Here is a 56,681-nt window from a genome sequence, read left to right as displayed (position 1 = left end):
AACGATACATCCTTCACACATTCAAAACTTTATTCATGGCTTAAGTGAGAAGGATTATAAAGGTAGGACAGTTAAGAAGGTTCATGAAGTCATCAGGTCTTCCCTAGAACATGCGGTTTCATTGGATATTATACCCAAAAATGTAGCTGCAAAAGTGAAGTTACCTAGAATAGAAGATACTGAAATGGAGGTTTGGGATGATAAAAGTATGACCTCCTTCTTAAAGACAGCAGAAACCGATCGTTATTACATGGCTTTCTATATCGCTTTAACTACAGGAATGCGTCAGGGAGAAATTCTAGGGTTGAGATGGAAAGATATCGACTTTGAAAAAAAGTCATTATCCATTTACCAAACGTTACGTCATGATGGAAAAGGGTTTCTTTCAGGAGGGAAAACAAAAGCAAGTCAACGAACAATAGAGCTATCCAAAGAAACAGTGCAGACATTAAAGAAGCATAAAAAAACTATGCTGAAAGAGAAGCTCCAGGCTGGCGGGGAATATGAGGATTTAGATTTGGTAATCTGTACTGGGAATGGGAAACCAGTAAACCCTGCAAACATTAGAAGATCATTTAACAGGTTAATGAAGAAAGCAGTGGTACCTAAAATTACATTTCACGGGCTAAGACATACTCATGCTACATTTCTTCTGTCTAGAGATGTGAACCCGAAAGTGATAGCGGAACGCCTCGGACACACAGATATACGTATAACAATGAACACATATTCTCATGTGCTTCCGACCATGCAAAAAGTAGCTGTTACCCAAATTGATAGTTTACTTTCTTCTAATTAAAGGCTAGGGCACCAAATAGGCACCACTTATCATTTTGTGGTGCCTATCTTGATAGAATAAAAAAGAAAAAACCCTTGATATACAAGGGTTTTGAGTAGTGGAGCATAGCGGGCTCGAACCGCTGACCTCTTCGCTGCCAGCGAAGCGCTCTCCCAGCTGAGCTAATGCCCCATATGTTTTTTCGACAATTATTATTTTATATAGAGAGATGAAAAAAATCAAGAGTCTTTTGCATTCTTCTTCCAATCGTTGTTGTTAAACCAAACGTAAGCATTTAAGTAAGGGAGGGAGATCGTCCAATCACTTGAGAAAATTTTAGCGACCGGTGGTAGGTCTAGGGACCGATTCCAACCCTTACGTATCAGAAAGTAAGGAAGTTTTTACATCATTTTACAATATACTTAATATTCATAAAATTACAAAAACTATATTGACTTCTCTCTTTAAGGTTATATAATACTTTTATAACTATGATAACGCTTACATAAAGGGGGATTCTCGCTTTTGCCTATCTTAGAGGTCGAAAATGTTTCGTTGCAGTTCGGTGGTGTGAAAGCTTTGGATGATGTGTCCTATCACCTTGAAAAGGGTGAGATCTTTTCTTTGATTGGTCCGAATGGAGCAGGGAAGACAAGTATGCTGAACTGTATAAGCGGACTGTACAAGCCGACAGCAGGGTCGATCCGTTTTAAAGGAAAAGAATTACTGGGGATGAAACCGTACAAAAGGACTTCTCTAGGCATTGCCCGTGCATTTCAGAATATTGCTCTGTTTGAACATATGTCTGTGCTGGATAATTTGAAGCTTGGACGTCATGTCAAAATGAAGGCAGGAATTTTTACGGGTGGACTTTACTGGGGTGGTGCGGAGAAGGAAGAGGTCGTCCATCGTCAGTCAGTAGAGGAAGTCATTGAATTTCTCGAAATGCAGGAGATCCGCCACACGCCGGTGGGGACACTTCCATACGGGTTGAAGAAAAGAGTAGAGGTAGGTCGAGCGCTTGCCCTGGAACCTGAATTGATTTTGCTTGACGAACCGATGGCTGGGATGAACAGTGCTGAAAAAGAAGACATGGCCCGGTTCATTTTGGATATGCATGAACTGAATGGAATTACGGTGTTCCTCATTGAACACGACATGGGGGTCATCATGGATCTTTCCGACAAGATTGCTGTTCTGGACTTTGGGAAACGAATCGGTTTCGGTACACCTGAAGAAATTCAGAAGAATCCGGAAGTCATCAAAGCTTATTTGGGTGAACAAGAAGTGACCACATAAGGAGGGAACTGTGGAATGACGCATCGAACGCTGCCTCAGCTTTTGTTTGAAAAAGCAGATAAAGAAGGGAGGAAAGTAGCCTTTCGCCAGAAAAATTTAGGCATTTGGAAAGAATGGACCTGGCATAAATACTACAAAGAGGTAGAATCACTCGCCCTTGGTTTCCAAGAAGAATTTTCGATCCAAAAAGGAGACCGCATTGGAATCATCGGGGACAATCGACCGCAATGGGTTGTTACAGAACTTGCGGCTCAGTCGATTGGAGCTGTTCCTGTAGGGATTTACCAGGATGCTTCGCCGGACGCGATGGCCCATTACTTACACGAATGTGAACCTAGAATTTTAGTTGTTGAAGATCAGGAGCAGGTGGACAAGCTTCTTAAAATTATTGATTCGTTTCCTGCCATTGAAGCCATCCTTTTCTATAATGAAAAAGGTCTTCGGTCTTACTCCCATAACAAGCTGCTGGATTTAAAAAACGTGCAATCCATTGGGAGAACACGGGCCAGTGAAGACCCGTCTTTTTTTGAGGACCAAATACAAAAAGTAAAACCGTTGGATATTGCTTTTATTACGTTCACTTCTGGCGTGACCCGACATCCAAAAGCGGCAACTTTCACACATACCAACCTGATTCAAACAGCTTTATCTATTCATGAAGTAGATGCTGTAAAAGCCGATGACGACTACTTATCCTTCTTGTCACTCGCTTGGATTTGTGAACAAGTAATGGCGGTAGGACTCTCCTTGACGAGAGGGATGACCATTAACTTTCCTGAAGAACCTTCCACCATTTCAAACGATTTAAGAGAAATCGGACCACACTTGATCCAAGCACCTCCACGAACATTTGAGAACATGTTGAGCCGCTTCCAAATCCGAATGAATGATTCCACACGTTTGAAGAAAAAAGTATATGAACTTACCAGATCTGGTATAGAAAAAAACGCACGAGCAAAATTGAGCAACCGTTCGGTCTCTTTCTTATCGAAGATCAGTTACTCTATGAATGACTTCTTCATGTACAGTGCTATCCGTGACCATTTAGGACTTTCGCGTTTAAGAAGGGCTTACGTAACAGGCGGCAGGTTAAATAGCAATGCTTTTGAGTTCTTCCAAGGGTTAGGAGTGAACGTGAAACAGACGTATGGAATGGTCGAAACCACAGGGTATGCTTCTATTCAAAGGGATCATGAATGGACGTCGGCAGGTGCGGGCAAACCCCTGCCTGGTCTATCTATGAATATAGCTTCCCGAGGAGAGATACAAGTCGAAGGTCTACAGGTTTTTGCTGGTTATGTAGGAGGCTATCCTGTTACGGAATTTTCTACAGCGGATTACGGTCAAATCCTTGATACAGGGGAGATAGAAATCCGTGGAAGGATGGAAGAGCGATTAGCTTTGGATTCTACGGACGGGCAGTCCTCCAGTGAGATAGAAACCGAGCTTCGAAAGAGTCATTATTTACAGGAAGCTGTAGTCTTTGGTGAAGGTCGCTCCTATCTGACGGCCATGCTCACCATTCACCGGGCAAGCGTAGGGCGTTGGGCAGAGAAAAATCAAATATCCTATACAAGCTATCGGGATTTGACGATGCATCCAGAGGTCATTGACCTCATAAAGGGTGAAGTTGTAGAAATGATGGCATCCTTACCTGAGGAAAGTCGCATCAAACGGTTCGTCATCCTTCCTGAAGAGCTGCGACTGAGTGAGGGGGAGATGACGTCTACACAGAAAACGGTAAGAAGAAATGTGGAAAAAAATTATAAACGTTATTTAGCTGCGTTATATAACGATGCCGGACAGTTCGATACCCTTTCACATGTGAATTCTGAAGAAACGAATGAGGGGGAAATCGTGCCCGTCATCTTATTAGATCGATCACAGGGGGTGGCTTGAGTTGACTTTCTTTATGCAAATGCTGGTCAGTGGAATTGTAGTAGGGAGCATTTATGCGCTCGTAGCATTAGGGTTCGTCCTCATCTATAAAGCTAGCGATGCTCTGAATCTGGCAAATGGAGAATTCGTACTTATCGGATCATATATTTGTCTAACACTTGTCACTGCTTTGAAACTGCCTTTCCTAGTGGCTCTTGCGGTGACCCTGGGTGTGTGTGGGGTCCTTGGATTATTGGTGGAGAGAGTCGTGCTAAGACCGTTACTGAATGCGCCGACCATTTCTGTCATTATGGCAACAATCGGTCTCGGTAACTTACTCGCAGGGTTGGTCCATATGGTGTGGGGACACCAGACACGCGTGTATCCAAACCTCTTTCCGAACACCCCTGTGACTTTTGGCGAAGTCCTAATTACACCTGTTTATTTATGGTCGTTCATTATTGTTATGGCTTTACTTCTTGCGTTTACCATCTTCTTTAAATTTTCAAAAATGGGGGTCGCGATGCGCGCTGTAGCGGATGACCTTCAGGCAGCCGCCAGTATGGGAATCAATGTGAAACGAGTATTTGCTATCACCTGGGCGATCGCATGTATCGTTGCAGCTGTTGGAGGAGTACTGCTTGGAAACATAAACGGAGTCAACGCAACAATGAGCGTCATCGGCCTTACCGTTCTACCTGTGGTCATACTGGGAGGACTGGATAGTATCCCTGGGGCTATTGTTGGTGGATTTATTATTGGGATATTGCAAAGTATGGCAGGTGGTTATATCGATCCTCTTGTAGGAGGAGGATTGAAAGAAGTATTCCCGTTCATTGTCGTTATTTTAATACTAATGATCAAGCCATATGGTCTCTTTGGAAAAGGTGGAATGGAAAGGGTGTGAGGATATGAAAAATCCATTTGTCATGGAGTGTGGCAATTACAAAACCAGGTATGAGAAGGATATGGCTATTTTTTCAATCAAACGGGTGAAAATCAGGATGCTTGGACTAGCCATTTTAGCTTTTTTGTTCCCTTTATTCACTGACAATTACGTTATAGGACTTGCGACATTATGTGCAATTGCTTCCATAGGCGCCATCGGATTGAACATTTTGACAGGGTTCACCGGACAGATATCCATCGGTGTCGGGGCCTTCCTAGGTGTGGGAGGCTATACATCTGCCATCTTAACAAGTACGTTGGGGCTGAGCTTTTGGATAGCTTTGCCGGTTGCAGGTCTCATCACAGCATCTGTAGGAGCGCTGTTTGGAATTCCGTCTCTAAGATTGAAAGGACTTTACCTGGCGATTGCGACGTTAGCGGCACAGTTCATTATTTTGTTTATTATTAGCCGGTGGACAGGTTTAACAGGTGGAACCTCCGGCATGGTCCTTCAACGGCCATCCATTGGATCGTTTACTCTCATGTCTGCAGGCAGCTACTATTATTTGTGTCTCATCATTCTGCTTTTTACGATCGTCTACGCTCTGAATTTATTCCGCAGCCGTACAGGCAGAGCTTTTTTAGCTGTTCGCGATCGTGACGTAGCGGCGGAAATCATGGGAATTAACTTGTTCACATACAAGGTGCTTTCCTTTGCCATCAGTTCCTTTTTTGTCGGGATTGCTGGTGCGCTGCTCGCTCATTATACGATGATTGTTAGTCCGGAACTTTACAGCATAACGGTATCGATCCAATACTTGGCCATGATATTAGTCGGTGGCCTTGGTAGTATCCTTGGGTCCATTCTTGGAGCCATATTTATTACGCTTTTACCTGTGGGACTCGGTTTTATCATGGATTATATCGCTGTCTATATGCCGGATATGCAAAACACGTTAGCAGCCTTCCAGGAACTTGCCTTTGGTGCAGCAATCATCCTGTTTCTCATCTTTGAACCAGGGGGTCTTGCGCATATTTGGAGCAACATCAAAAATTATTTCAAAGTCTGGCCATTTTCTTATTAGTAAGTGGAGGAAAGGGATTTACACTCTTTGCTCTAAACTATAAAACAAATAGAAAGGGAGTCGAGGATTTGATTAAAACATACGCAAAGTCGACGATGCTTTTGTTGTGCTTCATCTTGTTGATGGGGATCATGGCTGCTTGTAGTGGAGAGGAAGGAGCGGCTGGTGGAGATGCAGCAGCTTCTGATGGTGATACTGTAAAAATTGGTGCACTCTTTGACATTACTGGTGGTACGGGTGATGTCGGTACTCCCTACTCAGAAGGTGAAAAAGCCTACTATGAATATTTAAATAGTCAAGGTGGAATTGATGGTGTTCAAGTCGAACTTATTGGTGATGATTACGCCTACGATATGGCAAAAGGACAGCGTTTGTACCAGGAGCTCCGGGATAAAGACAATGTATCAGCTATTCTTGGCTGGGGGACAGCGGACACAGAAGCACTCCGCCAGCAAGTAGCGAACGATCAACTTCCATATTTTTCTGCCTCCTATTCAGAAAACCTGAAAAATTTAGAAGAGAGTCCATACAACTTCCTGACAGCAGCTACATACTCAGACCAAGGAAGAGCTGTTGTGAAATGGATCAAGGATAATCACGAAGGAGACAATCCGACCCTCGCGCTTCTTTATAACGATACAGCGTTTGGACGTTCACCGATTGAGGACATCAAATCATACGCAGCTGAAGTCGGTGTGGATGTTGTTGATGAGCAAGTTATTCCGGTGACGGCGACAGAAGCACAGTCGCAAATGTTGAATATGCAGGAAGCAGCTCCGGACTACGCAATCATTCAGCAAACGTGGGGAGCGACAGCCACGATTTTACGGGAAGCTCAGACGCTTGGCATTGATACCCAATTTATCGGTTTGAACTGGGCGACTGGAGAAGGAGTTGTAGAAATTGCCGGTGACGCTGCTGAAGGAATGTTAGGAGTCGTGACCCACGCTTTTCCATATGAAGACTTGGAAGGACTGGCTGAAATGGAAGAGTATCTGGATTCTAAAGGAGAAAGCCTTGAAGATGTCAGTCAAAAATTCGTTCAAGGGTGGGTAACCGCTAAGATCATGGCTGAAGGTATAGGCAATGCCGAAGAATTGAATGGAGAAGGCATCCGTAAAGGGATTGAACAGATTAAAGACATGGATTTAGGTGGTTTGGCCGCTCCTGTCACTTTTTCGGAAGATAACCATGCAGGAACCAACCAAATCCGTCTGGCTGAAGTGAAAAATGGAAAATTTGAAGTCATCACGGATTATTTCAGTTATGAAGATTAAAAGATGGGGTCTCGTGAAAGAGGCCCCTTTTTTAAAGGATGGTGAACCAACATGTTAAAAGTTGATAATATCGAAGTGGTATATTCGAAGATGATTCTTGTCTTAAAAGGAATGTCCATTGAGGTGCCGGATGGAGATATCGTCGCTTTGCTAGGAAGTAATGGGGCAGGGAAGTCTACGACACTGAAAGCGATCTCGGGTTTGCTCGGGGGAGATAACGGTCAAGTGACGAAAGGGAAAATTATGTATCAACAGGAAGATATAACATCAATGAGTCCTGATAAAATTGTTCAAAAAGGTATTTTTCAAAGTATGGAAGGCAGAAGAGTCTTTAAGCATCTCACAGTCGAAGAAAATTTAACAGCGGGCGCGCACACGAGAAAAGATCGAAGAAACATAAAAGTAGATATGGAGCGGGTTTATCATTATTTTCCGAAGTTAAAAGCATTGCGTTCCCGACATGCAGGTCTGCTCTCAGGAGGCGAACAACAAATGCTCGCTATCGGAAGAGGAATCATGGCTAAACCCAAGTTATTGTTGTTGGATGAACCATCGCTTGGGATTGCACCACTTCTCGTCAAAGAAATCTTCCAAAATATTAAACAGATCAATGAAGAGGAAGGAATGTCCATTCTTGTGGTTGAGCAGAATGCCAATGTAGCACTCTCCATCGCCGATTATGGGTATATCATTGAAGACGGCCGCTCTGTTTTGGAAGCGCCTGTATCAGAACTGCTTTCTAACCAGGAAGTCCAAGAACACTATTTAGGGATGAGTGAAGAAGGACGTAAAAATTACAGAGATGTAAAATCCTATCGAAAGAAGCAACGCTGGATTTAGTATGAGAGGTTGTGGGAAACTGCTCTGATGTCTTAAGCTTAGTGTCAGAGAATAGGGAACATATACGAAATGGACACTTCCTGGACAGGAAGTGTTTTTTATTGTCCAGGAAATATTTCAGGGGAGGAAGAATATGAACAAAATGTGTCACAATAAATGGAAATTTGTTTAGAAATTGAGATTAAAGGAAAAAGACAGGTAATCAATGATGAAGAGGTGAAAAAATGTCAGAACGAAAAGTAAAGAACAGATGGTTGATCGCCTTAGGTGCGGTAGGGATTCATATTTCTATCGGTTCTGTTTATGCCTGGAGTAATTTCACAGGCCCACTGAGCGAAGAATTTGGCTGGTCAGCAAGTCAAGTGCAGTTGACCTTCAGTATCGCAATTTTATTTTTAGGATTATCTGCAGCCTTTTTAGGGTGGTTTGTAGAAAAATATGGCCCGAGGGTGGCCGGGATTACAGCTGCCATCTTTTTTGGTATCGGTGTGGCTGGATCAGGAATCGCTGTAAGCGCAGGATCCTTATGGATGCTGTACATATTCTACGGTGTTCTTGGAGGGGTAGGTTTAGGAGTTGGTTATATTGCGCCCGTTTCTACATTAGTAAAATGGTTCCCCGACCGTAGAGGTCTGGCAACGGGGATGGCGATTATGGGATTTGGGTTTGCAGCCGCCATTGCTAGTCCGTTGATGGATTTTCTTATTAATTCAGTAGGAATTGCAGCTACCTTCTATATTTTGGGGATCAGTTATTTTATCGTTATGATTGGTTCTTCCCTTTACATGTCCCGACCTCCTGAAGGTTGGACACCTAAAGGGTATGATCCAGATAATGAAACGGATACAGAGAAGCAGGATTTAGCAAATTTACGTGCGAAGGAAGCCTTGAAGACAAAGCGTTTTTATTACCTTTGGACGATGTTGTTCATTAATGTCACGTGTGGGATCGCTGTTATTTCTGCCGCTAAACCGTTGTTGGAGGAAAGCGTCGGGGTATCAGCCGCTACTGCAGCGACTCTCGTTGGTGTAATGGGGGTTTTCAATGGACTCGGAAGAATCGGCTGGGCAAGTGCTTCCGATTATATAGGTCGCGCGAACACGTATATCACTTTCTTTGTTTTGCAAATCGGGTTATTCCTTGTTCTTCCTTGGACAACCGCGACCTGGATCTTCGTTATTGCTTTTTCTATTATTTACACCTGTTATGGGGGCGGATTTGCTACGATCCCGGCGTTTATCGGGGATTTATTTGGGACAAAAGAACTTGGTGCCATTCATGGCTATATTTTGACAGCCTGGGCGGCAGCCGGCCTTGCAGGTCCGATTTTTGCGGCTTGGATGAAAGATACGACAGGAAGCTATGAGAACAGCCTCATTTTCTTTTCTGGTTTATTCGTTATTGCTCTGGTGGTATCCATTCTGACTAAGGTGGATGAACGGAAAAAACGAAAAGCATTGATGAATAAAGAAAAAACAGCATAAATGAAAAATGAAACTCGGATGCAGCTGATAGCATCCGGGTTTTTAATTTCTAAACTCATCAAAGAATGCTATGTAAGGTGCGACAGCTCAATTGTCAATGGTGCACGGGTGTTATTCATCATAAAACGGTAAGACTAGGCATAGGTCTCGTCCTTTTTAAAAAAGGTGGGGGCCTTATTCGTTATCAATGAAAAATTATCGATAAGGAGCTATAGAGTGTTGAAGATCGTATTTCAAGGTTAACCCAATGCGATTAGGGGAAGGGTTGAATTAAGAGTCATTGGCAGTCAGGAGGAATTGTGATGTTGTTTTCAGGAACGAAGGTTTCAGACCTTTCGAAAGCGTCTATTATTCTTATTTTAGCGGGCTTCCTATTGGTGGGTGGAGCCGTTTATTTCTTTACTGAACTTGCGGCAGAAGTGCTTGAACAGGAAAAGTTCGTTGTGGATCAGGCAGCGACAGATGTAGTGAGATCCATCACGACCCCGTGGATGGATACGTTTTGGGGATGGACCACAGAACTGGGGTCTGTTTTATTCATATCCATCGCATCAGTAGCCCTGCTTATCTTCTTATTGTTTTTTTCACCATTCAGCCGGTGGGTAGGGATTTATTTTGCCATCGTCATGATCGGTATTAGTTCTTTGACCAAATTGTTGAAAGTAACCTTTGAGCGCCAACGTCCGGAGGTGTTGGCGGAATATGATGGAACGGGCTTCAGTTTTCCTAGTGGACATACGACAGGCTCGGTTGTTTTTTACGGATTTCTCATTTACTTAATCGTCATCAGCCCCTTAAAGAAGCCTTGGAAATGGACAATAAACATAGTGCTCGGAATATTAATTGCACTTATTGGCCTTTCTCGTATTTATCTCGGAGTGCATTTCTTTACGGATGTTGTTGGAGGCACGTTGTTCGGTCTGGCATGGCTGCTCGTTTGCATCGCAGCACTGGAAATCACAATCTGGAATCAGAGGAGGAGACAATCAGGAAGTGTTCAAACCCTTTCAAAAGGGGAAACGGAAAGGAAGCAAGAGAAAGGATGATTGAGTTATGTTGTACATTTTAGTTATATTCTTACCGCCTTTAGCTGTTTTGTTTACAGGAAAACCACTAAAGGCACTATTAAATTTAATCTTGACCCTGATTTTTTATGTGCCGGGAGCGGTCCATGCGGCCGTAGTGGTGAAGGGTCATTATGACAGTAAAAAACGTGGATAAGAAAAAGGCCTGACAGCATTTCATAAGTTGTCAGGCCTTTTTTATTGATTCTCTTTTATACTCCTCGCTTATTTCCCCAGACAAGTGCATGCACTTGCGGGAGAACGCGTACTTTATTCAGTTTGGATGAGGCGACGACTTGGTCGATGAGCCATTCGTATTGGTCAAGGAGGTGACTGGCTAATGTCCCTGCTTCGCTTTCTTCCAAATCATCATTTCCGACTTGTAAAAAGAAGGGTACTTTGGGGTAACGTTGATGAACTTTTTCCGCATAGGTCAGGTCGTCTTCATTAAAAATGACGACTTTCAAGCTTGTGTGCTTTCCTCGATCAGCATATTCCAAACGGCTTATAATATCATCAAGAATGTCCCAGTCCGTCTTCATCCCAGAGCTTGGTGGTTTAGGTGAGATGGTCAAGTCGTCGATTTCGGTGAACCATTCCTGCCAACGGCTTCCCTGTGTTTCAAGGGCCACTTCGATACCTTTTTCATGGAGAGGTAGAATAAGCTCGTGTAAATTTTTTAATAGGGCAGGGTTCCCGCCGGAAATGGTGACGTGATCGAATTGTTCTCCACCAATGTCAAAAAGGCGGGCAACGATTTCTTCAGAAGTTAGCCGCTCAATGTCATGCTTAGCGCTGCCATCCCATGTGAAAGCGGAATCGCACCATGCACAGCTGTAGTCACATCCGGCTGTGCGGACAAACATCGTCTTTCTACCCACGACCATACCTTCTCCCTGAATTGTGGGTCCGAAAATTTCAAGAACGGGAAATTTATTCATTGCTCATCCACTCCCGTCTTGCTTCCGCATAACTAGTCGGTGTTTCGTATAGTTTTACAAACTCTACCCGACAATTATTTGGATCGCCTTTCAAAGCTTCTTCCATCTTTTCATAGATCCAGACGACCATATTTTCAGCCGTTGTATTCATGTTCGGCAGAGTGTCATTTAAATACCTGTGATCGAGATGGACTTCAATCTTCTCTTTCCAAATGTTCTTGATGTCACCGAAATCGATCACAAGCCCAATATCATCGGTAAATCCGCTGATGCCAAAGATTACTTTATACGTATGTCCATGGAGGTTTTTACATTTTCCTTCATAACAATGCAAGTGGTGAGCAGCATCAAAGGTGAATTCTTTACTGACGAGTACACGCTTTTGGTGGTACTTTAACTCTTGACGTTTGATGTCCTGATCGATTTTCTGCAAGTTTTCCACAATGGTGAATCCAAACATTATTCTGCCTCCTCTTTTTTAGCGACATAAGTATGAAGGCCATTCCTGCGAAGTTCGCAAGCTGGGCATTTTCCGCAACCATCTCCGCGCACACCGTTGTAGCAAGTCAATGTTTTTTCACGAACGTAGTCGAAAGCACCCAAGTCATCGGCCATCTCCCACGTTTCTGCTTTGTCCAGCCACATGAGTGGGGTATGGATAACGAATTCATCGTCCATGGATAAATTGAGAGTAACATTCAAGGATTTAACAAAAACATCACGGCAATCTGGATAACCGCTGAAGTCTGTCTCGCAGACTCCCGTAACAATATGCTTCGCACCAATTTGACGAGCTAGTATAGTGGCAAATGACAAGAATAATAGATTTCTTCCCGGTACAAAGGTTGAAGGAAGTTCTCCATCTTCGCCATCTTTTACTTCAATATCATCCCGGGTTAAAGCGTTAGGGGCTAGTTGATTGAGTAAAGACATGTCAAGGATATGGTGACGTACCTGCTGTTCTTCAGCAATTTCTTTCGCCACTTCAATTTCTTCTTTATGGCGTTGGTTGTAATCAAAAGTAACGACTTCAACGGAATCAAACTTCTTCAATGCCCAGAACAAACAAGTCGTACTGTCCTGACCCCCGCTGAATACAACCACAGCTTTATTATTTTTTTTCATAAAAAAATTCTCCTTTCATCATTGAAAAAGAGAATTCTACACACCCAAAAACATTAAAAAAACCGCACCTAAGGTAAGGTACAGTTCCATCCTTAGTTTTTTATAGAGGGTGTCGCTAGAACCTCTCCTGCCCTGAAGCAGACTTTATTTAATTTACCCTACTCATCTTAACACGAGAATATGCCCCTGGAAACCCTCGCCTACTCAACTTGCCCACATCAGCATTATTAAACAATTTGGCAGGATTGTGGAAGACTCGAATTAAAGATGCTTCTGGGTTCGTTACTAAGGTTAGTGTCAGGGTTGACTGGGAAGCTACTCGTCTAGCAGGACGATTCCGCATTTGAACACTTTCCTGTGGGGGAGTGGCGAGCTTCCTCGGACTTCGTCCTGCGGGATCTCGCCTAGATCCTTTTTCCCACGGGAGTCTCCCAGCTTCCCAACCACCCCATTTATTGTATTGAGAAACGAACCCTTCGCTGTGGGAGGGTGCCTCCCCGATCTTGGTATTATGAGCATTAAGCCATCTATAACAAGCTTTCCGCATGCAAAATTGTCTTTGGGAGTTGATTTCTCTCTCCAATTACCAAGGTATACAGCTTATTCTGAAAGTGGTTTCGACAAAGGGGCGGAGGCTCACCGCGCTCCCACGGCAAGCGAGCTATTCCCCGCAGCCGCATCCAATCAAATGGAAGAAGGGGTTATGAAAATGGGAATCTAAAAAACTTTTACGAAGAATGTGTTTATTGTGTTGACTTCTGCATATGATTTTGTATAATTATAAACAATTCATTATAAAAATACATTTGTGGACGAAGAGAGTACGTATGAAGATAGTCGACAGCGAGCCGGGGGCGGTGGAAGCCTGGTGACGGATTGATACGGAAACGCACTTCTGAGATGTTCGGTGAAAAGAGTAGCCAGAACCGGGAGCTCCCGTTATCAGCTTCGAGTTGGTCTGACATACAGACAATGAGAGTGGCACCGCGGATGATTCAAAATCCGTCTCTTACCCCAGGTAGGAGACGGATTTTTTTATGGACAATAATTGAGGAGGTTATTCATATGACAAAACCAAAAGTAGTATTAGCTTATTCCGGTGGATTGGACACATCGATTTCTATTAAATGGATCCAAGAAAAGTATGGGTATGATGTCATCGCTTTAGGATTGGACGTCGGTGAAGGAAAAGACTTGGAAACCATTCGTAAAAAGGCACTGGATGTAGGAGCAATTAAAGCCATCATGGTAGATGCCAAAGAAATATTAGCTGAAGAATATTTGATGCCGGCTCTTAAAGCAAATGCTCTTTATGAAGGAAAGTATCCATTATCTTCTGCTCTTTCACGTCCGCTCATCTCTAAACTGCTCGTTGAAGTTGCAGAACAGGAAGGAGCAGTTGCCGTTGCTCATGGCTGTACAGGAAAGGGGAACGACCAGGTTCGCTTTGAAGTCTCCATACAAGCCTTGAATCCTGACCTTGAAGTCATCGCTCCTGTTCGTGAATGGGGAATGACACGTGATGAACAAATTATTTATGCCGAAGAAAAAGGAATTCCGGTACCTGTCAACCTGGAGAACCCATTCTCTATTGATGCAAACATCTGGGGACGTGCTTGTGAAGCTGGTGTACTTGAGGATCCTTGGAAAGAAGCACCGGAAGCGGCGTATGCCTGGACCAATCCGATTGAAAAGACACCCGATCAACCGGAGACCATTGAAATTGATTTCATAGAAGGAAAGCCTGTCGCATTGAACGGAGAAAAAATGGAGCTTGTTCCTTTAATTGAATACTTGAACGAACTTGGAGGCAAGCACGGGGTTGGCAGAATTGATCATACAGAAAATCGCCTTGTAGGTATTAAATCGAGAGAAGTGTATGAAAACCCTGCAGCTATGATCTTGATCAATGCCCATAAAGAATTGGAATTTTTGACCCAAACAAGAGAAGTTTCTCAATATAAAGCCAATGTTGATCAGCAGCTTTCCAAAATTATATACGACGGTCTATGGTATTCACCATTACAACCGGCTTTATCCGCCTTCATTGATTCTACGCAGCAAGTGGTCACAGGAACCGTTAAAGTGAAGTTGTTCAAGGGACATCATACAGTGATTGGTAAGAAATCACCGGTCAGTCTATATAACGAAGAACTTTCCACTTATTCTAAAGAGGATGCATTTGATCACAATGCAGCTGTCGGATTTATTAAGTTATGGGGATTGCCGACAAAAGTCCATGCGGACGTTCATAAAGGAGCGAAGTTACTGGACCAGGCGGTGGTGAGCCAGCATGACTAAATTGTGGGGCGGTCGTTTTACCAAACCTACAAATAAATTGGTGGAAGAGTACACCTCTTCCATCCATTTTGATCAAAAACTGGCACTACAAGATATCGAAGGTAGTATCGCTCATGTGGAAATGCTTGGTGCTTGTGACATTATCCAATCAAATGAAGTGATGCAAATCAAGGAAGGGCTTCTTACGATCAAAGAGAAAGTGGAGAAAGGAGACGTCACTTTTTCTGTGGAGCACGAAGATATTCACATGAATATAGAAAAACTGTTAATTGATGAGATCGGGCCGGTAGGAGGAAAGCTGCATACCGGGAGAAGCAGGAACGATCAAGTGGCCACCGATATGCACCTTTATTTACGTGAAAAAACGAAAGGATTGATGGAGTTAGTAGAAGCTGTTCAATCCTCCCTCGTGGAGCAGGCGGAACAGCATGTGGAAACCATTCTGCCAGGTTACACTCACTTGCAGCGTGCCCAGCCCGTCTCTTTTGGTCACCACTTAATGGCTTACTTTTGGATGTTTGAAAGGGATAAGGAACGTTTACAGGACAGCTTGAAGCGTATCAACTGGTCCCCGCTTGGGGCAGCGGCTCTTGCGGGGACGCCCTATCCGATTGACAGACAAATGACATCCGATGCTTTAGGGTTCGATCAACCTTATCCGAACTCACTGGATGCCGTTAGTGATCGTGATTTTATTCTTGAGTTTTTATCTATTTCTTCTATTATGATTACACACATTTCACGTTTGTCTGAAGAGCTGATTTTGTGGGGAAGTCAGGAGTTCCAATTTGTAGAATTAGATGATGCCTTTTGTACAGGCTCGAGCATCATGCCTCAGAAGAAAAACCCTGATGTACCTGAACTCCTCCGTGGAAAGACAGGAAGAATTTACGGTCATTTGATGGGACTGCTGACGTTGCTGAAAGGACTGCCTCTTGCATACAACAAAGATATGCAGGAAGACAAAGAGGGAATGTTCGATACGGTTGAGACGTTAGAAGGGGCATTATCGTTGTTGGCACCTATGCTTGCATCGATGCAAGTGAAAGGGGACCAAATGAAGAACGCTGTAAATGAAGACTATTCGAATGCCACAGATATCGCGGATTATCTGGCTGTCAAAGGGATGCCTTTCCGAGAAGCCCATGAAGTGATTGGGAAAATTGTACTGTACTCTATTCAACAGGAAAAATACTTGTTGGATTTGACATTGGAAGAATACCAAGACTTTTCTCCACTCTTTGAAGCGGATATATATGAAAAGTTGAACCCCAATCAAGTCGTAGCTGCACGAAACAGTGAGGGTGGTACAGGGTTCGATCAAGTGCACAAGCAAATACAACTGGCAAAAGAACATCTTTCATGATGAAGGATGTTCTTTTGAATATGTCCTCAAGAGGGGCATCTAAGGTTTGAAAAGGAGCAGGGAAGGATACTATATCCATACCACCTTTTATAGAGAGGGATGATCGTATGGCGAAAACAGTTCAAGCTTACTTTTCAACAGAGAATGATGCGGAAAGTGCAAAGGCATCGTTGCAATCTTTATCGGTCGACCAGGATACAGTAGAAGCGATCCCTGAGGATGTAGATATGACTCCTGTTGTCCCTGTAGCAGGATCAACAAATTCAGGGGGAGGGACCTTCAATTTCACAGAGGTCGTCTCGCCTAAACATGATCGGGACAGCGCACTATCTGACAAAAAACATTTAACTCACGTGCTCCATTTTTCAATTAAGGAAGAGGAGTACGATCGAGCGATACAAGTAATTAAAGAGCACAATGGTCATATGGACAAAAAAGACTTCTAAAAACAAGGAACCCCTGCGAAGATGTATAAGGTCGCAGGGGTTTTTCAATGAATGCTCCATTACATATACAAGCTTGCCAAAAAGATTCCCATCGTTTCCTGATAGATTTCATCGAACTGTTCAAGGGGGAGAGGGTTTACCCCCAATCCTAATTCTACAGTGAATCCTGGTTGTCGAAACTCCTGGATAAACCAGTCCTTATAGCCGGAAAAACTATCTACATAACGGATGGGTTTGTAGCCGCTCACTCGTTCAAACTCATTGACGATCGTCATGGACCGAGGAGGTTCAAGCCCTTCGTATCCCCAATAGATCACTTCTCCCTGCGTGTGGAAAGCAAGCATTTTTTCAAAGTTACGGGCCCCCGCAAGCTCAGCCATCGCAACCGTCTCAGGCTCCGTTAGTGGTTGATAGCCTGGAAAATCCCTTGGAGCAGGAGATGTCGGCTTCCTTGCAGCATCCACTTCCCATTTGGCAGGGTATTGGTTGTTCAAATCTACTCCCCGGATATTGGCTTTCCACCCGGAGAAATCAGTATTACCATCATTGATACTTAATGCCATCTCCCCAAACTCCCCGTCAGGTGGTCCGTTCAAAACGAGATCAACACCGTCAGGATCGACCATGGGAACAATAGAGAGTGTCACTTCATTATAAAAAGGATTGATTTCTAAGCCGCGGATGGTCTCTTTATTTGTTAGTGCCAGCAAGTAGTCATTCAAAAATTGCATGATCACTGCTGTCGTAATCCATTCATTCGCATGGAAGGAACCGTTCCAATGCACCACTTTTGGTCCGCGCCCGATTTGAAGTTCAACAAGCTCTTTTCCCATCACACTATTCCCGATCGTCTCTCTTCTGACAAAAGGATATAGTTCGTAAAGTTCATTCAAATCAGTAGTTAGTACGTTGAAGTCATAAGGGCGGTTTCCATCGACGACTCGATAGGTCACTTGGACGGGAAGGGATAAAACTTCCCCAATTTGAAGCATTCTAGGATTAATGGAAGGGTTTAATAATGCGATCGCATCCAGGGAGATTCGACGCTCGCTGGCGATTTTCCAAAAGGTGTCCCCGGATTGTACACGGTATTGGCTTGTTTCATAGCCCGGTATGCGAATCGTTTGTCCAATTTGAAGGGAAGATGGTCCCGCTTGTGGATTGGAATCTATGATTAAATCTAACGGTACATTGAAAAGGTTCGAGTAGTACCATAGCGTGTCACCACTCCTTACTTTAACGTCCATAAGAGGCCCCCTTTTTTACAGTCCTTTTTATAACTATATGGAAAATGATACGTTTGATGAACAATCATCTCTCGACCAATTTTCATGAATCCCAACATAGCCGCTTTTTTTCAGGTACAATATAGGAATGGCCTTATTCAACTAACTAGCAGGTTTGTGGAAGACTCGGTTTCGAGCCTTTTGTTGAGTGAATGGGGGCTGCGGGAAATAGCTCGCTTTCCGCGGGAGCGCGGTGAGCCTCCTCGGACTGCGTCCTGTGGGGTCTCACCATGCACTTTTTTCCCGCAGGAGTCTCGCCATTCCCCTCCGCCCCTTTTCCATATCAGTGTCTCTAAACCACTCCCGAAAAATTAGCTATTTAGTTTGATGGGAGTATAAGGATAAAACTCCTATGCTCAGGTATTAGAATCATGAAAGCTTTATACAGAGCGTTTTATGCTTTTAACAATCGGGATAGCGGAAGACAACCCAACTTGGTAAAGGGGTTTGTTTCTCACATACATTGAATGGGGTTGTGGGGAAGCTCGGCGCTCCCCCACAGGAAAGCGAGTAGCTTCCCAGCCACCCCTAACTCCCATTAAGGCAAACGAATCCCGAAAGCATACCGAAACTGAGTCTTCCACAACCGGGAGCTTTTATGGAATAAATGACGGATTTAATTTTATAGAAAGTAGTGAAAAATATATGAAGACATTTGAGAAATTAGGAATATCAAGAGAGTTGACTGAAAAGCTGAAGCGGCAGGGGGTTACGTCACCGACACCTGTACAGGAACAGGCAATTCCACCTCTTATGGATGGAAAAGATATCATTGCCCAAGCTCAGACGGGAACTGGAAAAACGTTCGCCTTCGTTTTACCTATTTTAGAAAAAGTAGATCCATCCTCGGAGGCTGTTCAAGCAGTGATTGTCACCCCGACGAGGGAATTGGCTTTGCAGATTACTCATGAAGTGAACAAGCTTAAAAATGAGGACACCCATGTTTTAGCTGTGTACGGTGGTCAGGACGTAGCTAAACAAGCGAACAAATTGAATGGAAAAGCCCATGTAGTTATTGCTACACCAGGACGTTTATTGGATCATTTAAGACGAGAAACTGTTGAATTGAACCACATTCATCAACTTGTCATTGATGAAGCCGATCAAATGTTGGAAGCAGGATTTCTGCCTGATGTACAGGATATAATTAGGCAGTGTGGGACAGAAAGGCAAACGATGTTGTTTTCAGCAACAATCACTTCACAAGTCCATTCTTTAGCAAAAAAAATTACGGATAATCCAAAGCGGATTGAAGTAAAAGAGGAAAAAGTGACGGTATCTAACATTAAACAACTGTTATATGAAACAACCGATCGAGCAAAACAGGACGCTCTTATTCAAATCATGAGTGAACACAGACCATTCCTTGCAGTCATTTTCTGTAGAACCAAGCGTCGCGCGAAGAAGCTGAATGATGCACTGATTGCCAAAGGTTATGAATCCGATGAGCTGCACGGTGACCTATCTCAAGCCAAAAGAGAAAAGGTCATGCAGCGTTTCCGTGATGCTAAAATCCAGTACCTTGTAGCTACAGACGTAGCGGCGAGGGGGCTAGATGTGGAAGGAATCACCCATGTGTTCAACTATGATATTCCACAAGACCCTGAAAGCTATATCCACCGGATCGGCAGAACAGGGAGAGCGGGAGGCAAGGGGTTGGCGATTACTTTTGCCGCGCCTAAAGATAAGCCCGCTCTTAAACAAATTGAACAGCATATCAAACAAAAGTTAGAAAGACGATCTTTGGAGAAGCTTTCTCCGGGAAAAAGAGAAAAAGAAGAAGATAAACCATCCCGCTACAAAAAATGAAGAAGATAAGCCAAAAACCAGAGTTCCTCTAGACTCTGGTTTTTTTTGTGGGTTTATTTAGAAAATTACTGCAAAAAAAACAATAACATTGAGGAGAGTTATGAAATATGATACATTATAAACATAATTCCGAGTTAACGCATTGGAATTATAAATTATGAGGAGAGATGAACTTTATGGGGATGGAATTCGTCGACCTATTCAACCAATGGGCGAGTTCATATGACGATACAGTAGCTGGTAAGGATCCGGAATATCGTGAAGTGTTTGAAGGGTACGATGAAATGTTGGGGCGTTTAGCCAAGCTTTCCGTTTCCCCGGTTATGGAATTCGGAGTAGGTACAGCGAATTTAACGAGAAAGGTCATCGACCAAAATAAGGTCGTTCTGGGCATTGAACCTTCCTCTGAAATGAGGAGAATTGCTAAAGTGAAATGTCCCGAAGCTGCTATTTATGATGGGAATTTTCTCGAGTACCCGAAACTTCTTACACCGATCCGATCCATCATCAGTTCGTTTGCTTTTCATCACCTGACGAGTAACGAAAAAGTTGAAGCTATCCAGAGCTTCCGTGATCGTCTCGAAGATGATGGGAAAGTAGTTTTTATAGACACGATCTTTAAAGACAAGGAACATAAGCAACAGTTGATCAAAAGCGCGGAGAGACAAGGATTTTTAAATTTAGCGCAGGATTTGCAGGAAGAATACTACCCATTTCTAGAAGAACTAAGAGAGATGTTTGTCCTTAACGGTTTCGAGGTAACTTTTGAACAGCTGAACAAATACGCCTGGCTCATTCAGGCAAAAAAAGGAGAATGATCACATGCCAAAAATGAACGTTGAAAGCTTTAACCTTGACCACACGAAAGTGAGCGCCCCGTACGTACGACTAGTAGGAGTAACAGAAGGAGAAAAGGGAGATAAAATCTACAAATACGACCTTCGTATCAAGCAGCCGAACCAGGAACATATGGAAATGCCAGCCCTTCATTCTCTGGAGCATTTGATGGCAGAAAACAGCCGGAATCACCATGACCGCATTGTCGACATTGGACCGATGGGCTGCCAGACAGGTTTCTATATTGCCATCCTCAATGACGACAGCTATGACAACGTGCTAAATGTAATCGAGAAGACTCTTCAAGATGTTTTGGAAGCAGACGAAGTTCCTGCATGCAACGAAGTTCAGTGCGGATTTGCTGCGAGCCACAGCTTGGAAGGAGCTCAGAAACTGGCAAAAGAATTACTTGAAAAACGTGACGAATGGACGGAAATTTTTCAATAAATAACGGGAGTTGAGAATGCGATGGGTTACGTGAAGAATATACAATCATTGATTGGTCATACACCGATGATCGAACTCACTCATTCCGAAATCCCGAATCAAGCTAGAATCTTCGCTAAGCTTGAATTCATGAACCCAGGCGGTAGCATCAAAGACCGTCTGGGTTTAAAACTGATTGAGGATGCGGTAGAACGTGGATTGTTAAAGCCGGGTGGAACTATTATTGAACCCACGGCGGGAAATACAGGCATTGGCCTCGCACTTGCTGCGATCGGAAAAGGAATCACCGTCATTTTTGTAACACCAGAGAAGTTCAGTCAGGAAAAACAAACCTTGATGAGAGCTTTAGGAGCTCAAGTCGTAAACACTCCTACTGAAAAAGGAATGAAGGGAGCCATTGAAAAAGCGAATTTATTGGCTAAGGAACTTCCCGGTTCCTTCAGTCCGCAGCAGTTTCATAATCAAGCGAACCCAGATGCTTATTATGAAACCCTTGGCCCGGAGATCGTTCACGATATGAATGGAGAAGTTGATATTTTCGTCGCTGGTGCAGGTACAGGTGGGACATTTATGGGAACTTCCCGTTATCTAAAAGAGCGAATGGAGAATGTCAAAACCGTGATTGTTGAACCGGAGGGCTCCATTTTAAACGGAGGAGACCCTGGCCCGCATCGTACAGAGGGAATAGGGATGGAGTTTCTCCCTTTTTACATGAATCCTGATTATTTTGATGCGATTCATACCATTTCAGATGAGATGGCTTTCCGTCGTGTAAAAGAACTGGCTTTAAATGAGGGATTGCTCGTAGCCAGTTCATCAGGAGCAGCCTTTGAAGCTGCGAGGAGAGAAGCTGAAAAAGCAAAGCCAGGGGCAAAAATCGTAACCATCTTTCCTGACAGTAGCGAGCGATATTTAAGTCAAGGCATATATGAGGAGTGATGACATGAGGAAAAAAACACAGCTGATCCACGGGGGGATCACGGGTGATGAAAAGACAGGAGCTGTCAGTGTACCCATTTATCAGGTGAGTACTTACAAACAAGATGGAGTCGGTCAGCACCGTGGGTATGAATACTCGCGTACCGGAAATCCGACACGTTTTGCATTAGAAGAATTGATCAAGGACTTAGAAGGTGGACATAGAGGTTTCGCTTTCGGATCAGGTATGGCAGCCATTACAGCTGTTCTTATGACTTTTAACCATGGAGATCATGTAATTTTCACCGATGATGTGTATGGTGGAACGTACCGTCTTGTATCTAAGATCATCAACCGCTTTGGACTAGAAGCAAGTTTTGTTGATACCAGCGACCTGGATAATATCCAGTCAGCGATTACAGATCGCACAAGAGCAATTTACGTCGAAACCCCAACAAACCCTTTGCTTAAAGTGACAGACTTAGAAAAGGTGTCTGCTTTAGCGAAGGAAAAAGATTTGACGTTTATCGTTGATAATACCTTCAGCACGCCATATTGGCAGAACCCGATTGAATTTGGCGCCGATATCGTCCTGCATAGTGCAACCAAATATTTAGGAGGACATAGTGACGTCGTCGCTGGTCTCGTCGTTGTGAACAGTGAGCAGTTGGCAGAGGATGTCCACTTTGTGCTGAACTCTACGGGTGGTGTTTTAGGACCCCAGGATTCATGGCTTCTTATGAGAGGAATCAAGACACTTGGGATTCGTATGGAAGAAATAGAGGAGAACACACGTCAGTTTGTTGAGTTTCTTCAAGATCTTCCGGAAGTGACTGACATATATTATCCCGGTCTCGATGATCATAGAGGAAGTGACGTTCATCAAAAACAAGCGCGTGGTAACGGAGGTATGATCAGCTTTGACGTCGGCAGTGGAGAGAAGGCGGATCAAGTTCTCCGCAACGTAAAATATTTCACGTTGGCAGAAAGTCTCGGAGCCGTCGAAAGCCTAATCTCAGTCCCAGCGATGATGACTCACGCTTCTATTCCAAAAGCGCGGCGTGCAGAACTCGGCATTACGGATGGACTTGTCCGCGTATCCATTGGACTTGAAGATATCGAAGATCTTAAAGAAGACTTCCTCCAGGCTTTAAGAAAATAATCCCCAGAAAGGAGCACTCCACCAGTGCTCCTTTTTTCTTCCACAATCCTGCCATTTAGCTTAATATTTGTGCCTTTTGCATAGGTCATTCACGCCTGAGCCACACTAAAAAGGAAATTCAATCAGGAGTGGAAAAGAATATGGATTATACACATTATAAAAAACAACTGGAAGAGCGAAAAAGGGAGATCGAGCAGCGCTTAATGGACCATGACCATTTTGGGTTGGAACGTGGTTTTGCAAGTGATATGGCTTCAGGGGAATTGTCACAATATGACAACCATCCGGCGGATTCAGGCACCGAATTGTACGAAAGAGAAAAAGATATTGCTTTGCTTGGACATTTAAAAGAAGAATTGTCTGACATTCAATATTCTCTTATACAAATGGCCAAAGGAACATATGGGATTTGTGAGGAGACAGGGGAGCAGATTCCTAAAGAACGCTTGGAAGCTATTCCAACTGCACGAACGATTGCGTCGGCTTCCTCCAACCAAGATGTTTCTATGGATCGCCCTGTAGAAGAAGATGTCCTTTCAGAATTAGAAGCGAATTACGGACGGAACCATGATGATCCTGAATACAATGAACAAAATGCGTATGAACAGGTGGCCTCCTTCAATCAGAGTAGTATGACATATGATGATTCATCCTTGATGGACAATCAGGATGGCGTAGGCTATGTAGAGGAGTTCGAACCGTTTGTTTCTACAGATATGAATGGATATACAGGTCCTGATGGAGTCAGTTTTCAACGCAATGAACATTACGATAAATATATGGATAGTCAGGACGAGGCGGAAGATTCGTACTGATGTAAAAGACCTGAGAGTGAATGAAAACTCTCAGGTTTTTTTTTATCAATATCCAACTTCAATAGCTGCGTTCACAATGTACATTAAATCATTCTTATCCTCTTTTTCTTCTAGGACAATACCGCTTGTTGTCAACATCCCGCCTTCCATCACTTCAATGTTCACCTCACCGTAGGGGATGGCTTTTTTCACTTCTTCATGATCGAGTTGGTCGAAGTCGCATGGAAGGGCAAGCTTGACATTAATCTTCATATTATCCAGTGATTGTTCTGGTAATACAGAGCGGATCCCTGGCATGGAGTTTGTATGGATGGCATTTTTGATTGCACGTACTGCCGCTTTTGTAACATTTTGACCGTGGACATCTGTCCCCATTCCGGTCTGAATAAACATTAGTTGATCCATGAATATCCCACCTTTCCTTTTCATCCTAACACACAGGACGGAGCGATTAGAAAAGATTCCTATTTAATCGTTGACACACAATTCCGAACATCTGTATAATCTTAAACATATAATTAAAGCATACTATTTCTATAGGAATTATAATCATAAGGGTGTGACGTATTGTTTTTATCCATAGATCAAGTGGGGAAGACCTTCAATGGTAAAGGGGGAGACGGTTTTGAAGTCTTCTCTGGAATCGATTTGAATATTGAAGAAAATCAATTTGTCTCACTCCTAGGGCCGTCCGGATGTGGGAAATCAACGCTCCTTTCCATGGTGGCAGGCCTGGAAGATGTCACAACGGGTTCAATCAGGTTGGAGGGAGAAGAAATCAGGAAAGCTGGACCTGACCGCGGGATGGTCTTTCAACAACCATCGCTTTTTCCATGGCTGAATGTAAAAGAAAACGTTCTTTTTCCATTAAAAAGGCATGGATCAAAAAAAGAGGCGGAGGAGAGAGTGGATCGTTTCTTACAAATGGTTCACCTCAGCAGATTTAAAGAGAATTATACCCACGAGCTTTCTGGAGGCATGCAGCAGCGGGTAGCGATTGCAAGAGCGCTTGCCATGGATCCTAAAGTGTTACTTATGGATGAACCGTTTGGTGCTCTCGATGAACAGACGAGACATATTCTTCATGAAGAACTGATGAAGATTTGGCAGGAGACACAAAAGACGATTTTGTTTGTTACTCACAGCATTCAGGAAGCAATTAAATTATCTGATCGGGTCGTCGTTATGGGAACACGACCAGGGCGTATCATCGCTGACTTTGCCGTCGACCTTCCTCGGCCTAGGAAGAGGGACGATGAAAGGGTCATCGATCTTGAGCGGAAGGTCATGGATCTCTTGGAAGGTGAAATCAATAAAGTATTGAAGGAAGAACTTCATCATGAAGCTAGCTATTAAGAGGATTGGTTTTTTAGTTGTCGTTTTAGGTTTATGGCAATTGGTTTATTCCCTTGGTGTCTTTGAGGATATCGTGTTCCCATCACCAATCAAAGTGGGCGTCGCTTTGTATGAAGGGTTTGCTGATGGTGATTTCATTAAAGCATTGGGAGCGAGTTTTCGTCATTTATTTATGGGATTGTCCCTTGCCATATTGTTCGGGACCGTCATTGGGGTTCTGCTTGGGAAGTCGAAACAGGCAGATGAAACAGCAGGGATGTACCTGATTGCCTTACAGAGTATTCCGAGCATTGTGTGGGTGCCACTTGCTATTATGCTTTTCGGTTTTTCTGAATTTGCTGTCGTATTTGTAGTGGTACTTGGAGGTACGTTCGTCATGGCTTTAAATGTACGGACAGCTATTTATAGTGTTCCACCACATTTGGTCCGTGCTGCGCGGACGATGGGGACCAATGGCATTCCTCTTTTTTTTAGAGTGGAAGTTCCATCGAGTATCCCGTATTTTATGACAGGTCTCAGGCTCGCCTGGGCTTTCAGCTGGAGAGCCCTTATGGCTGGGGAGTTGTTAAGCAATGGTCCTGGACTGGGTTACTCTTTAAGGTACGCTCAGGATTATGCACGTATGGATCAAGTAATTGCGATCATTATTATCATTGGTGTTATTGGTGCTGTAGTCGATCAAGTTGTCTTTTCTAAATTAGAAAGAAATGTAAGGAAACGCTGGGGATTATTGAAATCATAGATAGGAGATGAGGAGAATATGAAAAAGTGGTTAACCATTGTTGCTCTTGCTGTCATGAGTCTGGTGCTCGCTGCTTGCGGTAGTGATGCAGGAGCGAACTCTGATGATAGTGGCAGTACAGAAGAAATTACCATTGGTTACTTTCCAAACATCAACCACGTAGCGGGTATGGTGGCAGAAACGAAAGATATGTATTCTGAAACATTGCCGGACGGAACAAAAGTGAACTACCAATACTTCCCGGATGGCTCTTCGTTTATGACAGCCATCGAAACAGGTGACATCCAAGGAGGACTTGTAGGACCCGGTCCAGCAATGAACCATTTTACAAGTGGAGCGGAAATTAATGTTGTTGCCGCAGGATCAACGGGTGGTACAGTTATCATGGCGAGAGAAGGAGCAGGCATTGACTCTCCAGAAGACCTGGCCGGAAAGACGTTTGTTTCTCCTAGGGTAGGGTGCACACACGATGTACAATTTGAAACGATGATGAAAGAGGAGTTCGGTATAACCTCAGACCGTATTGATGGTGAAATGAAGCACGTCACAGGTAAACCGGCCACCTATGCAAGCTTGTTTGAGACAAAAAATGTGGACGTCGCGACAGTTCCTGAACCTTGGGCATCTTCTATAGAGGAACAAGGAAGCGGTAAAGTACTTGTCGACACTCCGGATGTTGCTTTTGGTGAGACCTTGCCGGCAGCCGTGTTCGTTACCTCTCAAAAACTTGTGGATGAGAATCCTGATATGGTGGAAAGCATTGTAGAAGCTCATAAGAAAGCGACAGACTTTATTAATGAAAACCCAGAGGAAGCAAAACAGATCGCTATTGATAAAATCAAAGACATCACGGATCAAGAACTTTCAAAGGAAGTCATCGATCGCGCTTGGGAACGTATCGATTTCACGTATGACGTAAATGAAGAAAACCTTCAGAAGTTCGCCGATTCTTCCTATGATCTTGAGTTTTTGAAAGAAAAGCCGGACTTGACTGGTTTGGTGGACACGAGCTTCCTTGATTAAATATTTTGAAAAGAGACGGGGAATTTCACCCGTCTCTTTTTTTGTGGCTACATTTGATTGTCTTTAAACGGAATCAGCATGTGGCAATCCCAATAATATTTAAAACTCCCCTTTAGTTTTTATGATTTAGGTCAAACTATAAGGTACAGGAGGGATGCTCTTTGAAGCGCATTTCAATCGTTCTTTTCATAATTGGAACACTTTTCATGGCAGGGCAGTCGGTTATGGCTGAAAGTGAATATAAAATCGTCCATAAAGATAAAGTGACGGAAGACTGGGAAGTCCATGTTGATTATCCAAAATTTGAGCACTTGGAGAGTAAGGATCTTCAAGATACTGTGAATTTTCAAATCGTCCAGAAACTTGAAGATACACTAAGAGACGTAAAAAGAGGGGCCGGAGAAATGATGGGTGTCCCTTATCTTTATTATGAAGAAACATCGGTATTTAAAGAAAAAACCTTTTACTCTGTAGTGATGACCTCCCACATATCCCGGGGAAATCGCTACAATTCAACCGTCACCTCCATTAATTTTCAAGATGACCGGGGGGGATCAGTAAAGAAGTTGAAAGACCTCGTGTTTATCGATCGATTAAATAAAGAAGTAAAGAAGGCATTAGAAGCTGACCCGGAAATGTATTTGCAGGAGCCTTTTGCTGGTGTTCGAGATAATACCGCTTTTTACGTGAAGGATGAACGTCTTGTGCTCGTGTTCAATAAATTTGAGATCGCTGCTGGTGTTCATGGAACTCCTGAGATTTCAGTGCCTCTAAAAGGGATCCTTAAGGAAGAATTGGAGAAAAAAGTGCCTCCTTTGCCTTCTTATACATTATCCACATATTGAATGGTGTTCTAACAAGATCTCTCGGAGGTTATCCACTAAATTAACATTTGTTCGTGATGTTTCCATCCACATAGAAAACGGTCAGAACAATCCTTATATCAGTTGTTTGAATAACTTATTCACACTGTGCACAACCTTGTGGATAAACTTAATAACAGGCAAAAAAAAGAAGCATAAGTGCTGCTTATGCTTCCAACATTTCTTCTTCGTTTTGTTCTCCGTAGTAATGGAAAAGATATTGATCTTTTGTAATGACATACAGGTCATAGACATCATCTGTGCGGTTAATCCAGGAATATACTTCTGGATAAGCGTCGTTGCCAATGGATACATAAGGAATTTTAAGGGCCGCTTTCATTGAACGGACGTTGGTGCGCCGGATTTTCATAAAGATAGCTTCTACATCCAATTGGAAAAATAATTCCTCGAAAAACGCTTCTTTGGCCAACTGATTGTATCCTTTACCGAAATAAGGCTGACCGATCCATGTAGCTAAAAAGCCTTTGTTTTCCTGTATATCGAAAAGATTGATGGTTCCAATGGGCTGCCCCCACTCATCAAGGATGGTACGTGAAACCAATTCCCCCCGATCTTCAGCTTCTATGGTTTGTTTGGTCAAGAAGTAAAACTCGTCACTGGAAGATGCTTTGTGACGGACGTAAGGAAACACTTCAGGGTGGCTCATCAACTCAAATAAAACCGGGGCGTCATGTAAGTCACGCTTTTTTAGCATAAAAAATCCCTCCTTGAATGAGGAGGGTGGTCCAAACGCATAGGAAATAGGCGTTCACTGGTCAGTTCGGACCACCCTCGAATTTTTATCAATTGCTCACAAAAATTCGGGGTGGGAATCGAACCCACTAGAACCAGTGTCATAACTGGTGGCGCACCATTTGCCTTCCCTACACCAAAAGCTTATAAAATATCATCTAAACTTATAATAATCCACTCCGAAGAAAAAGTGAATAAAAACTTTGTAAAATGGACGTGGATTTTTTTACAAGTTTTTATAATTTTTGCTGATCTTTTAATACGGAAAATACAGCTAATCTCTCTGAATAAGTGGAGGCCTCTTTATCATACGCTCCAGTACAAGTGATGAGATTTAAACTGTGTGAATTGGTGGGACCGAAGATTTCCCTGATTGGGGCATCTTCATAAGGATAGGATTCCATTCTGCTTATTTCAAAGGTAAGCTTCATGTTATCACCATAAACATAAATTTCATCCCCTGGCTGCAAATCTTTAAGGTCATAAAAAACAGCTGGTCCGCTATTGCCGTCCACGTGTCCTGCAATGACCGCATTTCCTTGATTCCCAGGCATCGTTCCTGGTTCAAACCACCCGACATCGATTAAGTTTTTTGGAACGGCCATACCGCCCTCCGGTGTATAACCAAGAGCCTTAATAGAAGCATCCACATTAATCGAGGGAATTTGAATCCTGTCAGGTGTGATGCCCGATTGTTCGGAAGAAGCTTTAACAGCAGGGGTGTAATTTTGTTCAATTGTGGCTTTCTCTAATTGATCGCTGACTAAAGATTCCTTTACTTCTACACCTTGGGTGCGTGTAGTTTCAGATGTAGAAAGAACCCTGGGTTCCTCTGCAGGTTCTTCATTCAGCATTTGGAAACTGATGAAAAATACGAGGAGACCCAGGGCTAAAGGGGAAACTTTCCTTACCATACTTACGCTTCTGAGCGTTTACGAGTTAGCATAAAGCCAGCACCCATGGCTAGTACACCTAGAAGAGCAGCATACATCCAAGCGTTCGTAGTGGAGTCAGCTGTTCCACCAAAACCAGTAGCAGGCATCATTGTCGGCATGGCAGCAGAGTCTTGAAGAAGCAATACCTCTGGGTTATCGGCTGTTCCAACAGCGAAAGCACTATAAACTTTTCCTGCTTCAAGGTTTGTACCGGATAGGTCAATCAACTGTGTTCCATCTGTAGTACGTACTTCAAGGTCGTAGGAACCTGGATCAACTTCCAAATAATCAGTGACCATTGGGAATTCTGCACCAGAGAACAGAGCGTCTCCACCAATTGGGCCTACATCAACGGCTGGTGCTCCAGGGATGAAGTGTCCGACACGGACTTTAGCCATACCTTCCGTTGCTTCCGTAGAATCTTGGATAGCCTTTAATTGAATATTTTCTAAGTTATCAATCGCCGCAGCTGTATAAGCCATACCTGCTTCTACATTTACAGTGGTAGAAATGACAGGATCTTGTTCACCTTTTGTTCCAGCTGCATAAATTTCTACTGTATGTTCACCGGCGGGCACTTCCAAGTAATCTGTAGCTGCTTTAAATTCAGCACCTTCAACTACAGCTTCATCATTCAAATAGACGTCAACGGCAGGGGCATCAGGTGATGCGTGTAGAACGCGGACCATAGCGTTCTGGTCATGGCTGTCAGCCAACACAGAAGGTGCGAAGATCCCCAAAATCAAAACAACAGCAGCTAACGAAGAAAATAATTTTTTCATGTTCCCACTCCTTAAATTTTTTATATCCATTGCCGCTTCATGGAACGGCAATTTCTACAATAGGGTACTTCACAACGCGTTATGAAACTCTTGTACAAGTTTTGTATATCCATCATATACACCCTTTGTACAACTTTCAAACCTTTTGCTATGCTCAATATGTTTTTTGAGAGCATAGAAAAACACCGGAAAATCCTTCCGGTGTTAGAGTGCTTCACTATTCTTGGAAATATACCATTTTTCCGTCGATCATCGTCCAAATAGGTTTAGACAGATACTCGAATGGATGTCCACTCCATAATACAAGATCGGCGTCTTTCCCTTTCTCAATCGAGCCAACTTTGTGATCGACACCAAGGTTCTTAGCCGGGATGATCGTTATGCCTCGAAGAGCGTCCTCGACGTCTAGACCTTCTCTAGCTGCGAGCGCTGCACATATGTTCAAGTATTGTATGGGTGTATAAGGATGGTCTGTCGTAATGGAGACACGGATTCCGTGGTCATGCAGAATTTTATAGGTCTGCCATGTTTTATTTCTTAATTCAATTTTTGAGGCCCTTGTAAAAGTCGGCCCCACAGAGACTTGTAATTCTCTTCCTGCCAGTTGATCAGCAATCAAATGCCCTTCCGTACAATGCTCGATGCGCAAGTCAAGGTCAAATTCGTCTGCAAAGCGTAAGGCTGTGATGATATCGTCTGCTCGGTGGGCATGAATCCTCACAGGGATATCTTTGTTCAATGCCTGGAGAATCGGTTTGACACGAAGGCCAGGATCGGGATCTTTCATAGCGGCATAAAAGGTTTCCCTTAAGGTTCCCATGATGCCCAGTCGGGTGATGGAAGCATTTTTAGACTGAGAGTGTATTCGTTTCGGGTTTTCTCCTAAAGCGAGTTTTAGGCCGGCGGTTTGTCTGAGAATCATATGGTTGATCGTATGTCCTACGGTTTTAATAACAGAGGTCGTCCCGCCAATCATATTTGCACTCCCGGGCATAATATGAGCCGTGGTCACTCCAGCTTTCCTCGCGTTAAAAAAGGCAGGATCAAGTGGGTGGGCCCCGTCGATTGCTCTCAAGTGTGGAGTCACGGCCTCAATGGTTTCGTTTGCATCACTCCCAGCCCAGCCCGTTCCTTCATCATAAAGGCCGAGGTGGGTGTGGACATCAACGAAACCTGGGTATAAATCCAACCCTTTGCCATCGATAAATTCAGCTTGCTCCGGTAACTCGATCGTCTCCCCGTAATCGTGTATTTTTCCATCGATTACATGAACATATCCATTTTTTATAGAAGGAGATGTGATGGGGTGGATATTGACATTTTTTATAACAGTGTTCATAGACATACAGCCTTTCCCTTCAATATACAATTATTATACTTTAAAAAAGCCTTTTGGATAACAAAAATGAGCAAAGCTGAGCTTTGCTCATTTTATTGGCTCAAGTAAACTTTTACAAAGTCTTTAAGGAAGTAAAAACAATGTTTTACATGACCTAGGTTAAAAACTGATCAGAAAACACTTTTCAACCGTGTCTTCAATTAGTTTTTTTATTATCTGCTTCTATTCACGTAAGGGTAAAGAGGATCTTTTAAATGAAACTCATAGGTTTCTCCATCCACAATTCCTACCACCTTATTGCTATCATAGAGATCAAGCATAAACTGAGCCATCTCCTGGGCGGTGTGGAATTGTGGAACGTTTTCTTCATAGCTGAATTGGCCGACATCCATAGACCTTTCTGCGAACTCCGTTTCCGTTGCAGCTGGTGCCAGCACTTTGGCTTGCATAGGGCTTCCTTGAGCTTGAAGCTCCTGAGCAAGTCCTTCGGTAAAAGCACTTACAAAAAACTTGGAAGCGCAATAGGTAACGGCACCACCGACAATGGTGTATCCTCCACCTGAAGACACATTTATCAATTGTGTTCCTTCTTTTGCTGCATAATCTCTGGCATACAAGGAGGATAAGATCGTCAATGCTTCATTATTCAAACGAAGCATTTTTTCAATTTTCGGGAGTGCTTGATCTGAAATCGAGTCAAAGTTTCCGAAACCGGCATTGTTAATCCAAGTTTCAACTTCATACTCTTTTGTTCGCTCATAAAAATCATACACTTGTTCATTTTCAGCTAAATCTGCCGTCATGATGATCACGTCAATGTCTGCATTCATTTCAGTGATTTTGGATTTTAAGTCTTCAAGTTTGTTCTCTCGTCTGGCTGTAAGGATAAGATTCTTGCCTCGTTTTGCGAACGCCAAAGCGGACTCATAGCCGATTCCAGAACTTGCTCCCGTAATCACAGTATAGGACATTAAAGTTCCTCCTTTTATTTCAGTTACCTTGGCCAGGGGACTTGTTTTCCCCCATTTTTCTCAACTTGAACACTAAGAAATGCCCCCACTTGGAACATTCCTTTACCATAGTCTATTTATTTAAAATGGATGATAGGGCCGGTTGTAATTCTGGATAATGAAAGGTGTATCCAGAGGCCATCGCTTTTTTAGGGATGACACATTGTCCATCCAGAAGAAGTGTACTCATGTCTCCTAGGGCAGCTTTCAGGGCAAAGGAGGGAGCGGGAATCCAATGGGGTCGATTTAATACTTCCCCTAGAGTATTGCCAAAATCTTTGTTTCTTTTCGGATTAGGGGCTGTTCCATTTAAGGGGCCGTGGATATCTTGGTTTTCGATTGCGAAATGAACCAGCCCAACGACATCATCGATATGGACCCAGGACATCCATTGCTCTCCTGATCCTAGGTTCCCACCGATCATCATCTTGTAGGGAAGGGTCATTTTAGGAAGCGCTCCTTCTTCTCCTAAAATGATGCCGAAGCGGATATAGACTGTGCGTATTCCTTTTTCAGCTGCCTGGGAAGCGCGTGCTTCCCATTCCTCTACGACATTTGCTAGAAAATCATTTCCGGGTTCGGTCGTTTCTTCGGTAAATGTTTTGGTTTTTGATTGTCCATAATATCCTACCGCAGACGCGTTGACGAGCACACTCGGTTTTTCCGGGAGTGCATCGATCAAGTCCAATACGCCTTCTGTCGATTTGATTCGACTTTCTAAAATTGACTGTTTTCTTTCCTCTGTCCACCGTCCACTGTTCAATGATTCTCCTGCTAAATTTACAATGGCATCGAGAACAGGGAGTTCATTTTCCGGATGGAATTCCTCTTTTAACCAGCCGACATAAGTTACCTGCTCCGTGTCTTTGTACTTTTTCGGACTTCGTGTCAATATGTACACGTCATGTCCTTCTTGTACGAGCTTCTCTTTCAATTGGGTACCAACAAATCCAGTACCTCCTGTGATCGCGATTTTCATGTTCATTCCTCCTGTCCGTGTGAGGTTGTCAATAGTTTACTCCAATTGGCTTCGTTTGACGATACGCAAGTCGAATTCCATGATAAAATATGGTCAAAGAGGTGAAGCGGATGGCAAGACTTACAAAAATTACGACGCAGAAAAAACATAAGAACCGTTACAATATCTTTCTGGATAAAGGGAATGGGGAAGAGTATGGGTTCAGTGTCGATGAAGACGTTCTTGTAAAGTATCGCCTTCAGAAAAACATGGAACTTGATGAGGCCCTGATCAACGCGTTGATTCAGACCGATACGCTTCATAAATCCTATACCCTTGCGATCAATTATTTAAGCTATCGCATGCGTTCTGAAAAAGAGATCCGGGATTATTTAAAAGACAAAGAGACTGATCCTGAGCATATCGAAGAGATCATTTCACGGTTGAACAAGGAACGACTATTGGATGATCAGGAGTTCGCAAATTCCCTTGTGAGGACACGAATCATGACTTCGAGTAAGGGTCCTCTTCTATTGAAAAAAGAATTATTGGATAAAGGGGTGTCCGCAGTTAAAGCGGATGAAGCCGTTACTTATTATTCTTTTGATAAGCAATTTGAAAAAGCGATGAAATTTGCTGAAAAGAAACTGAGGAACGATGGTCGAAAATCTTACCGTCAACAAGTCCAAAACGTACAGCAGACGCTGATGCAAAAAGGATTTCAGGGAGGCGTGATTCAGGAAGTGCTTGCGAATTTGCCGGAAGATGAGGATGAAGATTCAGAATGGGAAGCGGTCGTTTATCAAGGGGAAAAGCTGCTTCGCAAATTCCAGTCCAAGTCTGAAGGTTATGAGCTGAAGCAGAAAGTCAAATCAGGTCTATACAGAAAAGGTTTCACATTTGATCTGATTGATCGTTTTATTGACGAAAATATGAAGGAATAAAAAAAGAACAAGCCGCCTGACTTAAATGTCAGCCGCTTGTTCTTTTTTACTTAAAAGTCCTTTTTTATCCAGGTCCTCAATCGCCTCATGCACATGATCGACAACAGTACTTGCTTTTTCCTTTACCTGATCATGAGCCGTTGACATGGCATAGCTGTGAGGCGTCATTTCGAACATGCTCACATCATTGAAGGAATCTCCTACACAGGCGATTTCTTCTGGAGAAATGCCGAGGCCTTCAATTAACTGTCTAAGTCCACTACGTTTATTGATCGATTTAGGCATCATATCCACACATGTTTCATGAGAAATGAAACTGTCAATCTCTTCCCCGAACGTTTCCTGAATTCTTTCGGCAGCTTTCATTACATCGGCTTCTTTCCCGTGCAAGGCAATTTTTGAAGGGATAATGGTTTGGCCGACCTGCTCATTCAATTCAGGCTTGACAATAATTTCGTGAAACATCTGTTCAGAGATCATATCGACAAAAGCGTTTGATTCTTTTGTGAACGTTTCATCTGCAGTAGAAACTGTTTTAATCATCGGTTCTTGGTCAATCGTCTGGATGATTCTTTGGGCTAGTTCGGAATCAAACGTTTTGGCATGGATTTGTGTATCTTCTTCGTTAAATACAAACGCTCCATTTTGACTGACGCGATGACCATTTACACCAACGCGCTTAAGAACCTCAATAATCTCATGGTCCATACGACCGGAGGCGACAGCAAGAGGTGGGCCCTCTTCCACCATTCGCTTTAATGCATCAATATCTTCGTTTTTAATATAATGATCTTCTCCAAGAAGGGTACCGTCAAGATCTGTGACAAATAGTTTAATCATTGATTCATCTCCTCTCCGTGCAGGGCGTTTCCCAGCACCTAAATGATTGTACACGACGTAATCGCTTTCACACAAAGAGGAAAGCTTATTCCTTAGCCTTCCACTTGTAAAAAAAACAAATCAAATATAGGATAGAAGTTATGAGATGACTGAAAACGCTTTTAGTGTAATTTAAGTGGGGGACCATTATGGAAAAGCAGATAAAGATAAAAAAAGTGCTCAATAATAATGTCGTCATTGCTTCCCACCCAACTTATGAAGAAGTGGTGTTAATTGGGAAAGGAATCGGTTTTAACCGGAAGAAGGGAGACGAAATTTCTTCTGAGAAAGCCGACAAGACATTTTTGCTGAGTAATGAACAGGAAAAAGAACAATATGTGAGTTTATTGCCGTACATCGACGAGAATCTGATTGACTTCATGAGTGATATCCTCCATCACGTCGAATCGCGAATGGGACAAGAACTCAACCAGCATATTCACGTTGCGCTGACGGATCACCTTGCATTCGCTATCAATCGAGCAAAAAAGGATCTTCAGTTCTCCAATCCATTCTTACTTGAAATTGAATCCCTTTATCCGAAGGAATATCAAATTGCGATGGAAGTCGTGACGATGATCTATGATAAAATGGGTATCCAGTTTCCGGAAGGGGAGGTAGGGTTCATTGCTCTCCATATTCACAGTGCAGTAACGGACAAGACGTTAAGGGAACTCAATCGCCATAACCAGCTCATCACACATCTTGTTCAACTTGTTGAAGACACGATGGACGTTCAAATTGATAAAAAGAGTGTGGACTACCATAGACTTGTTCAACATTTGCACAGGGCCATCGACCGTGTTTATCAAGATGAACACGTGGGGGATGAAATTCGTTTGGCAAACATGTTGAAAGAAGAATATCCCGTGTGCTATAATTTAGCATGGAAATTGATAAAAGTGATGCAAAAGCAACTGAATAAACCTGTAGATGAGTCAGAAGCGATTTATTTGACGATCCATTTGCAGCGTTTAACCCATAAAACCTAAAACGTACGTGTTACTGACACGATCAGGCATGAGTACATGAAGGTGAAGTGGTTATCATAGGGATAGGACTATCCTTATGGAACCTTTCACCTCGTGTGCTCATGCTTTTTTATTGTCCTGTTGATGAATGGCAGGATGAGCTATTATCCATACTCGGCGTCCTCAAAGGGACGCTTATCGTTCCCTCTTTGTTGAAAACGTTTTATTTTTCTGACAAATGGATTTTATGGGACAGAGGCTTGCTTCACAAAATAAAAAGGAGGAAAACATAATGTTCAAGAATGCTTTCGGCACACTGCAAAAAGTCGGTAAAGCCTTGATGACTCCTGTCGCACTTTTGCCTGCGGCTGGTATTCTTCTAGCTTTTGGTACAAGCTTTGCTCAAGACAACTTTGTTGATAAAGTGCCATTCTTCGGAACACCTTGGGTTCAAACATTGCTTCAAGTAATGGCTGAAGCCGGGGGAATTGTCTTTGCGAACTTACCGTTGCTCTTCGCTGTCGGTGTTGCCATCGGATTAGCGAAAGGAGACGGGGTAGCAGGTCTTGCTGCCATCATTGGTTATTTGATTATGAACGTGGTTATGGGGGTACTTGGAAATGTTGACGCCGACATGACCTCAGATCCTGCCTATGCCGAAGTGCTCGGTATCCCGACGCTTCAAACAGGTGTGTTTGGTGGTATTATTGTCGGTATTTTGGCCGCCTCTCTCTATAACCGGTTCTTTAATATCGAATTGCCGCAATTTCTCGGGTTCTTTGCCGGGAAGCGTTTCGTGCCAATCATCACTGCTTTTACCTCCCTTTTCTTAGGGATCATCATGCTTTGGGTTTGGCCATTTGCTCAAACAGGATTGAATGCTCTTTCTCACTTGATGCTGGAAGGGAATCAAACCATTTCAGCTTTCTTCTTCGGTTTGATTGAGCGTTCCTTGATTCCGTTTGGCCTGCACCACATTTTCTATTCACCATTCTGGTTTGAATTTGGTTCTTACACCAATGCTGCCGGTGAAGTGATCCGTGGTGACCAGACGATTTTCTTCGAACAGTTGAGAGACGGTGTTGAATTCACTGCCGGGACATTCATGGTAGGTAAATTCCCATTCATGATGTTCGGTCTTCCAGCTGCTGCACTTGCAATTTATCACACAGCAAAACCTGAACGTAAAAAAGTGGTCGGAGGAATCATGGCTTCTGCAGCCTTGACTTCTTTCTTAACAGGGATCACAGAACCAATTGAGTTCTCATTCCTATTCGTTGCACCACTATTGTTCGCGATTCATGCTGTATTTGCTGGTTTCTCCTTCATGATTATGGAGATTCTTGGAGTTAAAATCGGACAGACATTCTCTGGTGGTCTAATTGACTTCATCCTGTTCGGTGTTCTTCCAAACCGTACCGACTGGTGGTGGGTCATCATCGTTGGTCTTGTATTCTCTGTGGTTTACTACTTTGGATTCCGCTGGGCGATCCTCAAGTTCAACTTGGCGACACCTGGACGTGAAGATGAAGCTGAAGATGCAGAAGAAGACGGCGAAGTCGGCGATCTACCATTTGAAATTCTTGAAGCGATGGGTGGACAGAAGAACATCGACCACCTGGATGCATGTATCACACGTCTACGTGTTTCTGTGAATGATAAAAACGATGTAAACAAAAACCGCTTGAAAAAACTTGGCGCTTCCGGTGTAATGGAAGTCGGGAACAACATCCAGGCCATCTTCGGACCAGTATCTGATACCTTGCGTGGCCAGATGCAGGACATCATGGATGGTAAAACACCAAGATCAAGAGAAGATGCTTCTGAAATGAAGAACGCTGAAAAAGCTGCAGAAGCACCGGTCACTGAAGGTGAACTGGAATTTGTAAGTCCAATCAAAGGTAAGATCATGCCAATCACAGAAGTGCCGGATCAAGTATTCTCTGGTAAGATGATGGGCGATGGCTTTGCAATTGAACCGGAAGATGGTAATATTGTTTCACCGATTAATGGTAAAATCCTGAATGTATTCCCTACAAAACATGCGATTGGTCTTGAAGCCGAAAACGGCATGGAAATCCTTATTCATATAGGTATTGATACGGTCGGACTAAAAGGGGAAGGATTTACAGCTAAGATCTCTGAAGGAGACGAAGTTAAACAAGGTCAGGCATTGATGGAAGTGGATCTGGATTTCGTTAAAGAAAATGCTCCATCCATCGTGACACCTATTGTCTTCACAAACCTTCAAGAAGGACAATCTGTAAACATTAAAGCATCAGGTCAAGTCAATCACAATGATCCAGACATCATTGAAATTACTGAATAAAGAGGAGAGTTAAACATGGCAGAACAAACAATGAAAATTACAGCAGCTGACGGTGTACACGCACGTCCAGCAACAGCACTTGTACAAGTAGCAGGAAAATACCAATCCGATGTAAACATCGAGTACAAAGGTAAATCTGTTAACATGAAGTCCATCATGGGTGTTATGTCCCTGGGAATTCCAAACGGAGCAGAAGTTACTTTCAAAGCGGAAGGTTCTGACGAAGCGGAAGCTGTAGAAGCTGTAGTAGCTAAAGCAAAAGAAGAAGGCCTTGGAGAGTAATCTCTTCAAGCATAAGAAAAGGGCTTGCCATAATGGCAAGCCCTTTTTTATTTACGTATTGAGATCGCGCCAAAGAGAGGGCGAACCGAGCTAAAGGGAGGTCGACTCGCGCAAAGACATACGAATTTGCACCAATAAAAAGAGTACCGTACGCAAAACAGCCGCACGATACTCAATTGAATTAGCGATCAATGAAGATTTCGCTTCTACCGTCATCTTCTGCAAAGATCTGCTCAGCTACAACTTCTGGACCTTTTAGTCTTTCTGGATTTCCTACATGGTCCGTTTCGTTCCAGAATGGGGTGTTCATCCCACCCATATAAACAGCGGTCGCGGTCAATGAGGAGTCCTCCCATTCTTTGTGCAGGCTCTCTGTAAATCCGCGTACTGCAAACTTACTTGCACAGTATATGCTTTCGTTCTTCTTCCCACGTAGACCAGCGGTTGAGATAATGTTCAATACACGTCCTTCTGTAGTTTCTAACAGCGGAACGGCAAGCTGAGTGGTCAGAATTGTCCCTTTGACGTTTGTGTTTAGAAGTTGCTCTATATTTTCTTCGGTATACGAGGAAAGTTCTCCGAAGTGCCCAAGCCCAGCGTTGTTGATCAACACATGTAAGGAATCGATCTGTTTAACGGCTTCTCGGATCGATGATAGCTCTGTCACATCACAAATGAGAACCTCTGCTTCGCCACCTTCTTTGATGATGTCGTTTTGAGTGACCTGCAGGTGCTCCGCCGTTCTTCCTGAGAGAAATACCTTATAATCGTTTTTTGCGTAAGTTAGGGCAAGAGCACGTCCCAAACCTGTTCCGGCTCCAGTAATCCAAACATTCTTCATCCTCATCTCTCCTTATCTGTGTTGCTTTATATTCATTGTGAACAAACCCTGCTAGAATGTAAAGAGAGCTTGAATGGAGGAGGTTACAATATGGAAAAAAGATATAGTGAATACACACAGGAAGAGTTACGTTCTGAGATTGCGGAGTTGACGGAGAAAGCTCAAAAGGCGGAACAATTAGGAATGGTAAACGAATTTGCTGTTCATGAACGGAAAATCATTATGGCTAAATCATATATGATGAACCCGGATGATTTTAAAGCTGGGGAAACATTTGAAATTGATGGGGATCCGGAACATACGTTTTTTATTGAATATATGAATGGCGTATTCGCTTGGGGATACAGGAAAACGATACAAGGTGAGAAGGCGAGCGTTGAGGAGGAAGCTTTGCCGATTTCTATGTTAGGAAACAAAATGGATGAAAAATAAAGAAGCCGGGCACTTTTACGTGCCCGGTTAAATTAGTTTCGTTTGCGCATTTGGATTTCTGTGATTTGGTCTGCTTGCGTTTGTTCTGTTTCCCCATTTACACGGCTGCTCAAATGTTTGATGCTGCGGTGTGAATAGTTAGCAGTGGCCTTTGATTTGAAATTACGTTTACCCATGGTAATTCCTCCCTACGTCGTTGACATCACGATGTCTCGATCTAGCCGCTCTTTCCTGAGGTTTGCTATTGATCGTGCCGTCTGGACGTTTAGCGAGATATTCGCTTTGGTCATCCGGTGCGTGCGTCATTTTTACATTAGGGAAATTCTTTGCCTTATTACGCATCAGTAACCCTCCTCATAAGTCCCATGGAAGAGACAATATTAGTATGTACCTTCTTAGAGTCTGTATGTGTTACAATGGCACTGTAAACATTGCCAAATATGGAGTGGTCACATGAATGAAATTTACCAGCGTTTAGCTGAAAAATTATACGAGAAGAATCCGGAGCTAACGATAGACGAAGCAAGGACATGGGTGGAGCTTTTATGGGAAGATTTTGAATCCACACGAGCAAAGGCTGGTCATGATTACCAGGGGAAACAGGTGACTGAACAGATTGTTGTGCAGTGGATCCATCACTACGGGCCGAAACTTCATGAATTTGTTGCTACAAATCCAAAATACAAAAAGATGCTTGAGAAAAAGGGGTATCTTCATTAAAAGACAGGATTTGAAAAGGAGCCTCTCATCATGAGAGACTCCTTCTTTATGTTTTCTTTGTGCCTATGGTGCCTTCACATCGGGCTTACTTTATTCTGGAGTTTTTCTTCTGTAAATACCCAACCAGTGTAGGAGTTGAGGATTTTTAGATTGTCTCCATGCTCGTCATCTATTTGAGCTAACGCAACAAACGGGTAACGTCCCCGTGAGCGGTATCGAAGGTCAATGAACCTGACTTCTGTATATTCATCATAGTAGCTCATCTCATACCTGTAGACGGGAGAGAATGATAAAAACGCTTTGATGTTATGATCAGTCAATGCTTTTTGAACAACCGGATCATCATAATCAATCGGTTTATTGGTGAACGTATCAAGGATGGTTAAATGTCCGTTTTCAGCCCTTCCCACGTAATAATGAGTTGGCGTAGTGATAGCAATCCTCCATACGTTTTGCTTCATTGTGGGGGAAGTCGCTATTTGTTTGACATCCTTGATGTTTTCATGAATGAGACGAACAAGTTCTCTTTTGTCAAAGTACCTTTTCAAGTAATAGAGGGCGATAACAAAGTATAGGATCAGCCATAAAGTTCCGGGTTCTGCGCCTAAATTCCATGCGACAATGCCTGCAATGTGCAAGGTGAAAATATAGGGATCGAAGGTATTGATGAACCCATAAGCGACCCATCTTTTTGAAATAGGACGATATGCTTGAGTCCCATAAGCATTAAATACATCTACGAACACATGCAGTATGACAGCAAGAAAAGTCCAGAGCCAAAGGTGTAAAAAGTTCACCTCAGGGGTGAATAAATAAATGATACTGGGAATGCTGATCCCCCAGAGAATCACAGCAGGAATGGAATGTGTGATGCCGCGGTGGTGTCTGATGTAGACCGCATTGTTCCGCAATTTGAGTACCGTGTCTGAATCTGGCGCCTGAGAGCCGATCATTGTTCCGATGAGAACCGCATTGAAAAGGTCAGGGTCTGCATTAACAACTGGATCAAGTGTAGCGAGTCCTCCTAATGCAACACCCATGACGACATGTGTGCCTGTATCCAAGTTCCATACCTCCTTTGGCAGGTCGGACGTTCCAACAGTAGTTTATCACGAAGGGTGAAGAACGATGAAAAGAACTGAAAGAGTAAATAATATTTTAAAAAACTTCGACAAGAAATCCTATAGGAAGGATTTAATTCATTGGTTTAAAGAAGAGCAGCGGATTCTCCCATGGCGTGAAAATCAAGATCCTTACCGCGTCTGGGTATCAGAAATTATGCTCCAACAAACACGTGTTGATACGGTCATTCCTTATTTTAATCATTTTATGGATAAATTTCCTACACCTGATGCTTTAGCTCAGGCAGATGAACAGGAGGTCCTGAAAGCGTGGGAGGGCTTAGGTTACTATTCCCGTGCGCGAAATTTGCAAAACGCTGTGAGAGAGGTTGTATCCGAATACGATGGAGTCGTTCCAGCTGATCCTGAAGAATTAGGCAGCCTCAAAGGCGTTGGTCCCTATACGCGAGGGGCTATCTTAAGTATAGCCTATGATATACCAGAACCAGCGGTTGATGGGAATGTGATGAGGGTCTTATCAAGAATTCTTCGTGTCGAGGATGATATTAGCAAACAAAGTACGAGGAAGCTTTTTGAAGAGCTTGTAAAAGAATTGATATCTGAAGAGGATCCTTCTTCTTTTAATCAGGGATTGATGGAACTCGGTGCCCTGGTTTGTACACCCAAAACTCCTTCCTGCATGCTGTGCCCTGTCCAAGCGCACTGTAGAGCCTTTGATGAAGGAGTGGAAACAGAGCTCCCAGTTAAAACTTCTAAAAAGAAACAGAAGAAATCGCCATATTTGCTGCTTCTCGTTCAAAATGAAAAGGGAGAGGTTCTGATTGAGCAAAGACCAGACGAAGGTTTGCTCGCTTCTTTGTGGCAGTATCCGATGGTCCCACTGGAAGACGTAGGTCAGGAAGCGGTCGAGAATTGGTTTTATGGCGAATATGGTTTGAAGGTTGAAGTAGGGGAATCTGTAGACCGCATCAAGCATGTATTTTCTCATCTGATATGGGAAATGGAAGTCATCAAGGTTACTGTGAAAGAAGGAACGCTTGACCATGAGCGTGCAACATTCATTGCACCTGAAGACATGGAAGACTATCCATTTCCGGTGTCCCACCAGAAAGCCCACCCTTATATTAATCGATGACAGGATGAGTGCCGCTGGTCCAAGTAGCTTCTTGCTGCTCCAAACCCCCGCGGCGCTTAATTTCTTCATTGATTTCACGCAAAAGAGTAATGCCTTCTGAGTTCAAATACGGAGAAGATTGGGAAAGAGCATAGTGAAAGTAACCAAGCTCTTTTTCCTGCCATTTTTGTTTCGGCTCCATAGATAAAGCAGATAAATCACGTCCTACATACATAGACCGACCCTCCTTCGATCTTAATTTATGTCAAAATATTGAGGTCATACATGATAAAAGTCCCCAACTCACCATGTAACAAACCTGTAAAGTAATTGTAACGAAAGGGATTCCCGCCCTATATGACAATGTTTTTGGTCAAATGTAGGTATTTGTAGAAGTTTTGGAGTATTTACAAATTGTTGGCATTTGTGAATAATAGGACATAGGTTATTTGACCAAACAATTTAAACAATTTTTACATAGGGGAGAGTAAGAATATAATGAATAAAAAGAAATTGGTAACGGCTGTCAGTGGAGCTTTGATTGGGGCATCTTTGTGGGGAACTTCTGTTTTTGCTGATGAATTACATAAAGTGAAGTCTGGAGATTCACTTTGGAAATTGAGTTATCAATATGACGGGTCTATTTCAGAAATCAAATCTTGGAATAATCTTAGTTCAAACACGATTTACGTCGGTCAATCTTTGATTGTTGAAAAAGATTCATCAGCTTCATCTCAATCCGATTCATCATCTTCTTCAAGCTCTAACAGTACATATACTGTAAAGTCTGGAGATTCTTTGTGGCTAATCGCTAATCGTCATGATATGTCTGTTTCAAAACTGAAGAGTCTTAACAATTTGTCTAGTAACACTATTCACCCTGGTCAAGAGCTTTCGGTTTCAGGGAGTACGTCAAGCTCCAGCAGCAACACAAGTACTTCAAGTGACAGTTCCAGTTCTTCACAATCCACAAGTACTTACACGGTCCAAAGCGGGGATTCCTTGTGGTTGATTGCGAACAATCATGGAACTTCTGTTTCAAATTTGAAGAGTCTTAATGGCCTTTCTGGAAATATCATCTATGTAGGTCAAAAGTTGAAAGTTAGTGGAGAACCTACATCTTCTGGGTCTTCTTCCGATTCATCAGGCTCTAGTCATACTTCTACCACGGATTCATCTTCTTCAAACTCAGGATTTGTAGATGGATTAATCCAAGAAGCTAAAAAGCACATTGGTACCCCGTATCAGTGGGCGGGTACGTCTCCTGCAGGATTTGATTGCAGTGGTTTCCTTCAATATGTATTTGCTCAGGAAGGTGTAAGTATCCCACGTACTGTCGCATCTATTTATGCAGACAGCAGAATGGATTCTGTAAGTGGTTCAAATCGTCAGATTGGAGATCTTGTGTTTTTCGAAACTTATAAGCCAGGTGCTTCCCATGCCGGGATTTATGTAGGGAATAACAGCTTCATCCATACTGGATCTACAAATGGTGTTGAAATTAGTTCATTGTCCAGTAACTACTGGAGTCAACGCTATATCGGTACGAAAAGATTATCCCATTAATATTTTAAGCCGCTCCGATTGGGGCGGTTTTTTTCTATAAAAATTTTTTGTTTTTTGGAATGAAACACCCACCTCCTGTACACAATAATTTTTGCGGAGGTGATAAACATGGCTAAGCAACCGAAACAAAACAAAACAGCAGCTGGTACAGACGTTAACCACGTGAAACAACAAAACCAACAAGCTGCACAAGGGAAATCCCAATACGGCGCTGAATTCGCTCAACAAACTGACGCGCAGCACGTACAGCAGCAGAACCAAAAATCTCAGGCTAAGAAAAAATAACCTGAGTGGTTGGTAGGTTGGCCAGGCTGCCTTTTAGCCTGTATCAATCCCCCGATTGAAGAAGTCGCCCCTTTAGCGGGCGGCTTCTTTTATTTACATACCTTTATAATGTTATTCATCAATATGGCAGGATTGTGGAAGACTCAGTTTCGAGATGTTTCCGGGGTTCGTTGCTATGTTGGGCGTCAGGGGTGGTCGGGAAGCTACTCGCTTTCCTGCGGGGATGACGGCAAGCCTCCTCGTGCTTCGCACTGTGGGGTCTTGCCAGTCCATCCATTCCCGCGGGAGTCTCGCAGCTTCCCAACCACCCCTTTCGGTGTAAGGGAGAAACGAACCCTTGTACCAAATTGGATGGGTCTTTCACTATCCAACTGTTAGAGGTGTAAAGCGAAGTGGATTAAGCTTTAACGTACTGTTGAGGTGTTCTAGTCATCCACCTCCCATAATCATACGAGCTGACCTTTTAGGAGTGTTTTCGAGAATTTTTCATGGCAATGGGGCGGAGGGAAACGGTGAGACTCCTATGGGACGTGTGGGACAGGTGAGACCCCGGGAGGCGTAGCCTGAGGAGGCTCACCGCCCGCCCCATGGAAAGCGAACCTTTTCCCGGAGCCCCTAGAACCCCTCTATTGTCTCGAAACTGAGTCTTCCACAAACGGGAGCTATTGTGGAAAAAGGGCGATGGTTTTGTTCGATAATCCTGTCTCTGGTCCAATTGTTTTCAATCCACTTCATTTGTCGTTATAATAGATAGAAGGTGAAATGGAATAGAAAGGGAAGGGGGGATTGTATGCCCGGCCCAGAAGCAGGTAAACGGATAGAAATCCAAAGCTATAAGCACAATGGGCAGTTACACCGAGTTTGGGATAGTACCACGATATTGAAAGGGACAAGACATGTGATCATCGGAGCCAATGACCGTACGGAAGTAACAGAAAGTGATGGCAGAAGATGGATCACCAGAGAACCGGCCATCTGTTATTTCCACTCTAAATATTGGTTCAACATTATCGGTATGTTAAGGAATGATGGAGTATATTATTACTGCAATATTAGTTCTCCCTTCGTATACGAAGATGAGACCATCAAATATATTGATTATGACCTGGATGTGAAAATTTTCCCTGATATGACTTATAAAATACTCGATGAAGACGAATATGAAATTCATAAAAAACGGATGAACTATCCACATGTGCTGGATCGCATCCTTTATAACAACATCGATATTTTAATCAGGTGGATTCGTCAGCGGAAAGGACCGTTTTCTCCGGAATTCATCGATCAGTGGTATGAAAGGTATTTAACGTATAGATAATGACTGATTGCGCACTTATAAAAAGTGCGCTTCGTTGTTGTTTGAAAGGTTTAGAAAGAAGGTGTTGGTTTGGACAGTATAAAAAGGTATTTACGATTTGTGCAGCCTTACAAAGGGAAAATTATCCTCACTGTACTTATAGGAATCGTTAAATTTTCTATCCCTTTGTTAATGCCGCTAATTATTAAGTATGTCATTGATGATATTATCAACGCTGAAGATATGACGCAGGCCGAACGACTGGATCAGTTGTTCCTCATTTTAGGTGGAGCGTTTCTCATCTTCCTTATTTTACGCCCACCTATCGAATACATCAGGCAATACTTGGCGCAATGGATTGGGAGTCATATCTTATATGATATTAGAGAAAAGCTTTTCGATCATATCCAGCGTTTGAGTTTACGCTTTTATTCTAGAACGAAAACAGGGGAAATTATTTCCCGAGTTATTCATGATGTGGAGCAGACGAAAACGTTTGTCATTACAGGTCTCATGAACATATGGCTGGATATGATTACGATTGTAATCGCGATCATTATCATGTTAACGATGGATCCGTGGCTGACGCTGGTATCCATTGCGTTGTTCCCTTTCTATGGATTTGCAGTCAAGTATTTTTATGCGAGATTACGGAAGCTTACCCGTGATCGTTCACAGGCTCTTGCAGAAGTACAGGGGCATTTGCATGAGCGGGTCCAAGGGGTTCCTGTAACGAGAAGTTTTGCTCTTGAGGATCATGAACAGGAACAGTTTGATGCGAAGAATAAGAACTTCCTCGATAAAGCGATCACTCATACAAACTGGAACGCCTACACCTATTCAGTGACCAATACGATTACAGATCTAGCTCCTTTATTAGTTATAGCCTTTGCAGGATATCAAGTTATCACAGGTTCACTGACCGTCGGTACGATGGTTGCTTTTGTCGGCTATATGGATCGGGTGTATAATCCGCTTCGGCGTCTCGTCAATTCAGCGACCGTGCTTACTCAATCCATCGCCTCTATGGATCGTGTTTTTGAATTCGTGGATGAAAAATACGATATTGTGGATAAACCGGGGGCAAAGAAAATGGAACATGTGAGAGGGGATGTCAAAATAGAGGGTGTCTCCTTTAAATATGATGAAGAAGATCCCCTTGTCCTTAAAAACGTGGATCTGGATATTAAGCAGGGAGAGACCATCGCTTTTGTCGGCATGAGTGGGGGCGGAAAGTCGACGCTGATTAGCTTGATCCCTCGATTCTACGACGTCACTGCAGGTCGAATCTCTATTGATGGTACAGATATTAGAGACTTCGAAGCCAGATCTCTCAGGGATAACATCGGGATGGTGCTTCAGGATAATATTCTCTTTAGTGAATCCATTGCGATGAATATAAGAATGGGAAACCCGGATGCTACCGATGAACAGATGATCGAGGCTGCTAAAGCGGCTAATGCCCACGAATTCATTATGGAGCTTCCGAATGGTTATGACACATTAGTCGGTGAAAGAGGAGTAAAATTATCTGGGGGTCAAAAGCAAAGGGTCGCCATAGCTCGGGTATTCTTGAAAAACCCTCCGCTTCTCGTTTTAGATGAAGCGACCTCTGCGCTAGACTTGGAAAGTGAGCACCTTATTCAAAATGCTCTTGAACGCTTAGCTTCTGAACGGACCACATTTATCGTAGCCCATAGACTTTCTACGATCACTCATGCGGATCGGATTGTTCACATCGAGAATGGTGAAATCGTAGAGGTCGGCTCTCATCAGGAGTTAATGAAGAAGAAGGGGCATTATTATGACCTGTACCAAGTGCAGGAACTGGATGATCATAAACAAGAATATATGGGGACGTAACCAATAGCTCAAGGTTTAAACCTTGAGCTGTTTTTTCTGCAGGAGATATAAGAAGCCGAGTATGTTTGACATACTCGGCTTTGGTTTTATTTTTCTGAGGTTTGGATAAAATCATCCTGATGATGTGCCTGGTAACTCTTGAGTAACTTCTTGAGTCGCTCCAACTGATAGTGGTACTCCATCAGTTGCGAGGCAAGGGGAAGGAAGACCAGTTTATCAGGATTGTTGCTTTCTTGGTAAACGCTCATCAGTCGTTCAACTAGCAAAGGGATGTCAGGTTCTTCAATTCGTCTCAACGATTGTTTATGTGTGTTCTTAATACGGCCTTTAAGACTCAAAATTAATTTCTCATGCGCATTGACCAATTTATCAAGCTCTTGGACAACGGCATCTTGAAACTGTTCTGGAATTTGTTCAATTTTGTGTTCCAGACGGTAAAAAGCTTTCAGGACATCGAAAGATTTTTTTGTCGTTGTAATTAATTGACGGAATAGGACCATTTTTCTTCCCTTAGAAAAGTGGCTCCCTTTGAAATAAGTTCTCTCTTCTGAATAGAGAAGGTAGGTATGGTCAATCCATCGCATATCATCCTGTATTCGCGTGATCTCATATTTTAGAGCTGGTTCATCGGATAAATTTCTTGTCGTCACTCTCAGCCATTGCAAAATATCATTGGTCGCACGGTCAATTTTCGTGAATAGCCTTGTTTCATAACGCGGTGGAAGAAATACAAGGTTGACGATAAATGCCGCGAGAATTCCGAGCAGCATGGAAGTGAACCTGGAACCTGCAAAGTATAAAAAGGTTTGGTCCGTCGAGTCCATCAGGGCAATGACAGCTACAACAGCCAGGGCAATCGTGTTTTCGTTCATTTTTAATGTCGTTGTCAATCCTATGACAAGGATGATCGCAAATCCTACGATGAATGGATCGTTGCCGAGAGTAAAGACGGCTACGATGGCAATCAACGCACCGATCGTGTTGCCTTGTACTTGTTCGATGATGGATTGATAAGATCGATAAATGGAAGGTTGTATGGAAAAGACGACAGCGATCGCAGCGAGTAGGGGAGAGACGAAACCGATCAAATGACCGATATAAAGGGCAATCCCTACAGCTAATCCTGTCTTCATCATACGTGCGCCTAATTTCATGGAAGACATCATCCTTTAACCGTAAAAATATCTTATGAACGAAAAAGTGTTCACAAGAGACTTTCATAATGAAAAGTCGGATGCTCCCATTATACATTATTTCATATGGAGGAGAACAAAAGAAAAAGCTTATGCGTCATCCGCATAAGCCAAAGGGGAACCAGCCTAAGCTGGAACCTATGAAAAGGGAAAGAAATGAAACAAAGATCATAATTCGTGGGAATATTCAGAATTATGTATATATAATAGCATGAACATTTTATATAATCAACTAAATATTCAGAAAAAAACAGTGGAAAAATCTCCCCCCTGGAATCCAGGGGAGAGGGGGATTAATCATTGGCCATGGTCCGGAACGTTTTATCGACGGCGGTTAATGTTTGATCGATATCTTCGTCCGTATGAGCCGTGGTCAGGAACCAAGCTTCATATTTTGATGGGGCGAGATTAATTCCTTCAGCAAGCATCAGCTTGAAGAAGCGAGCAAATTGTTCCCCATCCGTATTTTCTGCCTGTTCATAGTTTTCGACTTTTTCATCTGTGAAATATACGGTCAGTGCGCCTTTCAAGCGGTTGATTTGAATTTGGATTCCGTGTTCATCGGCACGTTCCATAATGCCTTTTTCCAAACGACCTCCGAGCCGGTCCATTTCTTCATACACCCCTTGTTCTTGAAGTACTTCAAGACATGCGATGCCTGCAGACATGGAAGCGGGATTTCCCGCCATCGTTCCTGCCTGGTAAGCAGGTCCTAATGGAGCGACTTGTTCCATAATGTCAGCGCGGCCGCCGTAAGCGCCAATTGGAAGGCCGCCTCCGATGATTTTACCCATAGCTGTCATGTCCGGCTCTATATCCAAGAGTTGCTGAGCGCTTCCGTATGTAAAGCGGAAAGCAGTAATGACTTCATCATAAATGACTAAAGCTCCGGCATCGTGAGTCAGTTTATTCACTTCTTGGAGGAAACCTGGTTTAGGTTCTACGATTCCGAAGTTCCCTACAATTGGTTCGACAAGGACACCCGCGATTTCATCCCCGTATTTCTCAAGGGCTTGCTTGAACGGTTCGATGTCATTGAAAGGTACAGTGATCACATCCTGAGCAATTGATGCAGGTACCCCTGCAGAGTCTGGTGTCCCTAGGGTCGATGGACCTGAACCTGCAGCTACAAGGACCAAATCAGAGTGACCGTGGTAACACCCGGCGAATTTAATGATTTTGTTTCTTCCTGTATAGGCACGGGCAACGCGAATGGTGGTCATCACTGCTTCTGTACCGGAATTGACGAATCTTACTTTATCTAACGAAGGGATGGCGTCTTTAAGCATTTTGGCGAAGCGGTTTTCCAGCACGGTTGGTGTTCCATACAACACACCGTTCTGTGCAGCTTTTGTTATGGCTTCTGTAATATGTGGATGCGCATGCCCTGTGATAATCGGTCCATAGGCTCCTAAGTAATCGATATACTCATTTCCGTCGACGTCATAGAAACGGGATCCTTCTGCCCGGTCCATATAAACAGGAGTTCCGCCTCCTACGCCTTTGTATGCGCGGGAAGGAGAATTGACTCCTCCGACGATATGTTCTTTTGCTTCATTATATAATTGTTCTGATTGATTGAAATTCATACGTTGCCTCCTAAAACAATGCTATTCACTGTTCATTGTAGCATGCTTGTCCATATTGAATGACAAAGGTGCTTCCTGGATCCATGACCCAGGAAGCAGCCTTTGAAAGGTTCCTTCACTCTAGAGCGTTGAAACAGTAGTCCCGATCGATTACGAGGAAAGTAACACTGAGCACTCGCAAGGCTCAGTGCGAGCTGTTCTTAGTATAGGAATGCTGCACCAACGATGATTAGAAGGATGAAAAGAACAACGATTAGCGCAAAGCCTCCGCCATATCCGTAACCCATTCACAATTCCCCCTTTCCATTGTTTACTGTATCTTATGCAGACTTCGATTCGCGGGCTGTGCGTTCGCCCGGTTTTGGTTTAAAAATGGACCTTCAACCAATTCGACCTGGAATGGCAGGGTATAAAAGCACGCTGTCATTCATATGAACAAGTAGGGCTTGTTTACTTGTTTTAAAAGGGGCATACCTATGATTACGATCATTATTTCAACTCTCTCCCTTGCAGTAATTGGAGTGAGTCTCCGTCAAATTTTTCAATCCCTTGAGTTTGAACACAAAATATTCTCTGTTCAACTCTTCGTATCCATCATGCTGCTATATACGATTGTCATGGTTGGGTTTGGAATTATCTACGCTGCCCTGATCCTCCAAGGGATCGAGGTTTACAAGGCAGACGTTCCGTTCACCCCAGAATATTGGATTCACGAGATGATTAGAAGTGTGTACTTCAGTGGGGTAACCTTATTCACTGTCGGTTACGGAGATTTGACCCCTGTAGGGATTGGAAAATGGATTGCCATCATCGAGGCGATGGTGGGGTACACATTACCAGCTGCCCTTGTTGCGAAAGTATGGTTAAAGCATAAAGAAGAAAGCTGAAGTTGGAAGTTTGTCTATTTTTAAGTTAACCTAAGTGGTAGAAACCATTTAGGAGGGTCTTACCATGACAGTTGAAAAAGGAAAACAAGTACAAGACTTCACACTACCAGCAAACAGCGGCGAATCCGTATCCCTTTCTGATTATAAAGGGAAGAACGTAGTCCTTTATTTTTACCCTAAAGACATGACTCCTGGTTGCACGACGGAGGCTTGTGATTTCCGTGATCACCATGAAAGCTTCGAAGATCTGGATGCAGTCATCTTAGGTGTGAGCCCGGATCCAGTGGAATCCCATGAAAAATTCATCAACAAGCATGATCTGCCATTCCTACTGCTTGCAGATGAAGATCACCAAGTGGCTGAACAATTTGGCGTTTGGAAACTGAAGAAAAACTTTGGGAAAGAATACTACGGCATTGAACGTTCCACCTTTATCATTGATAAAGAAGGGAACCTTGCTGAAGAGTACCGGAAAGTTAAAGTTCAAGGACACGTCGAGTCAGCTCTAGAGTATATCAGAGAAAACTTATCGTAAAATCAGCCGAACCATAGTCTACAAGTGACTATGGTTTCTTTATCGTCTAATATAGAAGAAAAGGGGAAGGAGTTGATTTTATGAAGATTGTTTCTGCCATAAAAAGGGTCCCTGATGAAATCCAATTGAGGCTTCAAACACGTTTTCCTGAGACATCCTTTATTTTCTGCCACGGGATGGGGGAAGCTAAATATTACCTTGAGGAAGCGGATGTCTTCATTACATACGGAGAGGACTTGGATAGAGAAAAGATTCAGTCAGCCAAGAAGCTGAAATGGATCATGGTCTTATCTGCAGGAATGGATAGAATGCCTTTTGATGAAATTGCCAAAAGAGATATCCTCGTGACGAATGTAAGGGGCATTCATGCACAACCCATGGCAGAGTATGCGATTTCCATGTTGCTGCAAGTCTCTCGTAAAGCGAAGACTCTCATCCAACAAGAAGAGAAAGCAGAATGGAGCCGCCGTCCCGTCATGAATGAAATAAGCGGACGTACAATGGTTCTCCTTGGAACAGGAGCCATTCAGCAGGAAGTCGCTCGTTTAGCAAAAGCCTTTCAAATGAAAACGATCGGTGTATCGAAGTCAGGGAAAAAGAAGCCGTATTTCGACCAGACTTTTCCGGTGCAACAATTGGACCTTGTCCTTCCTCTTGCTGATTTCGTTGTGGCTGCGCTTCCGAGTACTCCAGGGACTAGATATTTACTCGAGGAGAAACACTTTAAAGAAATGCCTAAGCGCTCTATTTTTCTAAATATGGGAAGAGGAGACTTAGTTTCAACGGATGTGATTCTACATGCGGTGCGTCAAAAAGAAATTACACATGCTGTGCTTGATGTTTTTGAGGAGGAACCTTTACCTGAAGACCACCCGCTATGGCGGGAAGAAAATGTAACGGTAACACCACACTTATCAGGAATCTCCCCTCAGTATGTTCCAAGAGGGTTTGACCTCTTTGAAAAGAATCTGTCTGTCTTTATAAGTGGAGAAGGAGAATTAAGAAGTATTATTGATCCAAAACGGGGGTATTAAGGATGAGGATTTATACACGTTCAGGAGATAAGGGAAAAACTTCTTTAATATATGGTCAGCGAGTAGCTAAAAATGATATCCGTGTAGAAGCTTATGGCACATGTGATGAAGCGAACTCAATGATTGGTCTTGCTCTCAGCCACTTGAATCATGAAGATTGGACGGATAAGGAAGCTTTTTTACAAACCTTCCAGAAAATCCAGACGGTCTTGTTCCATGTAGGGGCGGAGCTTGCTACACCTAAAGGGAAAGATGTCATGTGGAAACTGAAGAAGGAGCATATTGATGAGTTGGAAAAACAAATTGATGAATGGGATCAGTCCCTTGATCCTTTGAAGAATTTCATTTTACCTTCCGGGCATCAGGCATCTGCTGCTCTTCATCTTGCTCGTACGGTGGTTCGCAGGGCAGAAAGGATAACGGTGGCTTTAGAAGACGAATTGGATAATCAGTTAGTCGTGTCCTATTTGAATCGACTGTCAGATTTTCTCTTCGTAGCGGCTCGTTATGTGAATCATCAACTTGGAGGAACAGAGACACCTCTAGATCCGGATGTATGAGAGACAAACTTTTTGAGTAGTGCTTTATATTGACAATTCCTTAATGGAAAGGTTACACTAATTGTAAGGATTCTAATTTAATAATATTATAAATCAAGAATCAGTTTATGAAAGCGAGGTGCATGACCGTGTCAGACCATCGACTCCAAGATGCCATTGATACACTGAAAGGCTCTGGTGTACGAATTACTCCACAGCGTCATGCGGTGCTTGAATACCTGCTGAATTCTATGACTCACCCAACAGCTGATGAAATTTATAAAGCTTTAGAAAGTAAATTTCCGAATATGAGTGTAGCCACGGTTTATAACAATCTCCGTGTGTTCAGGGAAATTGGACTCGTACGGGAGCTTACTTACGGTGATTCTTCAAGCCGCTTTGATTGTAATACAAGCGATCATTATCATGCGATTTGCGAATCATGCGGTAAAATCGTTGACTTCCACTATCCAAGTTTGAACGAAGTGGAATCATTAGCTGAACAGGTGACTGGATTTAATGTAAGTCATCATCGCATGGAAGTCTATGGAACGTGCACAGAATGCCAATCGAATAACGCTCATTAAAACTGGAAGCGCTAGGCTTTCAGTTTTTTATTGTTGAACTATAACTAAGCATAAAAGAAAAGCTCCACTGCATTTGCAGTGGAGTTTTTTTATCGAAGTCGCTGAACCATTCATTTATTGCTGGCCTTGCGTTTCCTTCTGATACCGTTTTTTATTGTATTTCTCATCAAAATCTTTTCCTTCTAAAGACTTGTCCATCGTTAGGGGCTGATCACAATGCATACACGCATCCACACGCCCAAGCATCTTGGTCGGTTTTTCGCAAGATGGACAAACGATCTGCACGGTTTTCGTAGAAAGCATACCGATCCAGAAGTACACGACTGTACTGAGACCGACGAAACCCATGCCCAGTATCATGAAGGTGGCCATCGCCCACATAACATCTTTGAATAACAACCCGATGTACATTACACCAATGCCGAGGAAAATCAGCCAGAAAGCAAAGGAACGAATCTTGTTGATTTTGCTACTGTATTTTAACGCCACTCAGGGTCCCTCCTTACTATCTACCACGTAGTATAGCATATTTTCTTTAGGCAAATATAATAGGAAAAAAGGATTTTGCCTAAACATAGCGAATAAACACAAAGAAAGGGAAATTGAATGTGGGGGAAAGAATATGGAAGATCTATTACGCCCGATTTATCAAGAAAAAGCCAGTCAAAGTAACACGCTGGGCATTCTTATATTAGAAAAGAAGAAACCGATTAGTCCTGTAACAGATAATTTTGATGTCATTCTATTCATTATTGTCCGGGACGCAGAAGAATTATGGTATGTAAAACATTATGAATTTGAAAATAAATCAGCAGCGATGCACATCGTGGATGAAAAGCTTCTTCAGCATTGGATCGATACAAGTTCATATCGTCGAGCCGTAGAATGGGTCATTAACGGAAACATCATTTTTGAGAGAAATGAGTATTTAACGACCTTGAAGGAACACTTGCGGGAATTCCCTCAACAAACCCGCAACTTAAAGAAGGCGATTGAGTTTGCGAAGTTGATTCGTAGTTACAGCGAATCCAAGGACTTGTATGATTCTGAGCAGTACTTGGATTCTTACAGTCGGATGGTTAACTCTCTTCATTATCTAGCGAGGCTGTCTATTATTGAAAAAGGATTTCATCCAGAAGTGACAGTATGGAACCAAGTGAAGCGAATTGAACCAGAGATCTATAAACTTTACCAGGAACTCATTGAAAGTGGTGAACCTACAGATAAAAGAATCCAATTAATGATCTTAGCTGTTGAGCACTCGATTAGTAAGAGATCAAGGGCAAGTGCTCAGCACTTGCTGCAGCTCATGAGTGAACGAGAAGAGCCGTGGTCTTTTGGAGAACTAAAAGTGCACCCTGAAATTCAAGAATACATCTTGGACTTATCCTCAATGATTGAATATCTTGTCGATCATGATGTCATTGAAGTTGTACCTCAAGATACAAAAGGACCGCAAGTATTCCATAGACGTTATAAGCCTGTCGACAAATATGTAGATCAGTGAAAAAGACCCCTCTTCTGAATTTGAAACAGGAGAGGGGATCTTTTTTATAAAAAGTTATTGACGGGGTAATTTACACCGTGCTATATTAATAAGCGTCGCATTAAGAGAGCGGCAACGAGCTAAACAAAATCATGAAAAAAGTTGTTGACACAAAACGACAGACATGATAAATTATTACTTGTCGCATTAAGAGAGCGGCAAGCCGCGAAGGGCTCACAAAAAATAAATCATAAAAAAGTTGTTGACACAAACAACTACACGTGATATATTAATTGAGTCGCTGTTTTGAAGCGGCAAACAAAACATTTGATCTTTGAAAACTGAACGAACCAACCAGTACGTCAAAACATTTCTTCTTTATAGAAGAGATTTGAAACAAAGCACATTCGGTGTGCAAA

61 protein-coding genes, 1 tRNA gene, 1 riboswitch and 1 other annotated feature (1 of these 64 running past the window's edge) are annotated in these 56,681 nt (G+C 43.0%); of the genes, 40 read left to right on the top strand and 22 right to left on the bottom strand.

All coding sequences use genetic code 11. The features are described from left to right. On the top strand, positions 1-799 hold the 3' portion of the coding sequence (locus K2225_RS15805) for a tyrosine-type recombinase/integrase (RefSeq protein ID WP_255574612.1). It extends 317 nt beyond the left edge of the window; the window shows 799 of its 1,116 coding nt (coding positions 318-1,116); its start codon lies beyond the left edge, outside the window; its stop codon occupies positions 797-799. 98 nt (positions 800-897) lie between these two features. Here K2225_RS15805 and K2225_RS15800 read toward each other — a convergent pair. Further along, positions 898-970, bottom strand: a tRNA-Ala gene (locus K2225_RS15800). 333 nt (positions 971-1,303) lie between these two features. Here K2225_RS15800 and K2225_RS15795 point away from each other — a divergent pair. The 9 genes from K2225_RS15795 to K2225_RS15755 all read left to right on the top strand — a co-directional run bounded on the left by K2225_RS15795 (position 1,304) and on the right by K2225_RS15755 (position 10,750). Continuing rightward, positions 1,304-2,077 (top strand): ABC transporter ATP-binding protein, encoded by a 774-nt coding sequence (locus K2225_RS15795; RefSeq protein WP_220585626.1) that lies wholly within the window; start codon positions 1,304-1,306, stop codon positions 2,075-2,077. A gap of 15 nt (positions 2,078-2,092) precedes the next feature. Further along, positions 2,093-3,976: an AMP-binding protein gene (locus tag K2225_RS15790; protein WP_220585625.1), complete on the top strand. Its 1,884-nt coding sequence runs from the start codon at positions 2,093-2,095 to the stop codon at positions 3,974-3,976. A 1-nt stretch (position 3,977) separates the two neighbouring features. Further along, positions 3,978-4,862 carry a branched-chain amino acid ABC transporter permease gene (locus tag K2225_RS15785; RefSeq protein WP_146818856.1) on the top strand — a complete coding sequence of 295 codons (885 nt, stop codon included), beginning with the start codon at positions 3,978-3,980 and terminating at the stop codon, positions 4,860-4,862. A gap of 4 nt (positions 4,863-4,866) precedes the next feature. Further along, positions 4,867-5,928, top strand: coding sequence for a branched-chain amino acid ABC transporter permease (locus tag K2225_RS15780; protein ID WP_146818855.1), 1,062 nt, complete (start codon positions 4,867-4,869; stop codon positions 5,926-5,928). 95 nt (positions 5,929-6,023) lie between these two features. After that, on the top strand, positions 6,024-7,205 hold the full coding sequence (locus K2225_RS15775; RefSeq protein ID WP_220585999.1) for an ABC transporter substrate-binding protein: 1,182 nt from the start codon (positions 6,024-6,026) through the stop codon (positions 7,203-7,205). A gap of 51 nt (positions 7,206-7,256) precedes the next feature. Then, entirely contained in the window at positions 7,257-8,045 is a 789-nt protein-coding gene (locus K2225_RS15770) for an ABC transporter ATP-binding protein (RefSeq protein ID WP_220585624.1), read from the top strand. Between the two features lie 224 nt (positions 8,046-8,269). Next, positions 8,270-9,529 carry an L-lactate MFS transporter gene (locus K2225_RS15765; RefSeq protein WP_220585623.1) on the top strand — a complete coding sequence of 420 codons (1,260 nt, stop codon included), beginning with the start codon at positions 8,270-8,272 and terminating at the stop codon, positions 9,527-9,529. A 302-nt stretch (positions 9,530-9,831) separates the two neighbouring features. Then, a complete protein-coding gene (locus K2225_RS15760; protein ID WP_220585622.1) occupies positions 9,832-10,575 on the top strand; it encodes a phosphatase PAP2 family protein in 744 nt (247 codons plus the stop codon). 7 nt (positions 10,576-10,582) lie between these two features. Next, the gene (locus K2225_RS15755) at positions 10,583-10,750 is read left to right on the top strand and encodes a YqaE/Pmp3 family membrane protein (protein WP_146818851.1); all 168 of its coding nucleotides are present in this window, start codon (positions 10,583-10,585) and stop codon (positions 10,748-10,750) included. Positions 10,751-10,805: 55 nt separating this feature from the next. Here the strand turns inward: K2225_RS15755 and queE are convergent, their stop codons facing one another. From queE to queC, 3 genes are read right to left on the bottom strand one after another with little or no spacing between them, the layout of a single operon-like run. Continuing rightward, positions 10,806-11,534 (bottom strand): 7-carboxy-7-deazaguanine synthase QueE, encoded by a 729-nt coding sequence (gene queE / locus K2225_RS15750; RefSeq protein ID WP_220585621.1) that lies wholly within the window; start codon positions 11,532-11,534, stop codon positions 10,806-10,808. Next, positions 11,527-11,994: a 6-carboxytetrahydropterin synthase QueD gene (gene queD, locus K2225_RS15745; protein ID WP_220585620.1), complete on the bottom strand. Its 468-nt coding sequence runs from the start codon at positions 11,992-11,994 to the stop codon at positions 11,527-11,529. Before queD ends, queE begins: the two co-directional genes overlap by 8 nt. Next, a complete protein-coding gene (queC, locus tag K2225_RS15740; RefSeq protein WP_220585619.1) occupies positions 11,994-12,659 on the bottom strand; it encodes a 7-cyano-7-deazaguanine synthase QueC in 666 nt (221 codons plus the stop codon). The genes queD and queC overlap by 1 nt, the downstream gene beginning before the upstream one ends. 86 nt (positions 12,660-12,745) lie before the next feature. After that, a riboswitch (PreQ1 riboswitch) is annotated at positions 12,746-12,790 on the bottom strand. A 669-nt stretch (positions 12,791-13,459) separates the two neighbouring features. Further along, positions 13,460-13,672 (top strand) — a binding site (T-box leader). A 52-nt stretch (positions 13,673-13,724) separates the two neighbouring features. On the opposite strand from queC, the gene K2225_RS15735 reads away from it, so the two are divergent. The 3 genes from K2225_RS15735 to K2225_RS15725 all read left to right on the top strand — a co-directional run bounded on the left by K2225_RS15735 (position 13,725) and on the right by K2225_RS15725 (position 16,772). Next, positions 13,725-14,960, top strand: a complete 1,236-nt coding sequence (locus K2225_RS15735; protein ID WP_220585618.1) for an argininosuccinate synthase — start codon at positions 13,725-13,727, stop codon at positions 14,958-14,960. Then, on the top strand, positions 14,953-16,326 hold the full coding sequence (gene argH, locus K2225_RS15730; protein WP_220585617.1) for an argininosuccinate lyase: 1,374 nt from the start codon (positions 14,953-14,955) through the stop codon (positions 16,324-16,326). Before K2225_RS15735 ends, argH begins: the two co-directional genes overlap by 8 nt. Positions 16,327-16,433: 107 nt before the next feature. Continuing rightward, positions 16,434-16,772, top strand: coding sequence for a hypothetical protein (locus tag K2225_RS15725; protein ID WP_220585616.1), 339 nt, complete (start codon positions 16,434-16,436; stop codon positions 16,770-16,772). A gap of 59 nt (positions 16,773-16,831) precedes the next feature. Here the strand turns inward: K2225_RS15725 and K2225_RS15720 are convergent, their stop codons facing one another. Beyond that, a complete protein-coding gene (locus tag K2225_RS15720; RefSeq protein ID WP_220585615.1) occupies positions 16,832-18,019 on the bottom strand; it encodes a M14 family metallopeptidase in 1,188 nt (395 codons plus the stop codon). Between the two features lie 684 nt (positions 18,020-18,703). On the opposite strand from K2225_RS15720, the gene K2225_RS15715 reads away from it, so the two are divergent. The 6 genes from K2225_RS15715 to K2225_RS15690 all read left to right on the top strand — a co-directional run bounded on the left by K2225_RS15715 (position 18,704) and on the right by K2225_RS15690 (position 24,046). Further along, a complete protein-coding gene (locus K2225_RS15715; RefSeq protein ID WP_220585614.1) occupies positions 18,704-19,867 on the top strand; it encodes a DEAD/DEAH box helicase in 1,164 nt (387 codons plus the stop codon). Positions 19,868-20,043: 176 nt separating this feature from the next. Then, positions 20,044-20,685, top strand: a complete 642-nt coding sequence (locus K2225_RS15710) for a class I SAM-dependent DNA methyltransferase (RefSeq protein ID WP_146818786.1) — start codon at positions 20,044-20,046, stop codon at positions 20,683-20,685. Positions 20,686-20,689: 4 nt separating this feature from the next. Further along, on the top strand, positions 20,690-21,151 hold the full coding sequence (locus K2225_RS15705) for an S-ribosylhomocysteine lyase (RefSeq protein ID WP_220585613.1): 462 nt from the start codon (positions 20,690-20,692) through the stop codon (positions 21,149-21,151). Positions 21,152-21,172: 21 nt separating this feature from the next. Continuing rightward, positions 21,173-22,090, top strand: a complete 918-nt coding sequence (locus K2225_RS15700; RefSeq protein ID WP_220585612.1) for a PLP-dependent cysteine synthase family protein — start codon at positions 21,173-21,175, stop codon at positions 22,088-22,090. Between the two features lie 4 nt (positions 22,091-22,094). After that, positions 22,095-23,231, top strand: a complete 1,137-nt coding sequence (locus K2225_RS15695) for a bifunctional cystathionine gamma-lyase/homocysteine desulfhydrase (protein WP_220585611.1) — start codon at positions 22,095-22,097, stop codon at positions 23,229-23,231. A 140-nt stretch (positions 23,232-23,371) separates the two neighbouring features. After that, a complete protein-coding gene (locus tag K2225_RS15690) occupies positions 23,372-24,046 on the top strand; it encodes a TraR/DksA C4-type zinc finger protein (protein ID WP_146818782.1) in 675 nt (224 codons plus the stop codon). Positions 24,047-24,091: 45 nt separating this feature from the next. Here the strand turns inward: K2225_RS15690 and K2225_RS15685 are convergent, their stop codons facing one another. Next, entirely contained in the window at positions 24,092-24,451 is a 360-nt protein-coding gene (locus tag K2225_RS15685; protein ID WP_220585610.1) for a Lin0512 family protein, read from the bottom strand. Positions 24,452-24,613: 162 nt separating this feature from the next. Between K2225_RS15685 and K2225_RS15680 the strand changes: the two genes are divergently transcribed. The 4 genes from K2225_RS15680 to K2225_RS15665 all read left to right on the top strand — a co-directional run bounded on the left by K2225_RS15680 (position 24,614) and on the right by K2225_RS15665 (position 28,012). After that, positions 24,614-25,402 carry an ABC transporter ATP-binding protein gene (locus K2225_RS15680; protein ID WP_220585609.1) on the top strand — a complete coding sequence of 263 codons (789 nt, stop codon included), beginning with the start codon at positions 24,614-24,616 and terminating at the stop codon, positions 25,400-25,402. Continuing rightward, positions 25,386-26,144: an ABC transporter permease gene (locus K2225_RS15675; RefSeq protein WP_146818779.1), complete on the top strand. Its 759-nt coding sequence runs from the start codon at positions 25,386-25,388 to the stop codon at positions 26,142-26,144. Before K2225_RS15680 ends, K2225_RS15675 begins: the two co-directional genes overlap by 17 nt. A gap of 18 nt (positions 26,145-26,162) precedes the next feature. Beyond that, the gene (locus K2225_RS15670; protein WP_220585608.1) at positions 26,163-27,167 is read left to right on the top strand and encodes an aliphatic sulfonate ABC transporter substrate-binding protein; all 1,005 of its coding nucleotides are present in this window, start codon (positions 26,163-26,165) and stop codon (positions 27,165-27,167) included. A 161-nt stretch (positions 27,168-27,328) separates the two neighbouring features. After that, positions 27,329-28,012 (top strand): RsiV family protein, encoded by a 684-nt coding sequence (locus tag K2225_RS15665; protein WP_220585607.1) that lies wholly within the window; start codon positions 27,329-27,331, stop codon positions 28,010-28,012. 184 nt (positions 28,013-28,196) lie between these two features. On the opposite strand, the gene K2225_RS15660 is transcribed toward K2225_RS15665, so the two are convergent. The 6 genes from K2225_RS15660 to K2225_RS15635 all read right to left on the bottom strand — a co-directional run bounded on the left by K2225_RS15660 (position 28,197) and on the right by K2225_RS15635 (position 33,828). After that, complete coding sequence (locus K2225_RS15660) at positions 28,197-28,745, bottom strand: GNAT family N-acetyltransferase (protein ID WP_220585606.1); 549 nt, start codon at positions 28,743-28,745, stop codon at positions 28,197-28,199. Between the two features lie 274 nt (positions 28,746-29,019). Then, positions 29,020-29,697 carry a class F sortase gene (locus K2225_RS15655; RefSeq protein WP_220585605.1) on the bottom strand — a complete coding sequence of 226 codons (678 nt, stop codon included), beginning with the start codon at positions 29,695-29,697 and terminating at the stop codon, positions 29,020-29,022. 2 nt (positions 29,698-29,699) lie between these two features. Beyond that, on the bottom strand, positions 29,700-30,500 hold the full coding sequence (locus K2225_RS15650) for a DUF4397 domain-containing protein (RefSeq protein WP_220585604.1): 801 nt from the start codon (positions 30,498-30,500) through the stop codon (positions 29,700-29,702). A gap of 217 nt (positions 30,501-30,717) precedes the next feature. Further along, positions 30,718-31,839, bottom strand: a complete 1,122-nt coding sequence (locus K2225_RS15645) for an amidohydrolase (protein ID WP_220585603.1) — start codon at positions 31,837-31,839, stop codon at positions 30,718-30,720. A gap of 212 nt (positions 31,840-32,051) precedes the next feature. After that, positions 32,052-32,810: an SDR family NAD(P)-dependent oxidoreductase gene (locus K2225_RS15640; RefSeq protein WP_220585602.1), complete on the bottom strand. Its 759-nt coding sequence runs from the start codon at positions 32,808-32,810 to the stop codon at positions 32,052-32,054. 112 nt (positions 32,811-32,922) lie between these two features. Beyond that, positions 32,923-33,828 (bottom strand): TIGR01777 family oxidoreductase, encoded by a 906-nt coding sequence (locus tag K2225_RS15635; protein ID WP_220585601.1) that lies wholly within the window; start codon positions 33,826-33,828, stop codon positions 32,923-32,925. A gap of 110 nt (positions 33,829-33,938) precedes the next feature. On the opposite strand from K2225_RS15635, the gene recX reads away from it, so the two are divergent. Beyond that, on the top strand, positions 33,939-34,751 hold the full coding sequence (gene recX / locus K2225_RS15630; RefSeq protein ID WP_220585600.1) for a recombination regulator RecX: 813 nt from the start codon (positions 33,939-33,941) through the stop codon (positions 34,749-34,751). Positions 34,752-34,772: 21 nt separating this feature from the next. Here the strand turns inward: recX and K2225_RS15625 are convergent, their stop codons facing one another. Further along, positions 34,773-35,591, bottom strand: coding sequence for an HAD family hydrolase (locus K2225_RS15625; RefSeq protein ID WP_220585599.1), 819 nt, complete (start codon positions 35,589-35,591; stop codon positions 34,773-34,775). A 188-nt stretch (positions 35,592-35,779) separates the two neighbouring features. On the opposite strand from K2225_RS15625, the gene glcT reads away from it, so the two are divergent. The 3 genes from glcT to K2225_RS15610 all read left to right on the top strand — a co-directional run bounded on the left by glcT (position 35,780) and on the right by K2225_RS15610 (position 39,212). Beyond that, positions 35,780-36,622 carry a glucose PTS transporter transcription antiterminator GlcT gene (gene glcT, locus K2225_RS15620; protein WP_220585598.1) on the top strand — a complete coding sequence of 281 codons (843 nt, stop codon included), beginning with the start codon at positions 35,780-35,782 and terminating at the stop codon, positions 36,620-36,622. Between the two features lie 271 nt (positions 36,623-36,893). Next, positions 36,894-38,930 carry a glucose-specific PTS transporter subunit IIBC gene (gene ptsG, locus K2225_RS15615; RefSeq protein WP_220585597.1) on the top strand — a complete coding sequence of 679 codons (2,037 nt, stop codon included), beginning with the start codon at positions 36,894-36,896 and terminating at the stop codon, positions 38,928-38,930. Positions 38,931-38,945: 15 nt separating this feature from the next. Next, positions 38,946-39,212, top strand: coding sequence for a phosphocarrier protein HPr (locus K2225_RS15610; RefSeq protein ID WP_089653809.1), 267 nt, complete (start codon positions 38,946-38,948; stop codon positions 39,210-39,212). A 181-nt stretch (positions 39,213-39,393) separates the two neighbouring features. On the opposite strand, the gene K2225_RS15605 is transcribed toward K2225_RS15610, so the two are convergent. Beyond that, positions 39,394-40,053 carry an SDR family NAD(P)-dependent oxidoreductase gene (locus K2225_RS15605; RefSeq protein WP_220585596.1) on the bottom strand — a complete coding sequence of 220 codons (660 nt, stop codon included), beginning with the start codon at positions 40,051-40,053 and terminating at the stop codon, positions 39,394-39,396. Positions 40,054-40,143: 90 nt separating this feature from the next. On the opposite strand from K2225_RS15605, the gene K2225_RS15600 reads away from it, so the two are divergent. Further along, positions 40,144-40,485 carry a YfhH family protein gene (locus K2225_RS15600; protein WP_220585595.1) on the top strand — a complete coding sequence of 114 codons (342 nt, stop codon included), beginning with the start codon at positions 40,144-40,146 and terminating at the stop codon, positions 40,483-40,485. A gap of 32 nt (positions 40,486-40,517) precedes the next feature. Here the strand turns inward: K2225_RS15600 and K2225_RS15595 are convergent, their stop codons facing one another. Both K2225_RS15595 and sspK read right to left on the bottom strand, forming a co-directional pair. Further along, the gene (locus K2225_RS15595; protein WP_146818766.1) at positions 40,518-40,661 is read right to left on the bottom strand and encodes a YpzG family protein; all 144 of its coding nucleotides are present in this window, start codon (positions 40,659-40,661) and stop codon (positions 40,518-40,520) included. Further along, positions 40,654-40,830, bottom strand: a complete 177-nt coding sequence (sspK, locus tag K2225_RS15590; RefSeq protein WP_370632777.1) for a small acid-soluble spore protein K — start codon at positions 40,828-40,830, stop codon at positions 40,654-40,656. Before sspK ends, K2225_RS15595 begins: the two co-directional genes overlap by 8 nt. Before the next feature lie 108 nt (positions 40,831-40,938). Here sspK and K2225_RS15585 point away from each other — a divergent pair, with 108 nt between their 5' ends. Beyond that, entirely contained in the window at positions 40,939-41,205 is a 267-nt protein-coding gene (locus K2225_RS15585; RefSeq protein WP_220585594.1) for a YfhJ family protein, read from the top strand. Positions 41,206-41,279: 74 nt separating this feature from the next. Here K2225_RS15585 and K2225_RS15580 read toward each other — a convergent pair whose 3' ends face one another. Next, entirely contained in the window at positions 41,280-42,269 is a 990-nt protein-coding gene (locus K2225_RS15580) for a metal-dependent hydrolase (protein WP_220585593.1), read from the bottom strand. A gap of 64 nt (positions 42,270-42,333) precedes the next feature. Here K2225_RS15580 and mutY point away from each other — a divergent pair, with 64 nt between their 5' ends. Next, on the top strand, positions 42,334-43,422 hold the full coding sequence (gene mutY / locus K2225_RS15575; RefSeq protein ID WP_220585592.1) for an A/G-specific adenine glycosylase: 1,089 nt from the start codon (positions 42,334-42,336) through the stop codon (positions 43,420-43,422). Here mutY and K2225_RS15570 read toward each other — a convergent pair. Further along, on the bottom strand, positions 43,412-43,636 hold the full coding sequence (locus K2225_RS15570; RefSeq protein WP_089653794.1) for a cytosolic protein: 225 nt from the start codon (positions 43,634-43,636) through the stop codon (positions 43,412-43,414). The two genes, mutY and K2225_RS15570, sit on opposite strands and share 11 nt — an antisense overlap. Before the next feature lie 263 nt (positions 43,637-43,899). Here K2225_RS15570 and K2225_RS15565 point away from each other — a divergent pair, with 263 nt between their 5' ends. From K2225_RS15565 to K2225_RS15550, 4 genes are all read left to right on the top strand, one after another. Beyond that, the gene (locus K2225_RS15565; RefSeq protein ID WP_220585591.1) at positions 43,900-44,967 is read left to right on the top strand and encodes a C40 family peptidase; all 1,068 of its coding nucleotides are present in this window, start codon (positions 43,900-43,902) and stop codon (positions 44,965-44,967) included. 108 nt (positions 44,968-45,075) lie between these two features. Further along, positions 45,076-45,252 (top strand): gamma-type small acid-soluble spore protein, encoded by a 177-nt coding sequence (locus K2225_RS15560; protein ID WP_089653790.1) that lies wholly within the window; start codon positions 45,076-45,078, stop codon positions 45,250-45,252. 790 nt (positions 45,253-46,042) lie between these two features. Continuing rightward, positions 46,043-46,570 carry a nucleoside tri-diphosphate phosphatase gene (ntdP, locus tag K2225_RS15555; protein WP_089653788.1) on the top strand — a complete coding sequence of 176 codons (528 nt, stop codon included), beginning with the start codon at positions 46,043-46,045 and terminating at the stop codon, positions 46,568-46,570. Positions 46,571-46,639: 69 nt separating this feature from the next. Then, on the top strand, positions 46,640-48,412 hold the full coding sequence (locus tag K2225_RS15550; protein WP_220585590.1) for an ABC transporter ATP-binding protein: 1,773 nt from the start codon (positions 46,640-46,642) through the stop codon (positions 48,410-48,412). An 86-nt stretch (positions 48,413-48,498) separates the two neighbouring features. Here K2225_RS15550 and K2225_RS15545 read toward each other — a convergent pair whose 3' ends face one another. From K2225_RS15545 to K2225_RS15535, 3 genes are all read right to left on the bottom strand, one after another. Continuing rightward, complete coding sequence (locus tag K2225_RS15545; protein ID WP_220585589.1) at positions 48,499-49,566, bottom strand: FUSC family protein; 1,068 nt, start codon at positions 49,564-49,566, stop codon at positions 48,499-48,501. 332 nt (positions 49,567-49,898) lie between these two features. Continuing rightward, positions 49,899-51,194, bottom strand: a complete 1,296-nt coding sequence (locus tag K2225_RS15540) for a glutamate-1-semialdehyde 2,1-aminomutase (RefSeq protein ID WP_220585588.1) — start codon at positions 51,192-51,194, stop codon at positions 49,899-49,901. 200 nt (positions 51,195-51,394) lie between these two features. Then, entirely contained in the window at positions 51,395-51,481 is an 87-nt protein-coding gene (locus tag K2225_RS15535) for a YjcZ family sporulation protein (protein ID WP_085030712.1), read from the bottom strand. 189 nt (positions 51,482-51,670) lie between these two features. Here K2225_RS15535 and K2225_RS15530 point away from each other — a divergent pair, with 189 nt between their 5' ends. The 5 genes from K2225_RS15530 (at position 51,671) to perR (ending at position 54,776) form a co-directional block, all read left to right on the top strand. Beyond that, positions 51,671-52,081 (top strand): potassium channel family protein, encoded by a 411-nt coding sequence (locus K2225_RS15530; RefSeq protein WP_220585587.1) that lies wholly within the window; start codon positions 51,671-51,673, stop codon positions 52,079-52,081. 64 nt (positions 52,082-52,145) lie between these two features. After that, entirely contained in the window at positions 52,146-52,616 is a 471-nt protein-coding gene (gene bcp, locus K2225_RS15525) for a thioredoxin-dependent thiol peroxidase (RefSeq protein WP_115823997.1), read from the top strand. Positions 52,617-52,696: 80 nt separating this feature from the next. Next, complete coding sequence (locus tag K2225_RS15520; protein WP_220585586.1) at positions 52,697-53,650, top strand: D-2-hydroxyacid dehydrogenase; 954 nt, start codon at positions 52,697-52,699, stop codon at positions 53,648-53,650. Positions 53,651-53,652: 2 nt separating this feature from the next. Then, on the top strand, positions 53,653-54,210 hold the full coding sequence (locus K2225_RS15515; RefSeq protein ID WP_220585585.1) for a cob(I)yrinic acid a,c-diamide adenosyltransferase: 558 nt from the start codon (positions 53,653-53,655) through the stop codon (positions 54,208-54,210). Between the two features lie 122 nt (positions 54,211-54,332). Next, positions 54,333-54,776, top strand: coding sequence for a peroxide-responsive transcriptional repressor PerR (perR, locus tag K2225_RS15510; protein ID WP_089653921.1), 444 nt, complete (start codon positions 54,333-54,335; stop codon positions 54,774-54,776). 114 nt (positions 54,777-54,890) lie between these two features. On the opposite strand, the gene K2225_RS15505 is transcribed toward perR, so the two are convergent. Next, positions 54,891-55,265 carry a YgzB family protein gene (locus tag K2225_RS15505; RefSeq protein ID WP_220585584.1) on the bottom strand — a complete coding sequence of 125 codons (375 nt, stop codon included), beginning with the start codon at positions 55,263-55,265 and terminating at the stop codon, positions 54,891-54,893. 133 nt (positions 55,266-55,398) lie between these two features. On the opposite strand from K2225_RS15505, the gene K2225_RS15500 reads away from it, so the two are divergent. Further along, complete coding sequence (locus K2225_RS15500; RefSeq protein WP_220585583.1) at positions 55,399-56,283, top strand: nucleotidyltransferase-like protein; 885 nt, start codon at positions 55,399-55,401, stop codon at positions 56,281-56,283. Positions 56,284-56,681: the final 398 nt, after the last annotated feature.

The sequence above is a fragment of the Halobacillus sp. Nhm2S1 genome (assembly GCF_019599545.1).
In the GTDB taxonomy this organism is placed as follows: Bacteria; Bacillota; Bacilli; order Bacillales; family Halobacillaceae; genus Halobacillus.
Note: the sequence above shows the minus strand (reverse complement) of the source record. Positions and strands in the feature narration are given on the sequence as shown.

Bases quoted from the DNA above. Each gene is read 5' to 3' on its own strand.
- K2225_RS15790 (WP_220585625.1), top strand. From the start codon at position 2,093: ATGACGCATCGAACGCTGCCTCAGCTTTTGTTTGAAAAAGCAGATAAA.
- K2225_RS15780 (WP_146818855.1), top strand. From the start codon at position 4,867: ATGAAAAATCCATTTGTCATGGAGTGTGGCAATTACAAAACCAGGTAT.
- K2225_RS15775 (WP_220585999.1), top strand. From the start codon at position 6,024: ATGCTTTTGTTGTGCTTCATCTTGTTGATGGGGATCATGGCTGCTTGT.
- K2225_RS15770 (WP_220585624.1), top strand. From the start codon at position 7,257: ATGTTAAAAGTTGATAATATCGAAGTGGTATATTCGAAGATGATTCTT.
- K2225_RS15765 (WP_220585623.1), top strand. From the start codon at position 8,270: ATGTCAGAACGAAAAGTAAAGAACAGATGGTTGATCGCCTTAGGTGCG.
- K2225_RS15760 (WP_220585622.1), top strand. From the start codon at position 9,832: ATGTTGTTTTCAGGAACGAAGGTTTCAGACCTTTCGAAAGCGTCTATT.
- K2225_RS15755 (WP_146818851.1), top strand. From the start codon at position 10,583: ATGTTGTACATTTTAGTTATATTCTTACCGCCTTTAGCTGTTTTGTTT.
- queE (WP_220585621.1), bottom strand. From the start codon at position 11,534: ATGAATAAATTTCCCGTTCTTGAAATTTTCGGACCCACAATTCAGGGA.
- queD (WP_220585620.1), bottom strand. From the start codon at position 11,994: ATGTTTGGATTCACCATTGTGGAAAACTTGCAGAAAATCGATCAGGAC.
- queC (WP_220585619.1), bottom strand. From the start codon at position 12,659: ATGAAAAAAAATAATAAAGCTGTGGTTGTATTCAGCGGGGGTCAGGAC.
- K2225_RS15735 (WP_220585618.1), top strand. From the start codon at position 13,725: ATGACAAAACCAAAAGTAGTATTAGCTTATTCCGGTGGATTGGACACA.
- argH (WP_220585617.1), top strand. From the start codon at position 14,953: ATGACTAAATTGTGGGGCGGTCGTTTTACCAAACCTACAAATAAATTG.
- K2225_RS15725 (WP_220585616.1), top strand. From the start codon at position 16,434: ATGGCGAAAACAGTTCAAGCTTACTTTTCAACAGAGAATGATGCGGAA.
- K2225_RS15720 (WP_220585615.1), bottom strand. From the start codon at position 18,019: ATGGACGTTAAAGTAAGGAGTGGTGACACGCTATGGTACTACTCGAAC.
- K2225_RS15715 (WP_220585614.1), top strand. From the start codon at position 18,704: ATGAAGACATTTGAGAAATTAGGAATATCAAGAGAGTTGACTGAAAAG.
- K2225_RS15710 (WP_146818786.1), top strand. From the start codon at position 20,044: ATGGGGATGGAATTCGTCGACCTATTCAACCAATGGGCGAGTTCATAT.
- K2225_RS15705 (WP_220585613.1), top strand. From the start codon at position 20,690: ATGCCAAAAATGAACGTTGAAAGCTTTAACCTTGACCACACGAAAGTG.
- K2225_RS15700 (WP_220585612.1), top strand. From the start codon at position 21,173: ATGGGTTACGTGAAGAATATACAATCATTGATTGGTCATACACCGATG.
- K2225_RS15695 (WP_220585611.1), top strand. From the start codon at position 22,095: ATGAGGAAAAAAACACAGCTGATCCACGGGGGGATCACGGGTGATGAA.
- K2225_RS15690 (WP_146818782.1), top strand. From the start codon at position 23,372: ATGGATTATACACATTATAAAAAACAACTGGAAGAGCGAAAAAGGGAG.
- K2225_RS15685 (WP_220585610.1), bottom strand. From the start codon at position 24,451: ATGGATCAACTAATGTTTATTCAGACCGGAATGGGGACAGATGTCCAC.
- K2225_RS15675 (WP_146818779.1), top strand. From the start codon at position 25,386: ATGAAGCTAGCTATTAAGAGGATTGGTTTTTTAGTTGTCGTTTTAGGT.
- K2225_RS15670 (WP_220585608.1), top strand. From the start codon at position 26,163: ATGAAAAAGTGGTTAACCATTGTTGCTCTTGCTGTCATGAGTCTGGTG.
- K2225_RS15660 (WP_220585606.1), bottom strand. From the start codon at position 28,745: ATGCTAAAAAAGCGTGACTTACATGACGCCCCGGTTTTATTTGAGTTG.
- K2225_RS15655 (WP_220585605.1), bottom strand. From the start codon at position 29,697: ATGGTAAGGAAAGTTTCCCCTTTAGCCCTGGGTCTCCTCGTATTTTTC.
- K2225_RS15650 (WP_220585604.1), bottom strand. From the start codon at position 30,500: ATGAAAAAATTATTTTCTTCGTTAGCTGCTGTTGTTTTGATTTTGGGG.
- K2225_RS15645 (WP_220585603.1), bottom strand. From the start codon at position 31,839: ATGAACACTGTTATAAAAAATGTCAATATCCACCCCATCACATCTCCT.
- K2225_RS15640 (WP_220585602.1), bottom strand. From the start codon at position 32,810: ATGTCCTATACTGTGATTACGGGAGCAAGTTCTGGAATCGGCTATGAG.
- K2225_RS15635 (WP_220585601.1), bottom strand. From the start codon at position 33,828: ATGAAAATCGCGATCACAGGAGGTACTGGATTTGTTGGTACCCAATTG.
- recX (WP_220585600.1), top strand. From the start codon at position 33,939: ATGGCAAGACTTACAAAAATTACGACGCAGAAAAAACATAAGAACCGT.
- K2225_RS15625 (WP_220585599.1), bottom strand. From the start codon at position 35,591: ATGATTAAACTATTTGTCACAGATCTTGACGGTACCCTTCTTGGAGAA.
- glcT (WP_220585598.1), top strand. From the start codon at position 35,780: ATGGAAAAGCAGATAAAGATAAAAAAAGTGCTCAATAATAATGTCGTC.
- ptsG (WP_220585597.1), top strand. From the start codon at position 36,894: ATGTTCAAGAATGCTTTCGGCACACTGCAAAAAGTCGGTAAAGCCTTG.
- K2225_RS15610 (WP_089653809.1), top strand. From the start codon at position 38,946: ATGGCAGAACAAACAATGAAAATTACAGCAGCTGACGGTGTACACGCA.
- K2225_RS15605 (WP_220585596.1), bottom strand. From the start codon at position 40,053: ATGAAGAATGTTTGGATTACTGGAGCCGGAACAGGTTTGGGACGTGCT.
- K2225_RS15600 (WP_220585595.1), top strand. From the start codon at position 40,144: ATGGAAAAAAGATATAGTGAATACACACAGGAAGAGTTACGTTCTGAG.
- K2225_RS15595 (WP_146818766.1), bottom strand. From the start codon at position 40,661: ATGGGTAAACGTAATTTCAAATCAAAGGCCACTGCTAACTATTCACAC.
- K2225_RS15585 (WP_220585594.1), top strand. From the start codon at position 40,939: ATGAATGAAATTTACCAGCGTTTAGCTGAAAAATTATACGAGAAGAAT.
- mutY (WP_220585592.1), top strand. From the start codon at position 42,334: ATGAAAAGAACTGAAAGAGTAAATAATATTTTAAAAAACTTCGACAAG.
- K2225_RS15570 (WP_089653794.1), bottom strand. From the start codon at position 43,636: ATGTATGTAGGACGTGATTTATCTGCTTTATCTATGGAGCCGAAACAA.
- K2225_RS15565 (WP_220585591.1), top strand. From the start codon at position 43,900: ATGAATAAAAAGAAATTGGTAACGGCTGTCAGTGGAGCTTTGATTGGG.
- K2225_RS15560 (WP_089653790.1), top strand. From the start codon at position 45,076: ATGGCTAAGCAACCGAAACAAAACAAAACAGCAGCTGGTACAGACGTT.
- ntdP (WP_089653788.1), top strand. From the start codon at position 46,043: ATGCCCGGCCCAGAAGCAGGTAAACGGATAGAAATCCAAAGCTATAAG.
- K2225_RS15545 (WP_220585589.1), bottom strand. From the start codon at position 49,566: ATGAAATTAGGCGCACGTATGATGAAGACAGGATTAGCTGTAGGGATT.
- K2225_RS15540 (WP_220585588.1), bottom strand. From the start codon at position 51,194: ATGAATTTCAATCAATCAGAACAATTATATAATGAAGCAAAAGAACAT.
- K2225_RS15535 (WP_085030712.1), bottom strand. From the start codon at position 51,481: ATGGGTTACGGATATGGCGGAGGCTTTGCGCTAATCGTTGTTCTTTTC.
- K2225_RS15530 (WP_220585587.1), top strand. From the start codon at position 51,671: ATGATTACGATCATTATTTCAACTCTCTCCCTTGCAGTAATTGGAGTG.
- bcp (WP_115823997.1), top strand. From the start codon at position 52,146: ATGACAGTTGAAAAAGGAAAACAAGTACAAGACTTCACACTACCAGCA.
- K2225_RS15520 (WP_220585586.1), top strand. From the start codon at position 52,697: ATGAAGATTGTTTCTGCCATAAAAAGGGTCCCTGATGAAATCCAATTG.
- K2225_RS15515 (WP_220585585.1), top strand. From the start codon at position 53,653: ATGAGGATTTATACACGTTCAGGAGATAAGGGAAAAACTTCTTTAATA.
- perR (WP_089653921.1), top strand. From the start codon at position 54,333: ATGACCGTGTCAGACCATCGACTCCAAGATGCCATTGATACACTGAAA.
- K2225_RS15500 (WP_220585583.1), top strand. From the start codon at position 55,399: ATGGAAGATCTATTACGCCCGATTTATCAAGAAAAAGCCAGTCAAAGT.